The organism is Mycobacterium sp. JS623, from assembly GCF_000328565.1.
In the GTDB taxonomy this organism is placed as follows: Bacteria; Actinomycetota; Actinomycetes; order Mycobacteriales; family Mycobacteriaceae; genus Mycobacterium.
This window is the reverse complement of record NC_019966.1, coordinates 6,407,288-6,463,919: the sequence shown is the minus strand read 5'-3', so window position 1 is coordinate 6,463,919 and position 56,632 is coordinate 6,407,288. Positions and strand designations below refer to the sequence as shown.

The 56,632-nt window shown below is 65.9% G+C and carries 56 protein-coding genes and 2 pseudogenes (2 of these 58 cut by a window edge); 30 read left to right on the top strand and 28 right to left on the bottom strand.

The genetic code is table 11. The features are described from left to right. The 6 genes from yidC to MYCSM_RS31365 all read left to right on the top strand — a co-directional run. Positions 1–948: the 3' portion of a membrane protein insertase YidC gene (gene yidC, locus MYCSM_RS31390; protein ID WP_051073970.1), read on the top strand. Its footprint begins 102 nt before the window's first position; only the last 948 of its 1,050 coding nucleotides appear in the window; its start codon lies beyond the left edge, outside the window; it ends in the stop codon at positions 946–948. 39 nt (positions 949–987) lie between these two features. Beyond that, positions 988–1,539 (top strand): Jag family protein, encoded by a 552-nt coding sequence (locus MYCSM_RS31385; protein ID WP_041315404.1) that lies wholly within the window; start codon positions 988–990, stop codon positions 1,537–1,539. A gap of 72 nt (positions 1,540–1,611) precedes the next feature. After that, positions 1,612–2,304: a 16S rRNA (guanine(527)-N(7))-methyltransferase RsmG gene (rsmG, locus tag MYCSM_RS31380; protein WP_015310223.1), complete on the top strand. Its 693-nt coding sequence runs from the start codon at positions 1,612–1,614 to the stop codon at positions 2,302–2,304. After that, positions 2,301–3,299: a ParA family protein gene (locus tag MYCSM_RS31375; RefSeq protein ID WP_015310222.1), complete on the top strand. Its 999-nt coding sequence runs from the start codon at positions 2,301–2,303 to the stop codon at positions 3,297–3,299. Before rsmG ends, MYCSM_RS31375 begins: the two co-directional genes overlap by 4 nt. A gap of 60 nt (positions 3,300–3,359) precedes the next feature. After that, complete coding sequence (locus tag MYCSM_RS31370) at positions 3,360–4,349, top strand: ParB/RepB/Spo0J family partition protein (RefSeq protein WP_015310221.1); 990 nt, start codon at positions 3,360–3,362, stop codon at positions 4,347–4,349. 217 nt (positions 4,350–4,566) lie between these two features. After that, positions 4,567–5,346, top strand: coding sequence for a hypothetical protein (locus MYCSM_RS31365; protein WP_015310220.1), 780 nt, complete (start codon positions 4,567–4,569; stop codon positions 5,344–5,346). On the opposite strand, the gene MYCSM_RS31360 is transcribed toward MYCSM_RS31365, so the two are convergent. The 8 genes from MYCSM_RS31360 to MYCSM_RS31325 all read right to left on the bottom strand — a co-directional run bounded on the left by MYCSM_RS31360 (position 5,333) and on the right by MYCSM_RS31325 (position 16,459). Further along, positions 5,333–6,529, bottom strand: a complete 1,197-nt coding sequence (locus tag MYCSM_RS31360; RefSeq protein ID WP_015310219.1) for an N-acetylmuramoyl-L-alanine amidase — start codon at positions 6,527–6,529, stop codon at positions 5,333–5,335. The two genes, MYCSM_RS31365 and MYCSM_RS31360, sit on opposite strands and share 14 nt — an antisense overlap. 148 nt (positions 6,530–6,677) lie before the next feature. Continuing rightward, positions 6,678–7,013 carry a thioredoxin gene (trxA, locus tag MYCSM_RS31355; protein ID WP_015310218.1) on the bottom strand — a complete coding sequence of 112 codons (336 nt, stop codon included), beginning with the start codon at positions 7,011–7,013 and terminating at the stop codon, positions 6,678–6,680. Beyond that, positions 7,010–7,990: a thioredoxin-disulfide reductase gene (gene trxB / locus MYCSM_RS31350; protein WP_015310217.1), complete on the bottom strand. Its 981-nt coding sequence runs from the start codon at positions 7,988–7,990 to the stop codon at positions 7,010–7,012. The genes trxA and trxB overlap by 4 nt, the downstream gene beginning before the upstream one ends. Positions 7,991–8,072: 82 nt before the next feature. Further along, positions 8,073–8,819: a hypothetical protein gene (locus MYCSM_RS31345; protein ID WP_157681429.1), complete on the bottom strand. Its 747-nt coding sequence runs from the start codon at positions 8,817–8,819 to the stop codon at positions 8,073–8,075. Between the two features lie 33 nt (positions 8,820–8,852). Next, entirely contained in the window at positions 8,853–9,443 is a 591-nt protein-coding gene (sigM, locus tag MYCSM_RS31340) for an RNA polymerase sigma factor SigM (RefSeq protein WP_015310215.1), read from the bottom strand. Positions 9,444–9,519: 76 nt separating this feature from the next. Continuing rightward, on the bottom strand, positions 9,520–13,182 hold the full coding sequence (gene murJ, locus MYCSM_RS31335) for a murein biosynthesis integral membrane protein MurJ (RefSeq protein WP_041315402.1): 3,663 nt from the start codon (positions 13,180–13,182) through the stop codon (positions 9,520–9,522). 98 nt (positions 13,183–13,280) lie between these two features. Continuing rightward, the gene (locus MYCSM_RS31330) at positions 13,281–15,665 is read right to left on the bottom strand and encodes a DUF6049 family protein (RefSeq protein ID WP_041315399.1); all 2,385 of its coding nucleotides are present in this window, start codon (positions 15,663–15,665) and stop codon (positions 13,281–13,283) included. A gap of 35 nt (positions 15,666–15,700) precedes the next feature. Beyond that, complete coding sequence (locus MYCSM_RS31325; RefSeq protein WP_015310212.1) at positions 15,701–16,459, bottom strand: NUDIX hydrolase; 759 nt, start codon at positions 16,457–16,459, stop codon at positions 15,701–15,703. Positions 16,460–16,544: 85 nt separating this feature from the next. On the opposite strand from MYCSM_RS31325, the gene MYCSM_RS31320 reads away from it, so the two are divergent. Then, positions 16,545–17,993 carry a CCA tRNA nucleotidyltransferase gene (locus MYCSM_RS31320; RefSeq protein ID WP_015310211.1) on the top strand — a complete coding sequence of 483 codons (1,449 nt, stop codon included), beginning with the start codon at positions 16,545–16,547 and terminating at the stop codon, positions 17,991–17,993. Between the two features lie 6 nt (positions 17,994–17,999). After that, positions 18,000–18,488, top strand: coding sequence for a hypothetical protein (locus MYCSM_RS31315; RefSeq protein WP_015310210.1), 489 nt, complete (start codon positions 18,000–18,002; stop codon positions 18,486–18,488). Between the two features lie 44 nt (positions 18,489–18,532). On the opposite strand, the gene MYCSM_RS31310 is transcribed toward MYCSM_RS31315, so the two are convergent. Continuing rightward, positions 18,533–19,306 carry a TIGR03084 family metal-binding protein gene (locus MYCSM_RS31310; protein WP_015310209.1) on the bottom strand — a complete coding sequence of 258 codons (774 nt, stop codon included), beginning with the start codon at positions 19,304–19,306 and terminating at the stop codon, positions 18,533–18,535. 10 nt (positions 19,307–19,316) lie between these two features. Then, positions 19,317–20,606: an MFS transporter gene (locus MYCSM_RS31305; RefSeq protein WP_015310208.1), complete on the bottom strand. Its 1,290-nt coding sequence runs from the start codon at positions 20,604–20,606 to the stop codon at positions 19,317–19,319. Between the two features lie 116 nt (positions 20,607–20,722). On the opposite strand from MYCSM_RS31305, the gene MYCSM_RS31300 reads away from it, so the two are divergent. Beyond that, a complete protein-coding gene (locus MYCSM_RS31300; RefSeq protein ID WP_015310207.1) occupies positions 20,723–21,328 on the top strand; it encodes a YqgE/AlgH family protein in 606 nt (201 codons plus the stop codon). Positions 21,329–21,349: 21 nt separating this feature from the next. Here MYCSM_RS31300 and MYCSM_RS31295 read toward each other — a convergent pair whose 3' ends face one another. Both MYCSM_RS31295 and MYCSM_RS31290 read right to left on the bottom strand, forming a co-directional pair. After that, entirely contained in the window at positions 21,350–21,703 is a 354-nt protein-coding gene (locus tag MYCSM_RS31295; protein WP_015310206.1) for a hypothetical protein, read from the bottom strand. A gap of 81 nt (positions 21,704–21,784) precedes the next feature. Further along, positions 21,785–22,675, bottom strand: a complete 891-nt coding sequence (locus MYCSM_RS31290; protein WP_015310205.1) for an LpqN/LpqT family lipoprotein — start codon at positions 22,673–22,675, stop codon at positions 21,785–21,787. 162 nt (positions 22,676–22,837) lie between these two features. Here MYCSM_RS31290 and leuS point away from each other — a divergent pair, with 162 nt between their 5' ends. Next, positions 22,838–25,705 (top strand): leucine--tRNA ligase, encoded by a 2,868-nt coding sequence (gene leuS, locus MYCSM_RS31285; protein ID WP_083906373.1) that lies wholly within the window; start codon positions 22,838–22,840, stop codon positions 25,703–25,705. 134 nt (positions 25,706–25,839) lie between these two features. Next, positions 25,840–27,171, top strand: coding sequence for a lipase family protein (locus MYCSM_RS31280; protein ID WP_442928508.1), 1,332 nt, complete (start codon positions 25,840–25,842; stop codon positions 27,169–27,171). A 10-nt stretch (positions 27,172–27,181) separates the two neighbouring features. Here the strand turns inward: MYCSM_RS31280 and MYCSM_RS31275 are convergent, their stop codons facing one another. Next, the gene (locus MYCSM_RS31275; protein ID WP_015310202.1) at positions 27,182–27,847 is read right to left on the bottom strand and encodes an SDR family oxidoreductase; all 666 of its coding nucleotides are present in this window, start codon (positions 27,845–27,847) and stop codon (positions 27,182–27,184) included. A gap of 54 nt (positions 27,848–27,901) precedes the next feature. On the opposite strand from MYCSM_RS31275, the gene ggh reads away from it, so the two are divergent. Further along, positions 27,902–29,242 carry a glucosylglycerate hydrolase gene (gene ggh, locus MYCSM_RS31270; protein WP_015310201.1) on the top strand — a complete coding sequence of 447 codons (1,341 nt, stop codon included), beginning with the start codon at positions 27,902–27,904 and terminating at the stop codon, positions 29,240–29,242. Between the two features lie 309 nt (positions 29,243–29,551). Here the strand turns inward: ggh and MYCSM_RS31265 are convergent, their stop codons facing one another. The 9 genes from MYCSM_RS31265 to MYCSM_RS31225 all read right to left on the bottom strand — a co-directional run bounded on the left by MYCSM_RS31265 (position 29,552) and on the right by MYCSM_RS31225 (position 37,890). Next, on the bottom strand, positions 29,552–29,995 hold the full coding sequence (locus MYCSM_RS31265) for a MarR family winged helix-turn-helix transcriptional regulator (protein ID WP_015310199.1): 444 nt from the start codon (positions 29,993–29,995) through the stop codon (positions 29,552–29,554). A 50-nt stretch (positions 29,996–30,045) separates the two neighbouring features. Further along, positions 30,046–30,783 (bottom strand): amino acid ABC transporter ATP-binding protein, encoded by a 738-nt coding sequence (locus MYCSM_RS31260; protein WP_015310198.1) that lies wholly within the window; start codon positions 30,781–30,783, stop codon positions 30,046–30,048. 1 nt (position 30,784) lies between these two features. Next, positions 30,785–32,554, bottom strand: a complete 1,770-nt coding sequence (locus MYCSM_RS31255; RefSeq protein WP_015310197.1) for an ABC transporter substrate-binding protein/permease — start codon at positions 32,552–32,554, stop codon at positions 30,785–30,787. A gap of 49 nt (positions 32,555–32,603) precedes the next feature. Further along, on the bottom strand, positions 32,604–33,278 hold the full coding sequence (locus MYCSM_RS31250; protein WP_015310196.1) for a GntR family transcriptional regulator: 675 nt from the start codon (positions 33,276–33,278) through the stop codon (positions 32,604–32,606). Between the two features lie 62 nt (positions 33,279–33,340). Further along, a complete protein-coding gene (locus MYCSM_RS31245) occupies positions 33,341–34,129 on the bottom strand; it encodes an LLM class F420-dependent oxidoreductase (protein WP_015310195.1) in 789 nt (262 codons plus the stop codon). 194 nt (positions 34,130–34,323) lie between these two features. Next, positions 34,324–35,226: an alpha/beta fold hydrolase gene (locus tag MYCSM_RS31240; protein ID WP_015310194.1), complete on the bottom strand. Its 903-nt coding sequence runs from the start codon at positions 35,224–35,226 to the stop codon at positions 34,324–34,326. Between the two features lie 10 nt (positions 35,227–35,236). Further along, complete coding sequence (locus MYCSM_RS31235; protein ID WP_015310193.1) at positions 35,237–36,313, bottom strand: inositol-3-phosphate synthase; 1,077 nt, start codon at positions 36,311–36,313, stop codon at positions 35,237–35,239. 46 nt (positions 36,314–36,359) lie between these two features. Then, complete coding sequence (locus MYCSM_RS31230) at positions 36,360–36,905, bottom strand: PadR family transcriptional regulator (RefSeq protein WP_041315396.1); 546 nt, start codon at positions 36,903–36,905, stop codon at positions 36,360–36,362. Between the two features lie 124 nt (positions 36,906–37,029). Beyond that, a complete protein-coding gene (locus MYCSM_RS31225; protein WP_015310191.1) occupies positions 37,030–37,890 on the bottom strand; it encodes a DUF1707 SHOCT-like domain-containing protein in 861 nt (286 codons plus the stop codon). A gap of 112 nt (positions 37,891–38,002) precedes the next feature. Between MYCSM_RS31225 and MYCSM_RS31220 the strand changes: the two genes are divergently transcribed. The 4 genes from MYCSM_RS31220 to MYCSM_RS31210 are packed head-to-tail and all read left to right on the top strand — an operon-like array spanning position 38,003 to position 42,526. Then, positions 38,003–38,437 (top strand): DUF5318 domain-containing protein, encoded by a 435-nt coding sequence (locus tag MYCSM_RS31220; protein ID WP_015310190.1) that lies wholly within the window; start codon positions 38,003–38,005, stop codon positions 38,435–38,437. Between the two features lie 26 nt (positions 38,438–38,463). Next, positions 38,464–38,598, top strand: coding sequence for a hypothetical protein (locus MYCSM_RS38780; protein WP_257720722.1), 135 nt, complete (start codon positions 38,464–38,466; stop codon positions 38,596–38,598). Continuing rightward, positions 38,595–40,889, top strand: a complete 2,295-nt coding sequence (locus tag MYCSM_RS31215; protein ID WP_041312905.1) for a transglycosylase domain-containing protein — start codon at positions 38,595–38,597, stop codon at positions 40,887–40,889. The genes MYCSM_RS38780 and MYCSM_RS31215 overlap by 4 nt, the downstream gene beginning before the upstream one ends. Beyond that, a complete protein-coding gene (locus tag MYCSM_RS31210) occupies positions 40,886–42,526 on the top strand; it encodes a glycosyltransferase family 87 protein (protein ID WP_015310188.1) in 1,641 nt (546 codons plus the stop codon). Before MYCSM_RS31215 ends, MYCSM_RS31210 begins: the two co-directional genes overlap by 4 nt. Before the next feature lie 101 nt (positions 42,527–42,627). Here MYCSM_RS31210 and MYCSM_RS36815 read toward each other — a convergent pair whose 3' ends face one another. Then, positions 42,628–42,783: a hypothetical protein gene (locus MYCSM_RS36815; protein WP_015310187.1), complete on the bottom strand. Its 156-nt coding sequence runs from the start codon at positions 42,781–42,783 to the stop codon at positions 42,628–42,630. A 128-nt stretch (positions 42,784–42,911) separates the two neighbouring features. Beyond that, positions 42,912–44,230 (bottom strand): annotated as a pseudogene (locus MYCSM_RS31205) (adenylate/guanylate cyclase domain-containing protein). Between the two features lie 142 nt (positions 44,231–44,372). Between MYCSM_RS31205 and rpsF the strand changes: the two are divergent. From rpsF to MYCSM_RS31170, 7 genes are all read left to right on the top strand, one after another. Continuing rightward, positions 44,373–44,663, top strand: a complete 291-nt coding sequence (gene rpsF / locus MYCSM_RS31200; protein ID WP_015310185.1) for a 30S ribosomal protein S6 — start codon at positions 44,373–44,375, stop codon at positions 44,661–44,663. Positions 44,664–44,753: 90 nt separating this feature from the next. Further along, positions 44,754–45,266, top strand: coding sequence for a single-stranded DNA-binding protein (locus MYCSM_RS31195; RefSeq protein WP_015310184.1), 513 nt, complete (start codon positions 44,754–44,756; stop codon positions 45,264–45,266). 42 nt (positions 45,267–45,308) lie between these two features. Beyond that, a complete protein-coding gene (gene rpsR, locus MYCSM_RS31190; protein WP_015310183.1) occupies positions 45,309–45,572 on the top strand; it encodes a 30S ribosomal protein S18 in 264 nt (87 codons plus the stop codon). 14 nt (positions 45,573–45,586) lie between these two features. Beyond that, complete coding sequence (rplI, locus tag MYCSM_RS31185) at positions 45,587–46,042, top strand: 50S ribosomal protein L9 (RefSeq protein WP_015310182.1); 456 nt, start codon at positions 45,587–45,589, stop codon at positions 46,040–46,042. A 485-nt stretch (positions 46,043–46,527) separates the two neighbouring features. After that, complete coding sequence (gene dnaB / locus MYCSM_RS31180) at positions 46,528–47,910, top strand: replicative DNA helicase (protein ID WP_015310181.1); 1,383 nt, start codon at positions 46,528–46,530, stop codon at positions 47,908–47,910. Between the two features lie 449 nt (positions 47,911–48,359). Further along, positions 48,360–49,382: a hypothetical protein gene (locus tag MYCSM_RS37930; RefSeq protein WP_015310180.1), complete on the top strand. Its 1,023-nt coding sequence runs from the start codon at positions 48,360–48,362 to the stop codon at positions 49,380–49,382. A gap of 413 nt (positions 49,383–49,795) precedes the next feature. After that, the gene (locus MYCSM_RS31170; protein WP_015310179.1) at positions 49,796–51,115 is read left to right on the top strand and encodes an adenylate/guanylate cyclase domain-containing protein; all 1,320 of its coding nucleotides are present in this window, start codon (positions 49,796–49,798) and stop codon (positions 51,113–51,115) included. 157 nt (positions 51,116–51,272) lie between these two features. On the opposite strand, the gene MYCSM_RS31165 is transcribed toward MYCSM_RS31170, so the two are convergent. Further along, a complete protein-coding gene (locus tag MYCSM_RS31165) occupies positions 51,273–51,479 on the bottom strand; it encodes a hypothetical protein (protein ID WP_157681428.1) in 207 nt (68 codons plus the stop codon). A gap of 284 nt (positions 51,480–51,763) precedes the next feature. Between MYCSM_RS31165 and MYCSM_RS31160 the strand changes: the two genes are divergently transcribed. Together MYCSM_RS31160 and MYCSM_RS31155 are read left to right on the top strand one after the other, a co-directional pair. Beyond that, entirely contained in the window at positions 51,764–51,997 is a 234-nt protein-coding gene (locus MYCSM_RS31160) for a hypothetical protein (RefSeq protein ID WP_041312902.1), read from the top strand. Continuing rightward, positions 51,987–52,298: a type II toxin-antitoxin system PemK/MazF family toxin gene (locus tag MYCSM_RS31155; protein WP_015310177.1), complete on the top strand. Its 312-nt coding sequence runs from the start codon at positions 51,987–51,989 to the stop codon at positions 52,296–52,298. Before MYCSM_RS31160 ends, MYCSM_RS31155 begins: the two co-directional genes overlap by 11 nt. A gap of 470 nt (positions 52,299–52,768) precedes the next feature. Here the strand turns inward: MYCSM_RS31155 and MYCSM_RS31150 are convergent, their stop codons facing one another. Together MYCSM_RS31150 and MYCSM_RS31145 are read right to left on the bottom strand one after the other, a co-directional pair. Beyond that, entirely contained in the window at positions 52,769–53,947 is a 1,179-nt protein-coding gene (locus tag MYCSM_RS31150) for a low temperature requirement protein A (RefSeq protein WP_015310176.1), read from the bottom strand. Between the two features lie 101 nt (positions 53,948–54,048). Continuing rightward, positions 54,049–54,237 (bottom strand): hypothetical protein, encoded by a 189-nt coding sequence (locus MYCSM_RS31145; RefSeq protein ID WP_198344983.1) that lies wholly within the window; start codon positions 54,235–54,237, stop codon positions 54,049–54,051. Positions 54,238–54,743: 506 nt separating this feature from the next. Between MYCSM_RS31145 and MYCSM_RS38685 the strand changes: the two genes are divergently transcribed. The 4 genes and pseudogenes from MYCSM_RS38685 (at position 54,744) to MYCSM_RS38550 (ending at position 55,756) form a co-directional block, all read left to right on the top strand. Then, entirely contained in the window at positions 54,744–55,157 is a 414-nt protein-coding gene (locus tag MYCSM_RS38685) for a S1C family serine protease (RefSeq protein WP_250635774.1), read from the top strand. Positions 55,158–55,200: 43 nt separating this feature from the next. Next, positions 55,201–55,284, top strand: a pseudogene (locus MYCSM_RS38680) (hypothetical protein); the annotation flags it as partial. Between the two features lie 57 nt (positions 55,285–55,341). Next, positions 55,342–55,620, top strand: a complete 279-nt coding sequence (locus MYCSM_RS38555) for a S1C family serine protease (RefSeq protein WP_232425861.1) — start codon at positions 55,342–55,344, stop codon at positions 55,618–55,620. A 25-nt stretch (positions 55,621–55,645) separates the two neighbouring features. Beyond that, positions 55,646–55,756, top strand: coding sequence for a hypothetical protein (locus MYCSM_RS38550; RefSeq protein ID WP_232425860.1), 111 nt, complete (start codon positions 55,646–55,648; stop codon positions 55,754–55,756). A gap of 33 nt (positions 55,757–55,789) precedes the next feature. On the opposite strand, the gene MYCSM_RS31135 is transcribed toward MYCSM_RS38550, so the two are convergent. Next, positions 55,790–56,158: an STAS domain-containing protein gene (locus MYCSM_RS31135; RefSeq protein ID WP_015310174.1), complete on the bottom strand. Its 369-nt coding sequence runs from the start codon at positions 56,156–56,158 to the stop codon at positions 55,790–55,792. A 356-nt stretch (positions 56,159–56,514) separates the two neighbouring features. Between MYCSM_RS31135 and MYCSM_RS31130 the strand changes: the two genes are divergently transcribed. Then, a protein-coding gene (locus MYCSM_RS31130) for a DUF1931 family protein (RefSeq protein ID WP_015310173.1) crosses the window boundary here: on the top strand, positions 56,515–56,632 show its beginning. The gene runs 335 nt beyond the window's last position; 118 of the gene's 453 nt are visible here — the first part of the coding sequence; the start codon lies at positions 56,515–56,517; the stop codon falls past the right edge of the window.

Below are 56,632 nucleotides of genomic sequence, written 5' to 3'. Positions count from 1 at the left end.
CTGTACAAGCCGTTCGTCCGGCAGATCCGCACCACACGCCAGATGCAGGAGCTGCAGCCCCAAATCAAGGCGCTGCAGAAGAAGTACGGCAAGGACCGCCAGCGGATGGCACTGGAGATGCAGAAGCTGCAGCGCGAGCACGGGTTCAACCCGCTGATGGGCTGCCTGCCGATCTTCGCGCAAGTGCCGGTGTTCCTCGGGCTGTATCACGTGCTGCGGTCATTCAACCGGACCGTGACAGGCGGCATGGGCGGCAGCTTCGGGCCACACCTCACGGTGGAGCAGAACCGCGCGACGGGCAACTACATCTTCAGCGCAACCGACGTCGGACACTTCCTGGACGCCAACCTTTTTGGTGCGCCGATCGGTTCGTCCATGATCCAGTCGTCAGGTCTGGATGCCTTCACCGAATTCAGCCGCAGCGCGGTGGTGGCGGTCAGCCTGCCGCTGATGATCGCCGCCGGCATCGCGACGTACTTCAACAGCCGGGCGTCGGTGGCGCGGCAGAGCCCCGAAGCGGCGGCCAACCCGCAGACCGCGATGATGAACAAGCTGGCGCTCTACGTGTTCCCGCTTGGCGTCGTTGTCGGCGGGCCGTTCTTACCGATCGCAATCATCCTCTACTGGTTCTCGAACAACATCTGGACGTTCGCGCAGCAGCACTACGTCTTCGGGAACATCGCCAAGGAGGAAGAGGCGAAAAAGGTCGAGGCGCAAGAGAGACGGGCGGCCAATGCGCCGAAGCCGGGCGCTAAGCCTGACCGTGCGCGCAAGACGGAACCCGCACCGACGGAGCCGACGGTCACCGACGGCGTGGAGATCACGGACGCGACGGACGCTGTGGTGGACGGCACGCCGGCGGTCGACGGACAGCCGACCGGCGACGGTAAGCCGCGCCCGGGAGCGACGCCGCGGCCCGGTGCGCGGCCCAAGAAGCGGAAGCGTTGACCGGAGCACGATCCGGTGGTGGATGAGGGAGAGACAGTCATGACGGATGCCGAGACGACCGAACGCAGCGACGAATTGACCGACGAGGACAACGGCACGGAGACCGCGACCCCGACGGGCGACGATCTCGAAGAGCGGTTGGTGGCCGAAGGCGAGATCGCGGGCGATTACCTCGAGGAACTGTTGGACCTGTTGGACTTCGACGGCGACATCGATCTGGATGTCGAGGGCGACCGCGCGGTGGTCAGCATCGACGGCGGTGGTGACCTGACGAAGTTGGTGGGCCGCAAGGGCGAGGTGCTCGACGCGCTGCAGGAGCTGACCCGGTTGGCGGTGCACCAGAAAACTGGTGAGCGCAGCCGGCTGATGCTCGACATCGCGCGCTGGCGCCGCCGGCGGCGTGACGAGTTGGCCGCACTCGGTGACAAGGTGGCGCGCCGGGTGCTGGAATCAGGGGAGCGCGAAGAGCTGACCCCGATGACGCCGTTTGAGCGCAAGATCGTGCACGACGCGGTCGCCGCCGTCGACGGCGTGCACAGCGAGAGCGAGGGCGTCGAACCCTCTCGTCGCGTGGTTGTTCTGCTCGACTGAGGCGCGAGTTACATCGATGTAGTTCCAGCCGCGACCCCAGTTCCGGCCCGCGAGATCCGGAGGATGTTTCACGTGAAACATGTCGAGGTGACCGCGGCACCGCCAGTTGCCGAGTCCCTCTTCGGATCGGAGTTGGGCCGCGCCCAGCGCTACGCCGAGATCTTGGCGGGGGCCGGCGTGGAGCGAGGGCTGCTCGGCCCGCGTGAAGTCGACCGCGTGTGGGACCGCCACATATTAAATAGTGCTGCGGTCGCCGAATTGCTCGATGCGGGCGAGCAGATCGCGGACATCGGTAGTGGGGCGGGCCTGCCCGGGATACCGTTGGCGTTGGCCCGGCCCGACCTTCGGCTCACGCTCATCGAACCACTTCTTCGCCGCAGCGACTTTCTGCGCGAGGTGGTCGACGATCTCGGTCTCGAGATCGCGGTCGTGCGGGGACGGGCCGAGGATCGGTCCGTGCGACAGCAAGTGGGGGAGATGGACGCGGTTGTCTCCAGGGCGGTCGCCGCCCTTGACAAGCTGACGAAGTGGAGCGTGCCGCTGCTCCGTCCGGATGGCCGGATGGTGGCGATCAAAGGCGAGCGCGCTGAGGAAGAGATCCGGGAGCACCGGCGTGTGATGGCATCGCTGGGTGCCGTCGATGTAAGGGTGATGAGATGTGGCGCGGACTACTTGGACCCACCCGTGACCGCGGTCGTGGCGCGGCGCGAGCCAACGGTTCGGGGAGTGAACCGGTCGCCACGAACGGGCAGGAGAAGCGGATGAGTTCGGTCCCGGAGGGTGTCTCGGCACCCGGTGGCGCGGCGCCGCAGGAGCCGCAACGGTCCGATGTTTCACGTGAAACATGGGACGGGGCTACCCGGGAAGCCTGGGCTGACCAAACTGGGCTGGACACCCCGATAGGGGCAGAGGCGGAGCGTGCTGTCAAGCTGCTGCACGCCGCGGCGAAGGGCGGCCTACCCCGGCCGGCCCGCCAACGGGTCTTCACGATCGCCAACCAGAAGGGTGGCGTGGGGAAGACGACGACCGCGGTCAACGTCGCGGCGGCGCTCGCGCTGCAGGGGCTGAGCATCCTGGTGATCGACCTCGACCCTCAGGGCAACGCCAGCACCGCACTCGGCATCGAACACCGCGAGGGCACCCCGTCGTCGTACGAGGTCTTGATCGGTGAGATCCCGCTACAGAACGCGATCCAGCGCAGCCCGCACAGCGAGCGGCTGTTCTGTGTGCCGGCGACCATCGACCTCGCCGGCGCCGAGATCGAGTTGGTCAGCATGGTGGCACGCGAAGGCCGATTGCGCACGGCGCTGGCCGCCCTGAAGGACCACGACTTCGACTACGTCTTCATCGACTGCCCGCCGTCCTTGGGCTTGCTGACCATCAACGCGCTTGTCGCGGCCCCGGAGGTGTTGATCCCGATCCAGTGTGAGTACTACGCACTCGAAGGGGTGGGGCAGCTGCTGCGCAACATCGAGATGGTCAAGGCCCACCTCAATCCGGAGCTGAACGTCACCACCGTCATCCTCACGATGTACGACGGGCGGACCAAGCTCGCCGACCAGGTTGCCGCGGATGTGCGGGCCCACTTCGGCGACAAAGTGCTGCGAACCGTTATCCCGCGCAGCGTCAAGGTCTCTGAGGCCCCCGGGTACGGCATGACGATTCTGGACTACGACCCCGGGTCGCGGGGCGCGATGAGCTATCTAGACGCCAGCCGTGAACTCGCCGAGCGAGGCGCGCCTCAGGGACAGAGCCGATGAGCGCTTACGCGAAGAGGAGAAAGCACCGATGAAGCGTTTCGCGAGCAGGAGATAGCGCCGATGACTCAACCGAAGAACAAGCGAAGCGGCCTCGGCAGGGGCCTGGCGTCCCTGATCCCCACCGGCCCGGCCGATGGCGAGGACTCGGGCTACGGACCGCGGATGGGAGAGGCCGCGGCCGACGTCGTGATCGGTGGGCCGGGGGTCAGTGATGCTGCGACGACGGACGTCGGTGCCATCTACCGCGAGATCGATCCGTCAGCGATCAGCCCAAACCCCAAACAACCCCGCCAGGTGTTCGACGAGGAAGCCCTCTCCGAACTCGTGCACTCCATTCGCGAGTTCGGCCTGATGCAGCCGATCGTCGTGCGGGCGGTACGTGCGACACAGCCGGGGGCGCCGCGCTATCAGCTCGTCATGGGGGAGCGGCGCTGGCGGGCCGCGCAGCAGGCCGGCCTGGCCACCATTCCCGCGATCGTGCGGGAGACCGCCGACGACAGCATGCTGCGCGACGCCCTTCTGGAGAACATCCACCGCGCACAGCTGAACCCGCTCGAGGAGGCGGCGGCCTATCAGCAGCTGCTCGACGAGTTCGAAGTCACCCACGATGAACTGGCCGCCCGCATCGGCCGGTCGCGACCGTTGATCACGAACATGATCCGGCTGCTTCGCTTACCCATCGCGGTGCAGCGGCGGGTAGCGGCCGGCGTGCTTTCGGCCGGGCACGCCCGCGCACTGCTGGCCCTCGAAGGCGGGCCGGAGCAGCAGGAGGAGCTCGCGGCACGCATCGTCGCCGAGGGCCTTTCGGTGCGCGCCACCGAGGAGGCCGTCACGCTGGCGAACCGGGAAAGCCCTTCGGCACCGTCTGCGCCGCGCCGCAAGCCGATTCACATGCCCGGCCTGCAGGACGTTGCTGAGAAGCTGTCGACGGCGTTCGATACGCGCGTGACGGTCAGCCTTGGCAAACGAAAGGGCAAGATCGTGGTCGAGTTCGGCTCGGTCGACGATTTGCAACGGATAGTCGAGCTTATGAGTTCGTCCAACGGGTGACCTACCACACGATGTAATTACGTCACTGTGACACAGACCCCCAAACCAGTCGGCCCGCTCGCCTGCGAAAAAGGAAACCCTATGTGTAGCAACGGGATTCAAATCGACGGCGCTGGCCGATGAATGAACCCGGCGAAAAGGGGCCGTCGGCGCCAGGTGCTTCTATCCTGGAGTGGCAGCACGGCACTTCAGCACCGCGCAGAACTCGGGGAGTTTAGTGGCAGCGCGTATCACGCCTCTTCGGCTCGAAGCCTTCGAGCAGCTGCCCAAGCACGCACGCCGCTGCGTGTACTGGGAGGTGGATCCGGCGACCCTGAGGGCCGACGATCACCTCAGCGACCCCGAGTTCGAGAAGGAAGCATGGCTGTCGATGGTCATGCTCGAGTGGGGGTCGTGCGGTCAGATGGCGGTGCAGTGCCGCGACTCCGAGGCCGCGATCGATGAAGACCCGGCGATGCCATTCGACATCGGCGACAACCCGTGCCTGGGCTACGCGTTCTATGCACCACCGGGTGCAGTGCCCCGCGCGCGTCATTTCCCCACCGGACCGGTGAGCGCCGACGCCGTGCTGCTCACCTCGCTCGGCGTCGAGTCCGGCCATGACGCCGAGGGGCTGTCGCGGCATCTGATCGCATCCGTGGTCGGTGATCTTGTCCGCCGCGGTGCACGTGCGCTGGAAGCCTTCGGGCGTACCTCTGAAGTGACCGAACTATTGGATCCCCGTACGGCCGCACCGGAATTGCGCCCAGTCGTCGAGGTGCTGGGGGACTGCTCGGTTGACCAGTGCGTGCTCGATGCCGACCTGTTGCAGGACGCCGGCTTTGTGGTCGTCACGCAGCACCGCTACTTTCCGCGGCTGCGTCTGGAACTCGAGCAGGGGCTGGGGTGGAAGGCCGATGTCGAGGCGGCGCTGGAACGTCTACTGGAAAGCGCGCAGCTGCAACAGCCGGTCGGCGCGGGCGCGGGGCCGTGTCTGCAGGAGATTACGTCGGGCTGACGCGGCCGGCCTGATCGACTGACAGTTCGTGGGCCAGCAGCTCGGCGAAAGTGAATGTCCCCGTTGGCCGGTCGTTCTTGCCGAGGAGATACAGCCGCTTGACTGCGGCGAGCACACCTTCGGCGATTGAGTCACGGGCCTGCGCGGACACCAACATGCCCCGGTCGTGTGGATTGGTGATGTAGCCGACATCGACCTGGACGGTGGGCATCCGGGTCAGCCGCAGCAGATCCCAGGTCCGTCCATGGGTGCGGCAATCACGTAATCCGGTGCGCGCCACCACTTCTCGTTGAATGAAGTCAGAAAGCATACGACCGATGGTGGACACCGACCCGTGCGAATTGCCGAAGTGAAACGAGGCCACCCCGTTGGCGGAGGGGCTGGCATGAGCGGCGCAGCGCAGGCTGATCATCAAGTCGGCGCCGACGGTGTTGGCCGTGGCGGCCCGTTCAGCGTCAGAAGGTGCGCGGTTCACCGGGCGGGACAGGAACGTCTCCATACCGATCGCGGTCATTCGGCCCTCGAGCCGACTGGCCAAGTCCCACAGGATGTCTGCCTCGCTGATGGGCCCCGCCGGTCCGTTCATGATCAGGCCATGATCGCTACCACCGCGGCCCGGATCGATGATGATCCGCTTGCCCGACAGCCGCGGCCCGGAGCGGCGAACCAACTCCTCCTCGCGGATGGCGTGCGGCGAGCCGCCGGTAACCCGAGAGCCGAGAAAATACAAGGAGCGCAACGTTTCTGGGCCACAGATGCCGTCGGGGTAGAGGCCGTACTCGCGCTGATATGACATCAGCGCATTGTGGGTCTGCAGGCCGAAGTGCCCGTCGACGAGTCCGGTGTAGAAGCCGAGGTCCTGCAACCGGGCCTGCAGCGTCGCAACGTCGTCGCCGTACATCGGCGCACCGAACTGATGGTTGAGCGTGCGGGCGCCCAATCGGTACGAAGCTTCTTTCAGCGCACGGAAAGTCGCCTCGCCGACGATTCCGTCGACAAGCAGACCACGGTACTGCTGGAATGCGCGCACTGCGTGGTCCAGTTCGTCGTCGAATACATCGACGGCGACGTGTCGACCGGTGATCAGGTCGTCGTCGGGGTTGTCGATCATGCCCAACGCCGCCAGTGCCGCCCGGATCTCGGTGACCGCACCCCCGCGGTCACCGTGACGCAGACTCGACATACTCGACCCTTCCCCGGCTGCCCTGCGGGCCGGCATTTGTCAGGCCAAAGGGCGCTGACGAAGCAAAGACAAGCTAGGCAGCATTGTCGCAGACGGTTCCCACTTTCGAGAAAACCCCAGGCGGGTGTCAGGCCCGCCAATTGCGGCGTTAGACCACGTCAGCGAGCTCGCGCAGCAGCGCGGCCTTGCCTTTCGCGCCGACGATCCGCTTCACCGGGGCACCGTCCTTGAACAGGATCATCGTCGGGATCGAGACGACCTGAAAATCGCGGGCAGTGGCCGGGTTGGCGTCGACATCGATCTTGGCCACCTTGAGCGACCCGGCCTTGTCGTTGGCGATCTCCTCCAGCACGGGGGCGACCATCTTGCACGGCCCGCACCACGTGGCCCAGAAGTCGACCAGCACCGGCGTGCTGCTGGACAGCACGTCGTCGGCGAACGAGTCGTCGGTTACGGCGACGGTCGCGGAAGTCTTCTCGGTCATAGCGGGGCTCCAATCAGATCGGTGTTGTCATCCGTTGTGGCGGAAGCGTTTTCGGCCAGCCAGCGCTCGGCGTCGATGGACGCCGAACAGCCTGTCCCCGCCGCGGTGACGGCCTGGCGGTAGGTGTGGTCGACAAGGTCGCCCGCGGCGAACACGCCGTCGACCGACGTGCTCGTGGTCCGACCCTTGGTCAGCACGTAGCCTTCCGGGTCGAGATCCACCTGGCCCCGCACCAAATCCGACCGCGGGTCGTGGCCGATCGCGACGAACACCCCGGTGACGGACAGTTCGGATTCTTCACCGGTGACCGAGTTACGCAACCGCACACCGGTGACTTTCGGATCGCCCACGATCGAGATCACCTGGGTGTTGGTGAGGAACTTGATCTTCTCGTTCTCGCGCGCGCGTTCCAGCATGATCTTGGAGGCCCGGAACTCCTCGCGGCGGTGGATGAGCGTGACGCTACGGGCGAACCGGGTGAGGAACGTCGCTTCCTCCATCGCCGAATCGCCGCCGCCGACGACGGCGATGTCCTGGTCACGGAAGAAGAAGCCGTCACAGGTGGCGCACGTGCTCACGCCCATGCCGATGAGCGCCTCCTCGCCGGGCACGCCGAGGTGCCGGGCTTGGGCGCCCATCGCGAGGATGATGGCGCGCGCCTGGTGGGTCTCGTCGCCGACGGTCACCGACTTGATCGGCCCGTCCAGCGAGACGGCGTCGACGTCTTCCATCCGCAGATCAGCGCCGAAGCGCAGCGCCTGCTCACGCATCTCGTCCATCAACTCCGGGCCGGTGATGCCCTCGCGGAAACCGGGATAGTTCTCCACCTCGGTGGTGGTCATCAGTGCGCCACCGAACTGCGTGCCCTCGAACACCAGTGGTTTCAGCTGGGCGCGGGCCGCGTACACCGCGGCCGTGTAACCGGCCGGGCCTGAGCCGATGATGATGACGTCATGAACAGCGGAGGAGGGGGTCATTCGAGCCTTTCTGCCGTATCACGTCGGCACGGATACAAACACCAGGGTATGCCGGGGTGTTCCCCGCGGCCTGCAGGACAGATTACGGACGAGTGATCAACGTATTGGCGAGCAGCCCATTGTGAGCGGGGCTGCAGTCTGGCTCGACGACCAGCGCGAGAACTGCCCGCGGCGTATCCGCGGGCAACACGATCAGAACGGCGGGCCGCCCGTTCATGTCAACCGGTCGGGCGCCCAGCACCGCGGTCGCGCCCGAGTACCCGAGCGCGGACAAGCAGGAGGCACGCTGCGCAGGGTCGGCCAGCGGGCCGTAGTCCGGGCGCTGCGACAGCAGACCGACAATCTGTGGGTTCGATAGTGGCAGCGCGGTGGCGGGCCTGGTGGCCGTGATGCTTTCCGCGGTCGGTCCCCTCGACCAGGTGGGCGCGGGGTCGTGCGCCAGCATCAGCACGCCGACGACGGCGCCCACGATCGCGGCGCAAACGCCTGCCACGAGGGCAGCCAGCTGCCATCGTGGCGTGTGTCGAGCCGAATGGGCGGGGCCGCGCGGTTGCTCTCGCAGCGCCGACCCAATGCGGGCACTCACATCGGACGGGACGTCGGGGGCAGAGGACTCGTCGGTCCCGAGATCGGCGAGGTCGCGGCGGACCTGGTCGAGCGCCGCGAGCGTGGCGGCGGCTTCGGGATCGGTGCGGACGCGCTGGCGCAGCGCCGCGGCCGTGACGTCGTCGAGCAGTCCGGCCTGCAGATCGGCGAGCAATTCGGGGGTGATCGGCCCGGGTTCGCGACCCGCGTCGTCGTCCATCGCTGCCCCCGCCGGTTGTGCCATCCCCTGACGCAAGCCAGTCTCCCCCACGGCCAGTTAGACGCCGCCTCCGACATCGCGGTTCCCGCTGTGTGTCGCGGCGCCGGCGTTGAAATGCTCGAGCGCTTCGGCGAGCTTTGCCCTGGCCCGCGAGCAGCGGCTCTTCACGGTGCCCTCGGCGATGCCGAGCATCCGCGCGGTCTCGGCCACCGAGTAGCCCTGCATGTCGACGGCGACCACCGCGGCGCGTTGTTCGACGGGCAGCCGCATCAGGGCGCGCTCGACGACGATCGCGGTGTCGACCCTCGGCATCGGATCGCCGACGTGGCAGGCGTCGTCATCCAGGGCCGTGGTCGGGGTGTTCATGTGGCGGCGCAACCGGTCCAGGCAGGCGTTGAGGACGATGCGGTACAGCCAACTGCTGACCGCGGAGTCGTGCCGGAACGTGGGCGCGTTGCGGTGCGCCTTGAGCATCGCGTCCTGCAGGGCGTCCGCGGCGTCCTCGGGGCTGCGGCTGGTGACGCGCGCCAGCCGATACAGCTGGCGCTCGTGTCGGTAGAACAACTCCTCGAAGGCGTAGCGGTCACCGGCGACGTGAGCGGTCAGCAACTCAGCGTCTGAGCGGCCGACTCCTTCGAAGCTCCCCACAAGCGAACAGTAAGCGGATTCCCAGGTAGGTCCTTACACAAGTTTGCGGCGCTGGGGATAGCGGGTTGGCCGCCGATCAAGACCCGGCTCTGAGCGTGACCTCTGCGATGTCCGACCGGCTCTTGCCGTCGACCTGGCCGAGCGTCGATACCCACACCAGCACGTTCGACGTCGGCGCCGGGTTGTCGACCTTGATCGTGTTCGAACCGGGCTTCAGTGTGGTGGCGGGCACCAGCACGGTGGTGTCGTCCAGCGACGCGGGCGTCGGCGTCTGCGCCGAACGGATCTGCACCGCGGTGCCGGTGCTGTTGAGGTCGATGGTCACCTCGGCGAGCTTGGTCGGCTGCGGCAACTGCAGCATCAGCCCGACCCCGTTCTTGAAGTTCGGGAACGGCACCGGATCCGTGTACGTGTCGATGGGCCACACCGTCGCGGGGTTGCCGTCGATGGCCTTTGCGGCCTCACCGGGTGCATCCGGCTCGCCCTCTGGTGAAAACACCGTCACGCGAACGGGTTTCACGACCTTGCCTGCCGAATTGTTGCCGCCCTGGGCGGACGTCGTTGGCGCATTGAGGCCAAGCTGATCACCGCCCAGGCCACCGCCGACGTCACCGAAGATCCGAGTGACCACCGACGCAAGCACAATCAGCGCGACGATGATGATCGCGCCGCCCACGCCGAGTCCGATCATCAGCCCCCTGCGCCGCCGCCGCTCCGACTCCGGGTCGCCGGGGGCTGCTCCGCGGAGCCGAGACGGCTGGGGCACCGGCGGCTCGTCGACCGGCTCGATCAGCTCGGTGCGGTCGGCGACGGCGGTGGCCTGCTGCAGCAGGTTCAGCAGTGTCGGGGCGCTGCGGATGCCTCCGCCTTCCTGCACCGCGCGCGCCGCCGCCGCCGAGATCTGAAACGGGATGTCGCGGTCGAGCGCCCGCGGTTCGATGGGCTGGCCCGCGGTGTCAAGTTCGGCGGGTGCCAATCCGCTGCGCACGCCCGATTCGGGCAGCGGCCAGCGGTTGATCAGCAGCGCATAGAGCGCAGCGCCGATACCGCGGATGTCGTCTTCTGGGCTGGCGTCGGGCAGCGTGGCCGGGAACGCCAACGCGACATCGCCCTCGATGCTCACCCGCACCCGGCTGGGATGGTCGATCGACAGCGCGACGCCGGAGCGGTGGGCAGCTTCCGCTGCCGCGGCCAGCGATTGGATGGCGCGGGCGCCGCCGATCGGCGACGGCGACGTCTCGGCCACTTCGGTCAAGGAGCCGCCGCGGATCCACTCCGACACCACAAGGCCGCCGGACCCGGTGCTGGCCACGTCGAGCACCCGCGCGACGCCAGGCATGTCAAGGCGGCTCAGCTTGAGCGTGCGCGCCAGGATCCCCTGGACCTGTTCGTCGGGCAGCGTCGCATCGGGGTCGACGAACGTCAGGGCGACCTGGCGATCCAGCGCGGTGTCGAGCGCCTGCCAGAACTGCAGGCTTTGCGGGCCGCCATGGAAGACGAGCAGTCGATACCGGCCCCCGCCGATGGTGGCGCCCGGAATGAGGTGGACATCCTCGTCGGAGGTGGCGGACTCGATCGCGGGTTCGCGCGGCGGCGCGAACCCCATGGGCTCACGCGTGGGGTCGCCGCCGTAGTCCGCGGGTGGACGGCCGGAAACCGGCATCGGCGTCGTGCCGTTGGCTGGTTTGGGAAGGGCCGCCGTTTCCTCGGGTGTCTCGTGTTCGACGGTCTCGGGCGGGACGTCGGGGGCGAAGTCGTCTGCCGACGGCCGAGCCGTCGAATCAGATACCGACGGCCGAGCCGTCGAATCAGATACCGACGGTCGCGGGATCTTGGTCGTGGTGCCCTCAGGGCCCGGTGCGGCGCCGGTCGCTTGGTCGTCGCTCACCGCTGGTCCCTTCGGCATTCCGTCACCGGCAACGCTGGCCGGAGGCCCGCGCCGGACCGCCGCCGGGAATTGACGATGGCGTGTCGCGAGCGAATTCCTCTGATCAGCGTACGTGAGGGGGCCACCTGGGCGTGGCCGGTCGGAGCGGGCCGCCGGTGGTACGGCTACCCCCGCGCCCTTGCCGAGACGACGCCGAATGGCGGCCAGAGCGGCCTGCGCGTCGGGCACCCGGGCGGCCACCATCACCCCGCCGATGATCGGCACCATGATCAGTCCGAGCACGAGCAGCCGCAGCAGAGAACCGGCGCCGCCCCAGTTGCGGGTCAGCGACTCGAGCCCGAAAAGCTGATCGACGATGTTCGCGACGAGGCCTGCGATCAGTGATGCCGCGATGGTCACCAGGATGGTGCGCACCACCGGCAGGCTGACCAACCGTCCGCCGGGTGGGTTCAGGCTGGCCCGCAGCAGGAAGTAGCCGACGGTCGCACCGGCAAGGAAACCAAGACCGTTGGCCAGCCCGAGATAGCCGGCCACCAGCTCCGGGTCGTCGGTCAGATACGGCGCGGCCAGCGACGCGGCGATCTTGACGACCGTGATCACGACGATCAGCACGATGGGTGTCCACGGCTGCTCACGCGCGTAGAACACCCGAAGTTGAAGCAGCACAAGGGCATACGGGATCAACGTGAACGCCGACAAGGTGATCGCCATGCCGAGATAGCCGGCGTCGGTCTCACCGAAGTTGCCGTAAGCGAATAGCGCGCTGCCGATCGCGGGGCCGCCGATGGTCATCATCGCGACGATCGGGATCAGCGTCACCATCGTCAGCCGGGTGGCCAGTGACAGGTCGGCCAGCACTGCGCGGACATCGTCGGCGGCGGCGTTGCGGCTGAGCCGCGGCATCACCACTGTCAGCACCGTTACGCCGATCATGCCGAACGGCAGCATCAGCACAAGCCAGGTGTAGTTGTAGATCGCGGGACCGGAAGCCGCTGCGCCACTGGCGATCCGGTTGCCGACGACCAAGCCGATCTGGCTGATCAACACGTAGAGCACCATGGCCGCCGCCATCGTGCCGAACTTCTTCAGCCGGTCGTCGATGCCCCACAGCGGGCGCAGGCTGATTCGCTCCTGTCGGATGGCAACCAGCAGCACAGCCGTCTGTGCGAACACACCGAGCGTCGTGCCGATGCCGAGCACCAACAGCTTGGCGTTGCCCATTTCCACTGGGTCGATCGAAAGTTCGCCCGGCACAATGAGATACACGACGAGCGTGGCAATCGCGACCACATTGTTGATGACCGGCGCCCACGCTGGCGGCCCAAACACGTTGCGGGTGTTGAGAATCGCCATGAACACTGACGACAGGCCGTAGAACAACACCTGCGGCAGTAGCAGATACGCGAACGCCGTCGTCAGCGACCGATTGACCTGAGGGTCGCTGCCCAGCATCAGCCGAACCAGCAGGGGAGCGGCGGCCACTGACACCAGGGTGACCACCACCAGCAGTGCGGTGGCCAGCGTGATGAGCCGCCGCACAAATGCGGTGCCGCCGTCGGGGTCGTCGCGCTCGGCGCGCGCCAGCACCGGCACGAAGATCGCGGTGAACGTCGCCTCGAGCACCAGCGCAGCGATCAGGTTCGGCAGCTGGTTGGCCACCGAGAACGCCGACGACAACGCGGCGCCGAGAATCGCGGCCAACAGCACGATGCGGGTGAAGCCGGTGATCCGGCTGATCAGCGTCGCGAACGCCATGCCCCACGACCGCGACACCACCGCGGCGTCGGAGAGCTCGGGGCGGCCGGCCCGTCGTCGCGGAGCCGGGCCGCGTGGCAGTCGTTGCGGCGGCATCCTGCTGGCCGGCGGATAGACCGGGGTACGGGGCGGGTAGCGGCGCGGCGGAACGCGATTGATCGGCGGCGGCGGTGGCGGCGAACCGCCGACGGTGCTCACGTCTCCTCGCCCGTACGGCTCATGGCGGGCGGCGACTCGTCGACGTCCTTCGCATACGCGATCGCAACATCGATCGGGTCCGGGCGGTCCAGATCAGCGGGGTCGGGCTGGCCGCGGAAGCGGTGCCACAACCGTCGACCAACCAGCAGGGCCAGCACCACGCCGCCCGTCAGCGTGATGAAGAACAGCACCTTGCCGTAGGCGTTGGAGTGCACCGAGAGCCGTACCGGTTCGCCAAGCGGCAGGCCGTCGGCGGTGTGCAATGCGACATCGACCGCGACGCGCTGCGTGAAGTGCACCTCGATGGGCACCTTCAGCGGCAGATAGCCCGGCGGTAGCACGATCTCACCCGGATCGGTCACCGTCATGCCTGGCGGCGTGGCGATCTGCAGCCGTACCCGGATGGGCACCGGAAGGTCATTGCGCAGCGCCAACGGCAGCGGGCTGTGCTCGGTGGCCAGGGTGTAGGAACCGCCGGGGTTGACGATGGTGACCGCGCCGAACAGGTCGTCGACGGTGTGGCCGACGGTCGTCAGCCGCTGCTGGGCCAGGCCGTTGCGCGCATCCGGGGGCACCGATTGGCTGAGCGCGCGCAGCAGGTCCTCGCGCAGCGGCGCGGTGTATTGCGCTCCGGTGAGGCCGGTGCGCTCATCGGCGGCCAGCGCGTCCCCCAGCCCCCAGAGCCGCGTCGTCACGGCCGCGATGCCCGACACGACGCCGTCGTCGAACCGGCCACGCGGATTGCCGAGCGACCTGTCCGGAGTAGACGCGAGATCGTCCGGAGCGACCGCGTTGGCCTCGGCGATCACCGCGGGTAGCGGTCGGGCGACGGCCAGCCCGGCGTGAATGGTGGACGCCACCGCGGTCAGGATCGCCTGCGCGTCGTCGGGGGCCAGGTTCCAGGCCAGCGGCGGCGCGAGGATCTGGGTGCGCGGCTCGGTGTCGGGGTGTAGGCCGCGCCACAGCAGCGAGCCGACCGCGTCCTGGCGCCGTGCCACCTGCGAGTCGTGTTTGACCGGGATGTCGAGCGACGGATCCAGATACGACGGCGACGAGGGCTCGGTGCCGGCCCCGGCGAGCGCGGCGCCGACGGTCGGGTCGAACGGCGCGACGGCCACGTCCGGCGTGTACCTGACAGACCGAACGTCCGCTGTCGCCGGCTCGCCGGTGGCGGAGTCCTGGGCGGCGCTGTTGGCAGCGCCGATCGCGACCGTCGGGCCCTGTGCCGTCAGCAGCTCGACAGCCGACCCGGTCAGCGGTCCGTCGCCGACGAGTGTGGCACCCCGCGTCGACGTCACCCCGAGAATCTGGTCGACGATGTCGGCGCTGCTCTTGGTGGCGATCGCGCTCAGCCCCTTGTCGCCGACGCGCTGCAGCGCGTCGAGGTCGGCCTGCGAGTACGTCGTCGGCGCCACACACATCCGCTGCGCCAAACCCTTGAGCCGATTGAGCCAGCCCACCGCGGCGTCCCGGCCCGCTCCAGGATGCGTCGGCGTGCCCGGCCCTGCGTCGGGGGCGTCGTTGACGACGTAGCCGCCGGTCATCGCGTTGACGGTGACCAGCAGGTCGGGATCGACGGCCAGGCACATCGCATTGCGCACCTCGCCGCCGGGGTCGACGGGCGGGCTGGTGGCGAAGTCGACCGCCGACAGCAGGGTGTCGAGCCGGCCGCCAGGCGCCAGTGAGGTCGCGAGGTCGTCGTCGATCAGCCGCACCGGCGTCGTTCCGCCTGGCGCACCCGCCGCCAGCCGCGGCCGGTCGGCGAGCGGCCACAGCATGGTCAGCCGAACAGGTTTGGAGGTATCGGGCGGCACCACCGAGCTCAGCGTGTCGGCGGCCGAGTCGGCCGCGGGCTCGGGCGGCACCCCGAGCACCGGAAGCAGGAAGCGGGCATCGTCGAGGCGGGCCGGCGCGCCGTAGTCCGGTGTGCCGTTGACGTTGACCATGATCGGGTAGACGCCGGGCTCGGTGATATGCAGCGACGGCAGCTCCGCCGACCGCAGCGGGTAAACGAGATTGAACGGAACGTCTTGTCCGCGAAGCAATTCCGGCGCGAGCGTGATGAAGTCGGCGACAGCCTCGTACTGGTCGACGTTGCCGGTGAGGTTGGTCCGCAGCCCGGCCGACGACGTGACCGCGGCGGCGTGCTCGAGGCGGACCATCACATCGCGCACCGGGCGGTCGCCGACATTGAGGATCGTTCCGCTGACAGTGACGGTCGGCTCGCTGGTAGTGGTGACCACCGCGGGGGTGATGCGGTCGATGCGCACCTGCAGGAAAGGCACCGCGCCCGGCTCACCCGCGGCGGCATGAGGCAGTCCGACAGGAACGGCGATCAGCGTGAGCAGCGCGAGGACGGCCAACAGCCGCGCCAGCACCATCCAGGGCAGCACTCGCGGCACCGCCGCGGGTACGGTCACGGGCCTTGTCCGCACCCGTTCGTCCGGCGAGATGGCTGTTCGTCGGGACGGCGGTTGCGGGTATGCGAGTGCGTCTGGGCGCGCCTGCGCGGCGAGGTCCGCGGCAGTGGCGGCAGCGCGGCGGGGCCGTCCGCGTGCAGCTTGTCGATCAGCTCACCGGCGACCTCCGCCAGCCGGCGCTCGTCGGCGTAGGCCAGCCGCGACGGCAGCTCCTTGAGTGGCACCCAGGCCACCTCACTGACTTCGAGGTCCTCGTCGGAGAGCTCGCCGCCAAGAAACCGCATCAAGTAATGGTGCACGGTCTTGTGCACGCGTCGACCCTCGGTGACGAACCAGTAGTCAATACTGCCGAGTGCGGCCAGCACGCTGCCCTGGATACCTGTCTCTTCGGCGACTTCACGGATCGCGGTCTGCTCGGCGGTCTCACCGAGTTCGATGTGGCCCTTGGGTAGTGACCACAGCATCCGGCCGCGGCGGTCGATGCGTCCGATCAGCGCGGCGACCTGCGTTTCCTTGGGCCCGTCGATACCGTCGATGACCAGCCCGCCCGCCGAGGTTTCGTGCACCGTGCGCAGCCGGTCCGCGGGCCGGCGCGGACGCGACTTCTGGGGCTTGCTCTGACCGTTCGACTGGTCATTCGGCGTGGGCACGGGGTTGGTGTTGCGGACTTGCGTGGCTTCAGGCGGACCAGCAGCGCGACGGCCGCGGCGCCTCCCCCGGCGCCGTCGTGGTTTGGCCTGTTCGCCGTCTGACACCTAAGCGATGGTAGCTGCCACGAAGTTTCGTTCCCCCTGCACTCACCGGTCGTGACCGGGCTGTAGCCGATTAGGGTTATCGAACGTGCCCGATTCTGCTGCTGATGCCGAGCTGCTGGCCGGCGCCGCGAAGGCGCTGAACCGCCACGGTCCAGTGCTGGCCGACCTCGGCAAGGTATTCGCTGACGCGGGGCACGAGCTGTACCTGGTCGGCGGCAGCGTGCGCGACGCACTGCTGGGCAGGCTCGGCAACGACCTCGACTTCACCACCGACGCCCGGCCCGAGCAGATGCAGAAGATGCTGCGGCCGTGGGCCGACTCGCTGTGGGACACCGGCATCGAATTCGGCACGCTCGGCGTCGGCAAGGGCGACGATCGGCTGGAGATCACCACCTTCCGCGCCGACACCTACGACCAGGTGTCGCGAAATCCCGAGGTGCGATTCGGCGAACGGCTAGACGACGATCTGGTGCGCCGCGACTTCACCGTCAACGCAATGGCCGTGCGCATCACCGCGACCGGCCCAGGCGAATTCCTTGATCCCCTGGGCGGTTTGGCGGCCCTGCGCGCACGCGTGCTCGACACGCCGTCGGCGCCGGAGGTGTCGTTCGGCGACGATCCGCTGCGCATGCTGCGGGCCGCACGGTTTGTGTCGCAGCTCGAATTCACCGTCGCGGCGCGGGTGTTGACGGCGCTGCTGGACATGGCGCCGCAACTGGGCCGCATCACCGCCGAGCGCGTCGCCGCCGAACTGGACAAGCTGTTGTTGGGTGCGGATCCCGTCCCAGGCATCGATCTGATGGTGCAGACCGGGCTCGGTGACGTGGTGCTGCCCGAGGTCGGCGCGATGCGGATGGCCATCGACGAACACCATCAGCATAAGGATGTGTACTGGCATTCGCTGACGGTGTTGAAGCAGGCCATCGCTCTCGAGGACGAGGGGCCCGATCTCGTGTTGCGCTGGGCTGCGCTGCTGCACGACATCGGCAAGCCGGCCACGCGCAAGCATGAGAAGGACGGCGGCGTCAGCTTCCATCACCACGAAGTCGTCGGCGCCAAGATGGTGCGCAAGCGGATGCGGGCACTGCGCTACTCCAAGCAGATGATCGACGACGTGTCGCAGCTGGTGTACCTGCATTTGCGCTTCCACGGATACGGCGACGGCAAGTGGACGGACTCGGCGGTGCGCCGCTACGTCACCGATGCGGGGCCGCTGCTTCCAAGGCTGCACAAGCTGGTGCGCGCCGACTGCACTACGCGCAACAAGCGCCGGGCGGCGCGGCTGCAGGCCAACTACGACGACCTCGAACACCGCATCGACGAGTTGGCCGCCAAAGAAGACCTCGCCAGAGTGCGTCCCGACCTTGACGGCAACGAGATCATGAAGATCCTCAACATCCCGGCAGGCCCCGAGGTGGGGGAGGCGTGGCGTCATCTCAAGGAGCTGCGACTCGACCGCGGGCCGTTGAGCCACGACGAAGCTGTCGAGGAACTGACCAAGTGGTGGAACTCGAAAGGCGACCGCACCGTCTAACCCGCCATGGAGTACTGCCTTGGCGACGCGGACGGCTCGGCGACGATGTGGACCGCCGACCCCAACATTGATGTGGACGGCGACGGCGCGCTGGATGCGGTCGGCCTGGATTTCGACGGCGACGGTTTGATCGACGACGCGATGGCCGACACCGACGGCGATGGCCTGGCCGATCAGATGGTCCGCGACTACGCGTCCGAGCCGACGTTCTTCACCGACGACGGCACCGGAACGTGGGCCGTCAGCGTCGACCGAGGCGGCCAATTGCGGTGGTTCGGTCTCGACGGCATCGAGCACACCGGCGGACCCGTGGTCGATCTGGACGGCGACGGGCAAGCCGACGATCGGTTGACGGATACCGACGGCAACGGGCTGGCCGACCGCGCGCTGTCCGGCGAGGTTGCCTACGTCGATACTGACGGCGACGGCACGTGGGACGTCAAGCTCGCCGACTCCGATGGCGACGGAAAAGCCGACGCCGCCAGCCACGTGTGACTTAACGGGTTGATTGCACACCAATAGTGCGTGCGATCAACCCGTTAGCGGCCCGGTCCCGGCGGGCCTGCGAATGCTTGTGCGATACCGAGCCATGTCTCGGCATCGGCGCCTACGGCATGCACATCCAAGTCCGTCCGCGGCCGGCGCTGCGTGACCAACATGCAGAAGTCCTCCGCCGGCCCGGTGACGCGCTGAGCCGCGTCTGCGGGACCCCACTCCCAGACCGAGCCGTCCGGTGCGCGCAGCTCCACGCGGAATGGATCGGCCGGCGGGGTCAACCCGTTGATGGAAAAGGCGAAGTCACGTGTGCGCACGCCGATGTGCGCGATCGAGCGCAGCCGCGCCGTCGCGGGCCGCTTGACGCCAAGCGTGTCGGCGACGTCCAGCCCGTGCGCCCACGTTTCCATCAGCCGCGCGGTGGCCATCGACGCGGCGCTCATCGGTGGACCGAACCACGGCAGCTTGCGTCCGTCGGCGACGGTCAGTAGCTCGCCGTGCAGCCGGGTCCTGGTCTGTCGCCAGCTCGCCAGAAGTTCGTCGGGTGACAGCGCGGCAAGCTCGTCGGCGCCGGCGTCGACGAACCCCGTCGGATCCTCGGCTGCTTCGGCCAGCACCGCAGCGAATCCGTCCGCGTCGGTCACCGCGGTCAGCGCGACGCGATCGGTCCACAGCAGGTGTGCGATCTGGTGGGCGATCGTCCACCCGGGCGCAGGCGTTGCCTCGGCCCATCGCTCGGCGGGCAGGTCGGCGACGATCGCGTCGAGCTCGTCGCTCTCGGCACGGAGATCAGCCACCATCGGCCCCGCTGTCGACATGCCGGTCACCTTAGCGGGGTGCCGGAGCACGCCGACCGACGCTGGCGTGGACCGCCAGCCCGACGAGGTAGACCCCAACGCCGGCGAGCGCCAGTCCGGGTTCGTGGCCGTCGGCGGGAATCACCGCGGCCGTCGCCGTGGTCGCGACGATGAAGGACATCCAGAACAGCGCGTCCTGAACCGTGAACACGTGTCCGCGCAGGGCGTCGTCGACGTCGATCTGCATGGCGGTGTCCGCGCACAGCTTCACCACCTGTCCGGCCGCGCCGAGCAGGAACCCGCAAACCACCATCGCAGGAAGCTGTAGGCCCGAGCCACACAGCTGGACGACCGCCGCGAAGGCCAACGCACCGTTGGGCGTGGCGTAGCGGCCGAACCTGCGGACAAGGCTCGGCGTCAGTGCGGTCGACAGGAATGATCCGAGACCCGTGGCTGCGACGAACAGCACGGCGGTGCCCAGACCCGCGACGGCAACGGCCTGAGTGTCGGTGTGCCGCACCATCACCAACACCAACAGTGTGTTGATGCCGAGCACCATCCGGTGTGTAGACAGCCCCGACAGTGTGGCCGCGACGGTCGGTACGGCCAGCACGGTGCGCCCGCCGTGCAGCCACCCGGTGGCCACCGCATAGGCGACCGAACCATGGATCGCGCGCTTACTTTCGTGGGGCCCGAGGACGTGCGGATGGAAGCGCACGGACAGCAGCAGCGCAAGCGCGACCGGCAGGGTGACGATGAAAATGATTGCGGCGGCCCCGGTGTCGTCGGCACCGAACAGCCAGCGCGGCAGCAGCATGAAGTTGGCGCCGATGAACGCTGCCGCCGCTCCGGTGGCGACGGCCACCGCGTTCATCGTGACTACGTTCTCCCGGGGCACCACATCCGGCAGCGCCGCCGACAGACCCGAGGAGACGAACCGGGTGAAGCCGTTGACGATCAATGCCCCGCACAGGATCGGCAGATCGCTTGTTCCCGCGGCAAGCAGGGCGCCGACGGCGAGGACGAGCACCAGCCTGCCGAGGTTTGCCGCGATGAGCACCACGCGCCGGTCCCAGCGGTCCAGCAGCGCGCCCGCGAACGGGCCGAGCAGCGAGTACGGCAGGAACAGCACCGCGAATGCACCGGCGATCGCCCACGGCTCGGCGGCCCGTTCAGGGTTGAACAGGATGGCGCCGGCGAGGCCGGCCTGAAACAGGCCGTCGCCGAATTGGCTGACCGCCCGGAGTTCGAGCAGTCGCCAGAACTCTGGCAGCGCACGCGCGGTACGCCAAACGGCGATGTGTGCGCGAGCGTCGGCCACGAAGTATCACGTCCCGGTTGAGTCCTGCAGATCGGCAACCCGACCCACACTACAAATATCCCGGCGGGCCGCGCTTGTTCGCCACCACGACCCGTTGCCGGTGCAATGATGGTGAGGTGGCGCACTCAGAGGATCCGGAGGATTTCGTCGCTCCTGCGGCGCATCGGGTGCGCGCCGGAACATTGCTACTCGCGAACACCGATTTGTTGGAGCCGACGTTTCGGCGCAGCGTCATTTACATCGTCGAGCACAACGACGGCGGCACGCTGGGCGTGGTGCTGAACCGGCCGAGTGAGACCGCGGTCTACAACGTTTTGCCGCAGTGGGCCAAGCTGGCCACCAAGCCCAAGACGATGTTCATCGGCGGGCCGGTGAAGCGCGACGCGGCGCTGTGCCTGGCGACGCTTCGCGTCGGTCTGGAGGCGAGCGGGGTGCCCGGGCTGCGGCACGTGCAGGGCAGGATGGTGATGGTCGACCTCGACGCCGATCCGGACACCGTCGCCCCGATGGTCGAAGGGGTGCGCATCTTCGCGGGCTACTCGGGCTGGACCATCGGTCAGCTCGAGGGCGAGATTGAACGCGACGACTGGATTGTGTTGTCCGCGTTGCCATCTGATGTGCTGGTCGAGCCGCGGGTGGATCTGTGGTCGCGGGTGTTGCGTCGTCAGCCGATGCCGCTGTCGCTGCTGGCCAGCCATCCGATCGACATCAGCCGCAACTGAAAGACCGTCGGCGGCAACGAATCACGCGGAGTTGCAGGACAGCGTGCAGCTCGCGCAGGCACCGCCGCACGCCGCAGCGGCTTGACCCGCTTCGGCACGCGCGACGACCTTGGCGCTCTGCCAGCAGCCTGCCGCGACGGTGCTGATCGCGCCGATCACGCACACGATGACGACCACCAGCCCGGTCTCCGGCTTGGCCGACAACGCGACCGCCCCGCCTGCGGCAAGCATCACCGCGGCAGCCAGTTGGATGGGTGCGACGCCGCGCAGGATCGCAAGGACGTAGTCGCCGGATTTCGGTCGGGTCAGAAGCCAGACGCCCAGCCCGGCTGTCGCGAAGGCGGCGCACAAACAGAGCACCGCGGCGATCAGCATGCCGACACAATACGAGCCTTGGGGGCAATCCGCCGAATGAAGCCGTCCCCCGGGCGCCAGGCTTCGCCCGGGGGACGACGACTATCCCGTTTGCCTCGACAGCTGCGGCAACGCCGGCAGCTGGGGCAGGCCCGGCGCCGCGGCTTGCGGTGCTGGGGTCGGTGGCCCGGGGAGGCTCACCTGGAAACCGTTGACTATCGCATCTGTGGCGTCGGCCGACGCGACGACTTGGTCGACGCTCGTCGTGACGGCGAGCGACACCAGGTACTTGTCGGGCCCCGCTGTGACGATGACGTTGCGTCGCGAGGTGTTCAGCGTCATCGAGTTCTCGCGGTACGTGCCCTCGATGACCGACGACGGCCAGCCCCCGAAGTCGGCGAGCGACCCGTCGGTGGCCCGCCAGGCAGGCAACAGTTGGCTCTCGACGAAGCCGTGGCTGATGGCCTCCTTCGGGTCGAAGTCGCCAATCAGCTTGTAGACCTTGAGCTGCGCGTTGGTCGAGTACAGCCCGTTGCCGCCGACCCGGTCGGCGATCACCGCGAACGCGTCGGGCACGTTCGGGTCCGGCACCTGCGACCAACCCTTCGGCATCGGCAGCACGATGTTGAGCGCCTTGAAGTCGCGGCTGTTCTGCGGTTCGAGCTTGACGCCCTTGGCCTTGAAGAAGTCGGCAAGCGTGCCAGAGGCGGCCGGTGTGATCGTCACGGGCGGCGGAACCGGCACGGCGGGAATCGAGATACCAGCAGCTGACGCTGCTGCGGCGGGCGCCACAGCGGGTTGCCCGAGCATCTGCGGAGACGCGGCGTTGGGCGCCACGGTCACTGTTTGCGTGACGGTCGCGGGCATGGGCAGCGGTGGTTGCGGGAGCACCGGCTCAGCTGACGCGGTGGTCCCAGCGAAGCCGACGACGGCGGCCACACCGGCTGCCGCGCCACCTGCCAGAAGCCGCCAGCGGCGGGCGATCTCGTTCATCGACGGCGGTCCTTCCGTGCGGATCGGGGGTGCGTCACAGCCCAGGTCAGGCGCCGACCGTATCCCGCGTCGAGCGTTAGCCACCAGGCCCGGAACCGAGCTGGGACCAACCTCTGACCGGTCCGCAACGGAACCGAGACCAACCCGTGGCCGGCGAAGCCTCTGCGCGGGTGCTTATACCCTGTTCACGTGACAGAGCCCGAGGTCGACACCCCGCAGCACCGCTACACCGCGGAGCTGGCTGGGCAGATCGAGCACGCCTGGCAGCAGACGTGGGCCGAGTCGGGCACCTTCAACGTGCCCAACCCGGTGGGCTCGCTGGCGCCGACGGACGGCACGCCGGTGCCCGCCGACAAGATGTTCGTGCAGGACATGTTCCCGTATCCGTCAGGTGAGGGCCTGCATGTCGGGCACCCCCTCGGCTACATCGCGACCGACGTCTACGCCCGCTATTACCGCATGACGGGGCGCAACGTGTTGCACGCGTTGGGCTTCGATTCGTTCGGCCTGCCCGCGGAGCAGTACGCGATCCAGACGGGCACGCATCCGCGCACCCGCACCGAGGCGAACATCGTCAACTTCCGCCGCCAGCTTGGTCGGCTGGGCTTCGGGCATGACGCCCGCCGCAGCTTCTCCACCACCGACGTCGACTACTACAAGTGGACGCAGTGGATCTTCCTGCAGATCTACAACGCCTGGTTCGACCCGGCCGCGGACAAGGCCAGGCCAATCGGGGAGCTGGTGGCCGAATTCGATTCGGGCACAAGGACTCTCGACGACGGACGGACGTGGTCGGACTTGGCCGCCGATGAGCGCGCCGACGTGATCGACTCCTACCGGCTGGTCTACCGATCGGACTCGATGGTGAACTGGTGCCCCGGCCTGGGCACCGTGCTGGCCAACGAGGAAGTCACCTCCGACGGCCGCAGCGAGCGCGGCAACTTCCCGGTGTTCCGCAAGCGGCTGCGGCAATGGATGATGCGCATCACCGCGTACTCCGACCGGTTGCTCGACGATCTCGATCTGCTGGATTGGCCGGAGAAGGTCAAGTCCATGCAGCGCAACTGGATCGGCCGGTCGACGGGTGCATCGGTGCTGTTCGGCACCGAGGCGGGCGACATCGAGGTGTTCACGACTCGGCCGGACACGCTGTTCGGCGCGACGTACATGGTGCTGGCACCCGAGCACGATCTGGTCGACAAGCTGACCGCTGCGGCATGGCCTGCTGGGGTGGATGAGCGGTGGACGTTCGGCGCGGCCACTCCTGCCGAGGCAGTCGCCGCGTATCGGGGGGCCATCGCCGCCAAGTCGGATCTGGAGCGCCAGGAAAACAAGGACAAGACCGGCGTCTTCATCGGCGCGTATGCGACCAATCCGGTTAACGGACAACGGATTCCGGTGTTCATTGCCGACTATGTGTTGATCGGCTACGGCACCGGCGCCATCATGGCGGTGCCCGGCGGCGACCAGCGCGACTGGGACTTCGCCACCGCGTTCGGTCTGCCGATCGTGGAGACGGTTGCCGGCGGCGACATTTCGCAGGGCGCCTACAGCGGCGACGGTGAAGTGGTGAACTCCGATTACCTCAATGGGCTGAGCGTCGCGTCGGCGAAAGAGGCGATCACCAAGCGCCTCGAGGCCGCCGGTCATGGGAAGGCGCGCGTCGAATACAAGCTGCGCGACTGGCTGTTTGCGCGGCAGCGGTATTGGGGCGAGCCGTTCCCGATCGTCTACGACGCCGACGGTCGCGCGCATCCGCTGCCGGAGTCGGCGCTACCCGTCGAGCTGCCCGACATCCCCGACTATGCACCGGTGCAGCTCGATCCGGACGACGCGGACAGCGAGCCCTCGCCGCCGCTGGGCAAGGCGACCGACTGGGTACACGTCGAGCTGGACCTTGGCGACGGCTTGAAGCAGTACAGCCGCGACACCAACGTGATGCCGCAGTGGGCGGGCAGCTCGTGGTACGAGCTGCGCTATACCGACCCGTATAACTCAGAAGAGTTGTGCGCCAAGGAAAACGAGGCGTACTGGATGGGTCCGCGACCCGCCGAGCACGGCGCGAAGGATCCTGGCGGCGTCGACCTGTACGTCGGTGGTGTCGAACATGCCGTGCTGCATCTGCTGTATGCGCGGTTCTGGCACAAGGTGCTCTACGACCTCGGCCACGTCAGCTCCAAGGAGCCGTACCGGCGGTTGGTGAACCAGGGCTACATCCAGGCGTTCGCCTACACCGATGCGCGCGGCGCGTACGTGCCGGCCGCCGAAGTCACCGAGCGCGGCGGCAAGTTCTACTGGACCGGGCCCGACGGCGAGATCGAGGTCAATCAGGAGTTCGGCAAGATCGGCAAGAGCCTGAAGAACTCTGTGTCGCCCGACGAGATCTGCGACAACTACGGCGCGGACACGTTGCGGGTGTACGAGATGTCGATGGGTCCGCTGGAGGCATCGCGGCCGTGGGCCACCAAGGATGTTGTCGGCGCGTACCGGTTTTTGCAGCGGGTGTGGCGGTTGGTCGTCGATGAGCAGACGGGCACCGAGCGGGCCGCCGAGCATGAGGCGCTGGACGACGAGACGCAGAAGCAACTGCACCGGACGATCGCGGGGGTGTCCGAGGATTACGCGGCGCTGCGCAACAACACCGCGGCGGCCAAGCTGATCGAGTACACCAACTATCTGACCAAGAACGGGGTGCGGTCGCGTGCTGCGCTGGAGCCGCTGGTGCTGATGGTCGCGCCGCTGGCGCCGCATCTGGCGGAGGAGTTGTGGAAGCGGCTCGGCCACGAGAAGTCGCTGGCGCACGGCCCGTTCCCGGTGGCCGACCCGCAATACCTTGTCGAAGAGACCATCGAATTTCCGGTGCAGGTCAACGGCAAAGTCCGCAGCAAGATCACCGTGCCGGCGGACGCCGATGCCGACACGCTCGAGGCAGCGGCGCTTGCTGATGAGAAGGTGCGGGCGTTCATCAACGGCGCGACGCCCAAGAAGGTGATCGTGGTCGCCGGCCGGCTGGTCAACATCGTCGTCTAGCTGCGGCGCCGCGCGTCGGAAGTCGACTTCGAAATTGCCCGCGTACGTTGCGACAACCGCTAGTTGCGCCCCTTGGGTGACCTTCACCGACCCGTTGGGGTTTCACTATGCAGTACCGCGGGTACCGCTTGGGCGTGAACAGCCCCGCCACCGCTGCCGGCTACGACAGCTCCACGGCCGTCGGTGAGTCACCGATTGTCACACCGGACGACGATCCATTCTATGAACCACCGCCGGACTACGCGGAGGCCGAGCCCGGGACAGTTCTGCGCTCTCGCGATGTCAGGATCGGATTCCTCGGCGTGATTCGCCAGCGGGTGGCTGCCACTCAACTGCTGTACCGAACGACCAACTTGCATGGCGATCCCGAGGTCGCTGTGACCACCGTGCTACTGCCGGCTCAACGCGATCCGGAACTGGATTGCCCACTGCTGTCCTATCAGTGCGCCATCGACGCGGTGTCATCGCGCTGCTTTCCCTCCTACGCGATGCGTCTAGGCGCTCGCCCGGTCGGTGCGTTCACTCAGGCCGAGTACCTCTTGGTCGCGGCCGCGCTGGCTGAGGGCTGGGCGGTATCGGTACCGGATCACGAAGGCTGCCACGGAATGTGGGGATCACCCCGTGAGCCGGGGTATCGAATCCTCGACGGTATTCGCGCGGCGATTCGCCACGAGCGGTTGGGCCTGGCTCCGTCGACGCCAGTGGCCTTGTGGGGTTATTCCGGCGGCGGGTTGGCTTCTTCGTGGGCGGCCGAGCTTCGCGAGAGCTATGCACCGGAGCTCAACGTCGTTGGGGCGGTTCTCGGTTCACCCGTCGGTGATCCGGGCAGTGTGGCGCGACGCCTTAACGGCAGCTTCTTCGCCGGCCTCGCTGCGTTGATGATCACCGCGCTGACGCATGTGTTTCCTGGTGCGCAGCGGGTCGTCGACGAGCACGCGACCGCCGAAGGCACGCAGTTGCTCCACGACTTACATGCGATGACGACTGCCCAAGCGGTATGGCGTTTGCGCCACGTGGACATTGGCTCGTACGTCGACATCTCCGCCGACGAACTGTGGGACCTTCCCGAGGTACGTCATATCTTCGAGGAAACGAAGCTAGGCAAATCGATGCCGGACATACCCGTGCTGATTGTGCAGGCCGTGCACGACGGGATCATCAGCGTCGATGACATCGACAGACTGGTACAGACCTACAACGATGGTGGCGCGTCGGTCACCTACCATCGCGACGGATTCTGCGACCACATACTGCTGCATCCCCTGTCGGCACCTATGACGCTGCGTTGGCTGCGCGACCGGTTCGCCGACCGTCCGCTCAACGACCACCGGACGCGGACCCAGTGGCCGACGCTGCTCAACCCTTCGACGCACCTGGGCATGCTCAAGCTCGCCGCCATCACGACGAAGGTGATCCTCGGTCGTTCAGTGGATAGGCTGCCGCTGTCCAAGGCAGACGCGGGCTGACGGGCGGAACTCACCGGGGCCGGACGATGACCTCGTTGATATGTGCATCAGATGGCGCATGCACCGCGTCGGCCACCACCTTCGCGACGGTCTTCGGACTCAAGAACCGCGACGGGTCGTATTCTTTGCCTTCGTAAGCAATGAGGTCTTCCTGCATCTCGGTGGCGATCCGACCGGGATGCACAGAGGTCACTCGCAGCACCGGTTCATCGCTGCGCAGCGAGTCGGCGAACCCGCGCAGCGCGAACTTGCTCGCGGAGTACGACGCCAATCCGGGCGAAGCGTTGATCCCCGCGCCGGAGTTGATGAACACCACGTGACCGCCGGCGGCGCGCAGAGCGGGCAGCAGTGCGAGTGTAAGGGCAACGGCGCCAACAACATTCACATGCAGCGTGGCTTGCCACTCCTCGACGGTCGACTCAGCGACACGCCCGGGGTAGGCCACGCCTGCGTTGTGGATCAGCACGTCCAGCTCGTCGATGGGCTCGACGACCGTGGGAATCTCGTCGACGACAGCCAGGTCAAGCGGCCATGTCGTGGCACCGAACCGGGTGGCCACCTGGTCGAGCCCCGACGACGGCCGGCCCGCCAAGAACAGCGTGTGGGTGGGGGCAAGGGCCTCAGCGAGCGCCACACCGAGCCCCCGCGAGGCGCCCGTGATCATCGCGGTCGGCATGTCACAGACCCTACCGACCTGCGATTTGGGCAAACGCGTCGCATTATTGAAGCGATGCCCCCCGACCACAGCTTCGCTCCGACGCAGCTCGCTGCCCGCGCCGCATACCTGCTGCGCGGCAATGACCTGGGCGCGATGACCACCGCGGCGCCGTTGCTGTATCCGCACATGTGGAGCTGGGACGCCGCATTCGTGGCGATCGGCCTTGCGCCGCTGAGTGTCGAGCGCGCCGTCGTCGAACTCGACACCCTGCTGTCCGCACAGTGGACCAACGGCATGATCCCGCACATCGTCTTCGCCAACGGTGTCGACGGCTACTTCCCGGGGCCCGCCCGCTGGGCCACGTCGGCGCTCGCGGCCAACGCGCCGCGGACCCGCCACACGTCGGGCATCACCCAGCCGCCGGTGCACGCGATCGCCGTGCAACGCATTCTCGACCAGGCGCGCTCCCGCGGCCGGTCCACTCGGGCCGTCGCCGAGGCATTTCTCGATCGCCGCTGGGCCGACCTGGTTCGCTGGCATCGCTGGCTGGCCGAGGCGCGCGACCCGAAATCCCGCGGCCGCGTCACGCTGTACCACGGCTGGGAATCCGGCATGGACAACTCGCCGCGCTGGGATAGCGCCTACGCCAACGTGGTTCCCGGCAACGTGCCGGAGTACCAGCGCGAGGACAACACGATCGTCACCGACGCCAGTCAACGGCCGAGCGACCTCGAGTACGACCGCTATCTGTGGCTGCTCGAGGAAATGAAGTCGGTGCGCTACGACGATGAGCTGCTGCCGAAGGTGATGAGCTTCGCCGTGGAGGACGTGTTCGTCTCGGCGATCCTCGCCGTCGCCTGCCAAGTCCTCGCCGAGATCGGCGAGGACTACAAGCGGCCACACGCCGACGTCAAGGACCTCTACGCATGGGCCGAACGATTCCGCAGTGGTGTCGTCGAGACCACCGATGAACGCAGTGGCGCTGCAAGGGATTTCGACGTACGAACCGACCGTTGGGTGGCCACCGAGACCGTCGCACAATTCGCACCGCTGCTGTGCGGCGGGTTGCCGCACGACAAAGAGCGCGCCCTCTTGAGGCTCTTGGAAGGACCGCGGTTCTGCGGCCACCCGGATCTGCGATACGCGCTGATTCCGTCGACATCGCCGGTGTCGCGCGACTTCCGCTCTCGCGAATACTGGCGTGGGCCGGTGTGGCCGGTGATGACGTGGCTGTTCTCATGGTGTTTCGCACGCCGCGGCTGGTCCGAACGCGCCCTGATGCTCAAGCGTGAAGGCCTGCGACAGGCCAGCGACGGCACCTTCGCGGAGTACTACGAGCCGTTCACCGGCGAGCCGCTCGGCAGCATGCAACAGTCGTGGACTGCCGCTGCGGTGCTTGACTGGCTCGGCTGAGTCTTCTTGCGATCGAAATAGCACGGAAAGTTGCGATCGAAATGGCACGAAAAGCCTTGTCGCCCTTTCTATAGCACCAGCCAACCCGGGCGTGCATACTGCGAGCGCGAACTGTCGAAGCCAGGGGAAGGGCCATGACAGCAGCCGAGCATTATGCCTTGGGCTACCGGGAATCAGAGCAGCAACGATCTAGCCACCGAAGCCGAGGTTGACGAGTTAAAGCGCGCAGTCGCAGCGCATCTCGACGACCCGCAGACAACTGTGTTCTTCGGCCCCTATATCCAGGCGTGGGGTCGTAAACCCGGGTAGCTATTCGGCGAGACGCTCGAGCGGGACCAAAGCCTTGGTCAGCGTCTCGAGATCCTCGGGGGACAGCTTTGCCAGAAGTGTCGCGAGATGCGCGCGGCGCGCGGCAAGCGCTTCGCGGTGCTGGGACAGGCCCTTCGGGGTGATGTCGACAAGCACGGCCCGCAGGTCGGATGGATCGCGGGAGCGCTTGACAAGACCCAGCTTCTCCAATCGGCGAATAGCCACTGTCGTCGTGGGGGTGCGCACGCGCTCGTGTGCGGCCAACTCCGTCATCCGGATCGGCCCTTGATCGAGCAACGTCAGCAGAATCGACAGCTGAGCCAGCGTTAAATCGCCGGCCTCGTTCCGATTCGTATCCCCCCGGCGAAGCACAGAAAACACCTTGGAGAGCACGCGTTGCAGCTCGCCGGCGAGCTCGCCCACCTGCGAATCCGTCTCCACCATAATTCGCCAGTCTAACCTGTCGGAGCCTGCCACATGCGAACGCGCGTCAATTAACCTGACAAAACTTGAGACAAAAATCGGCGCAGCCGATCCGTCTCCGCGGCGTCGAAAATTTGCTCCGGCGGGCCGGACTCGACCACCTGCCCGTAATCCATGAACACCACCGCGTTGGACGTCGACCGGGCAAATCCCATTTCGTGGGTGACCACCACCATCGTCATCCCGTCCGACCCGAGGTCGGCGATCAACGACAGGATGCCCTTGACCAACTCCGGGTCCAGCGCCGAGGTGGCCTCGTCGAAGAACATCACTTGCGGCGACATCGCCAGCGCCCGCGCGATCGCCACCCTCTGCTGCTGTCCGCCGGACAGCGTGCCGGGCCGCACGTCGGCCTTGTGCCGCAACCCGACTCGGTCCAACTGCTCCAGTGCCAAGTCGCGGGCCTGCTCTGCGCCGAGGCGCTTGAGCTTGCGTGGCGCCAGGGTCACGTTGTCCAGCACGGTCCGGTGCGGGAACAGGTTGAACTGCTGAAACACCATGCCGATGCGCTGACGCAACTGATCCGGGTTGTCGGCCAGCACCGAGCGCCCGTCGAGCAGGATGTCGCCCTTGTCGGGTTCGTACAAGCGGTTCAATGTCCGCAGCAGCGTCGACTTGCCTGAGCCCGACGGCCCGATCACCGCCGTCGTCGTCCCCGCAGGCACGTCGAGGTCGACGCCGCGCAGCACCGCGTTCGGACCGAATGTCAAGTGAATATCGTTGGCGCCCAAGGAAACCGGACCAGCCATGTCAGATCATCTCCTGGGACGTGGACAGCTCGAGCGGGTCTTCCTTGCCGGGTTCACGACCGCGCCGTAATCGGGTGTCGATGAAGTTCACCAGGTGCGTCAGCGGAACCGTCAACAACAGGTAGAACAACCCCGCTGCAACCAACGGCGACAGGTTGCCGGTCTGCGCGTTGAGGTCGCGGCCGACTTGGAACAGCTCGCGCTGGTTGGCCACCAGCCCGAGGAAATACACCAGCGACGAAGCCTTCAGCAGTGAGATGAACTGGTTCATCAACGCCGGCAGCACCCGCCGCACGCCCTGCGGCACCACCACCAACCGCATCGACGACGGATAACTGAACCCCAGCGCGCGCGACGCCTCCAGCTGGCCGGGCTCCACGCTCTGGATGCCGGACCGGAAGATCTCGCCGACGTAGGCCGCCGCCATCAGACCCAACGCGGCGATCCCGAGCGGATAGGGGTTGTTGCCCGTCAGCCCGCCGACTACCGGTCCGACACCGAGCCCGATCAGAAGGATGATCACCACTTCGGGCAGCCCGCGGAAGATGTCGGTGTAGACGCGCGCCGGCCACCGCAGCCACCGCGATCGGGAGATGCCCGCAACGGCGAGCGCCATGCCCAGCACCAGACCGATCACCGCCGCGCTGACGGTGAGGATCAACGTGTTTGGCAGCCCGGTCTTCAACAGGTCGGGGACGGCCTGTCTGTACAGATCCCAGTTGAGGAACGAATCCTTCAGCTGTGACAGCGTGGATTTGGGCGCGGCCGCACCAGACGTCGGCTGCTGATGAGCCGCCGCGATCGCGGCGAAGTCGGGCAGCTGCGGTGCAGGCGCCGCTTTCGATCCTGGCTTCCAGCCCGGCGGTAACGCGCGCGGAACCCAGTCGGAGTACAGCCGGGCCCAGGTCCCGTCGGCGATGACGGCGTCCAGGCCGGAGTTCAGCGCATCGATCAACGGCTTGTTTTCAGACGCCACCGCCCAGGCCACGAAATTGTCCAAGCTGAAGGTGTTTTCGATGATCTGCGCCGGATCGCCGGTCTGCACTGTGCCCGACGCCTGCTGCGAGGGCGCCACCCACGCGTCGATCTGGCGGGTCTTGAGGCTGGCGTACACGGTGTTGTAGTCGGGGAACTTCACCGGCTGCAGGTGCAGCGTGTCTATGACGTAGGCCTCCTGCACGGTGCCCTGCACGACGCCGATGCGCTGGCCCGCCGCCAGCTTGTCGAACCCCGTGATCGGAGAGCCGGAGGGCACCACCAAAGAGAAGTAGCCGAAGTCATAGCCGTTGGTGAAGCCGACGGTCTTTCTTCGCGCATCGGTAGTGGTGATCGACGACGAGCCGACGTCGAAACGCCGGGCCGCCACCTGCGCCAGAAGCCCCGAGAATTCGGTGCCGACGAAATTGATCTTCAGCCCGAGCTTGTCCGTGATCGCGCGGAGCAGTTCGTTGTCGAAACCCGTGAACTGGCCCGCGGAGTTGATGCAGATGCTCGGCGGCGCGTCAGACAGCGTGCCGACGGTCAGCGTGCCCGGCACGCTCAGCCCCAACGCATTGACGTTGACGGCCGACACCGGTTCGACCGTCGCGGTCGTGTATTTGTCGGCGCCGGGACCCTGCGCGGCGGCGGCGAGGTTGGTCGGCAGCGCGCTGGCGCTTTCGACTCCCGGCGGGGCGCACTGGTCGACGTTGGCGCCCGCCGACGCTGCCAGACCCATGCTCGAAAGCATCAACGCGACCAACGCCACGACGAAAATCTTCACGAGTCGCATTCAAAGCAACGTAGCCGCAGAGCGTTCGGTCGAATCGCCTTCAGCTCAATCAGAACGCAACTGCGGCGGTCGACGGCTTGAATACCCCGCGCCGTACCAGCTCACCGAGCATGATCCGGCCCATCACCTCGGAACGCTCGACGCAGGCGGCGCGCGCGGCGTCGGGATCGCGACCGTGAATGGCCGCGGTTTCGGCTTCGTAGTACGGCAGCATCTCGTCGTGGTTCCTGAGGTATGCCAACCAGAACCCACGGGGGATGAACGTCTGGGACGCGCGGATCGCCGCCTGTAATCGCGGGCCGGCGTATTCGTCGTTGATGACGCGGCGGAACTGCCACGCCGCCTCCTGAAAGGCGCGCGACTCTTTGCTGGCCCGCATGGCCTCGATCAGCAGGGCCAGCTGGTCGAGCGTCCGGGGACGGCCATCGACAGCGGCGCGGGCCGACGCGATTCCGCTCAGCAGTCCGTACAGCTCGTGGTGTTCGCGCACCACGGACTCGTCGAATCGCTCCACGTATGCGCCGCGGTGGTACTGCGTCGACAGGATCCCGTCGTGTTCGAGCTGGACCACCGCCTCCTGGATCGGGACGCGGGACAGTCCTAAATCGTTGGCGATCTCGTTGCGATCAACCCGGTCCCCCGACCGCAGTTTGCCAGTCAGCACCAGGTTGACGACATGCGAGACCACGAGGTCTTTTTCTTTGACCCCATACTTCTTGGGCATGGCGCGGTCAGCATCTCATGTAGCCGCCGCGTCGGGAGCCGTTCTGTCAGTTCAGTTTCCATTCATTGCCGACGGTCGCGCCAGCGGCACAGCGCCTCGGCCTGAGTCAGGTCGTAGTCGGGTCCGTTGACGCCGACGGTCAGCAGCGTGACGCCCAGGTCGACGAACGCGTCGGCCTCGGCCAGCAGCGCGTCGAGACCCTTGCCCTGCACGCCTGCCGAGCGCTCGATGGTCGACGGGTCGCGGCCCACGTCCGCACAATGCCGCGCAAGGATCTCCGCCTTCGCGGGGTAGGTCTCCAGCGAGGTGAAGCCGTGCCAGATGTCGGCGTACTCGGCGACCAGGCGCAGTGTCTTGCGTTCGCCTTGTCCGCCGATCAGCACGGGGATGTCGCGGGTGGGCGCCGGGTTGAGCTTGGCCAGTCGCGACTTGATGCGCGGAAAGTCGGCGGTCAGGTCGTCGAGTCTGCTGCCCGCGGTGCCGAACTCGTAGCCGTATTCGTCGTAGTCCTTTTGCTTCCATCCCGACCCGATGCCGAGGATCAGTCGGCCGTCGGCGATGTGGTCGACGGTTCGCGCCATATCGGCCAGCAGTTCAGGGTTGCGATACGAGTTGCACGTGACCAATGCGCCGATCTCGAGGCGTGATGTCTGCTCGGCCCACGCGCCGAGCATCGTCCAGCATTCGTAATGGGCGCCGTCTGGATCGCCGTACAGCGGGAAGAAGTGATCCCAGTTGAATGCGATGTCGACACCGATGTCCTCACAGCGGCGGACCGCGTCGCGGATGTAGCTGTATTGCGGGGAATGTTGCGGCTGCAGTTGCACGCCGATGCGAATGGGCAAGCTCACTGTGCTGACGCTATACGCCGATTTGTCCGTATGTAGTCGTCGCCTTCCCCCGGATGCTGCACGCACGAGAAGTCGGCAATCAGCTGGGAAGCAGTTGGTAAACAGCTGGTGGTCGATGTCAGTTTCGCCGAACGTTCGTTACCGCTCGAAAATCGGCAAAAAGTCGAGCGGTACGGAACGTTCGGCGACTGGAGCTACGCGCTTAGCACCCCGCGCAGGATTTCTACCAGGGCAGCCGGCTGGTCGCCCTGAACCGAGTGCCCGGAGTCAGCGACCACGTGCGTCCGCTGAAATCCCGGTGCCGCTTTCGCAAATGCCTCGGCGTCTTCGTCGTTGACGAAATACGAATTCGCGCCGCGCACCAGCGTTGTCGGCATCGTGATGGCCGGCACGTCGTTCCATAGTCCCTCGAAGCCGTCGCCCTTGCGAAACGAGTCGTACCGCCACGTCCAGGTGCCGTCGTCGAGCTGCTTCGAGTTGTGAAAGACGCCGCGGCGCAACGACTTCCGATCGCGATTCGGCGCCGCCGCCACCGTCACGTCGAGCATCGACTGAAAGGTCGGGAAGGTCCGGTCACCTTGAACCAGCGCGACGGTGCCCATCTGCGCCTTTGTCATCTGCTCGTGCCGTTCGGGCGCCGACGGCGTGACGTCGACGAGCACCAGTTCGGGAACCAGCTGCGGTTCGGAGGCGGCGATCCGGAGCGCGGTCAGCCCGCCCAGCGACATGCCGACCATCAGCCGCGAGTGAGGCGCCCACTCGCGCAGTACGGGTCGCAATGTCTCGGCGTTGAGCCGCGGTCCGTAGTCGCCGTCCTCGCGCCATGCTGATCGGCCGTGGCCGGGGAGGTCGACGGCCAGGGCTGGCAGCCCGAGGCCGACGATCACGGTGTCCCAGGTGTGCGCGTTCTGCCCGCCGCCGTGCAGGAACACCACCTGCGGGGGCTCGTCGCCCCACTTGAGCGCGCTGACCGGACCCGACTCGATGCGACGCACCGACGGAATCGTGTCAACGCCGATCTGTTCGGCGTTCTCGTGCAACAGCCCGAACTCGTCGAGCCCGCTCAAATCGTCGTCAGAGACTTCGGCGTTGGTCACGCCGTCGAGGCTAGCCCTCGATGAAGGTCTCCAGCTGCGCGCGAGCGATGTCGTCGGGCATCTGCTTCGGCGGGCTCTTCATCAGGTACGCAGACGCGGCCTCGACGGGTCCGCCGATGCCACGATCCTTGGCGATCTTCGCGGCGCGCACCGCGTCGATGATGACGCCCGCCGAGTTCGGCGAGTCCCACACCTCGAGCTTGTACTCCAGGTTCAGCGGCACGTCGCCGAAGGCGCGGCCTTCCAGACGCACGTAGGCCCACTTGCGGTCGTCGAGCCAGCCGACGTGATCCGACGGGCCGATGTGCACGTCCTTGGTCTTGAACTCGCGCTGCAGGTTCGACGTGACGGCCTGCGTCTTGGAGATCTTCTTCGACTCCAGCCGCTCACGCTCGAGCATGTTCAGGAAGTCCATGTTGCCGCCGACATTGAGCTGCATGGTCCGGTCGAGCTGCACGCCGCGATCCTCGAACAGCTTGGCCATCACGCGGTGGGTGATGGTCGCACCGACCTGGCTCTTGATGTCGTCACCGACGATCGGCACCCCGGCGTCTTCGAACTTCTTGGCCCACACCGGATCCGACGCGATAAACACCGGGAGCGCGTTGACGAATGCCACGCCGGCGTCGATTGCGCACTGGGCGTAGAACTTGTCGGCCTCTTCGGACCCGACGGGCAGGTACGACACCAGCACGTCGACGCTGTTCTCCTTGAGCACCTTGACCACGTCGACGGCCTCGACGTCAGAGACCTCGATGGTGTCGGCGTAGTACTTGCCGATTCCGTCGAGCGTCGGGCCGCGCTGCACGATCACGTTGGTCGGAGGCACGTCGGCGATCTTGATGGTGTTGTTCTCCGACGCGAAGATCGCCTCGGACAGGTCGAAGCCGACCTTCTTGGCGTCGACGTCGAACGCGGCGACGAACTTCACGTCCCGGACGTGATAGGGGCCGAGCCGCACATGCATCAGACCGGGCACCGTGGCCGTCTCGTCGGCGTCGTGGTAGTACTGCACGCCCTGCACAAGCGAGGACGCGCAGTTGCCCACACCGACAATCGCGACCCGCACCTCGGTGTTCTCAGTCATGACGACTCTTCCCTTCGTAATCCCTGTCGTACTAACTCGGTATTGCTTACGGCTGCTCAGCGCGTCCCTGCGCCGTTCGCTCGGCGGCTATCAGCTCGTTCAGCCACTTGACTTCCCGCTCGCTGGATTCCAAACCCAGCTGATGTAGCTGTTTGGTGTAGCGATCGAGCGAATTGCTGGCCCGCGCCACTGCTTCGCGCAGGCCCTCGCGACGTTCCTCCACCTGACGGCGGCGCCCCTCCAGAATCCGCATCCTGGCCTCGGCCGGAGTGCGGTTGAAAAACGCGAGGTGTACGCCGAACCCGTCGTCGGAGTAGTTCTGTGGACCGGTGTCGGCCACAAGCTCGGCGAAGCGCTGCATACCGGCATCGGTGAGCTGGTACACGCGGCGCGCCCGACGCACCTTCGGGATCCCCTCCGGTGCGGCGTCCTCGACGATCAGTCCATCGGCCTGCATGCGGCGCAGTGCCGGATACAGCGAACCGTAGGAGAACGCGCGGAAGGCGCCGAGCAGGCCGGTCAGCCGTTTACGCAGCTCGTAGCCGTGCATCGGCGATTCGAGCAGGAGACCCAGGATGGCGAGTTCTAGCAAACGAATCACCTCCCCGGAAGACATGAGCTTGGCCGCTACGACGGTTCGACACCTCGGGCCATAGTATCGCGCCGATATATTCGCCGCCAACAAAGGGTTGCGTACCGCTGACAGCCGATCGACGTCAGTCCGGGGGGTATTGGCTCGTGATGTTGCCCTGCGGATCGACCTCGATGCGGCCGCCCTTGTCATACGTGGTCGACACGTAGATCGAGATTCCGAGGGCGCCCGGGGTAGTCGGATCCTTGCTCGGGTCGATCGACACGTAGAGGCTCTTCACGTCCTTTTGCTCGATGCCCAGAATCTGCGGCGCGCCCCGCAACCGGCCGACGATCGCGCTTACGTCGAAGTTGCCGAGGTCGACCAGCCTCTCGTCGTCGGTCTTACCGCTTGCGGACGGATCGCCCTGCCACCCGCCGCGGTAGCTGTAGCGGAGCACGCGACGGTCGTCGTTTGGGTCTGCGCGTTCCATCACCGCATAGTCGGGGTAGATGGTCAGGCCATAACCCAAGGTGTCGCCGAACTTCATGCGCGACTGTTGCAGCAGCCCGTTCAAACCGCCCACGGAGTGCAGCAGCCGCGGAGGCGCCGACACATTCGGGGCGACGCCGTCGGTCTTGGCGCCGGGGTCGGTCTGAAAACTCAGCGGCGAGCTTGTGTTGCCGTACAGGCCCCAGCCGATGAGGATGCCGAGCACGACGAGCACGACGGCCATCGCGATGCCGATGCCTCGGCTGCGGCCGGCGCTCGTCAGCTTGGGCCGCTTCTTCAGATCGGGCAGTTGCACGGGCGCGTTGTTGGTCTGCAGGTCCGACACCAGCGACTGCAGATCGCCCAACGTCTCGGCACCGGTCGCCAGCGCAACCCTGGTTCGGTGCTCCTCCATCGACAGCTGCCCATCCGACAGCGCACTGTCGAGGATCTGGCAGGTGTCATTGCGGTCGCTGTCCTTCGCCCGGGTTCCCGCTGTATGCCGCGTCGCCACGACGATGATCGTAAGAGTTCGGTTGCTATCACCGCAGTCCAGATCGTCGGGACAGCACTGTGGCGGCGTAGTCACGCCTCGGCGGCAGCGCGGCCGACGTACTCTGGTCTCCGTGCGACTGCAGCGACAGGTGGTGGACTACGCCCTTCGGCGTCGGTCCTTGCTGGCCGAGGTGTACTCCGGCCGCACCGGCGTCTCGGAGGTCTGTGACGCCAACCCGTATCTGCTGCGAGCCGCGAAGTTCCATGGGAAGCCCAGTTCGGTGATGTGCCCGATCTGCCGCAAGGAACAGCTCACCTTGGTGTCGTGGGTTTTCGGTGACCACCTGGGGGCCGTGTCCGGTTCGGCCCGCACCGCTGAGGAGTTGGTATTGCTGGCGACCCGCTACGACGAATTCTCCGTACACGTGGTGGAGGTATGCCGCACCTGCAGTTGGAATCACTTGGTCAAGTCGTATGTGCTCGGCGCGATTCCGCCGCCAAAGAAGGGGCGTGGATCCAGGGGCACCCAGTCGGCGCGCGGTCGCGCGCGCACGGCCAGTGAATAGCGAAGGGCGCCACGAACGGTCAGCCGATGATGTCCGCCAAGGACGCGGGGCTGACGGTGCTGGCGCGCCGCCGCCTGCGCCCCCACCTCGGATACCGCCGCGTCGCCAGGACGCGCCGCCACGTCACCGACCCGCAGGGGTTCCGCCCGACGACCGATTGACCGCCGTCTTGCCGCCAGTGCGCGGCGGCCCACCTGCGCATCTGCGTGACCCGATCGACGTCGTCAAGGCCGCGCTGGATGGAACGCCGCCAACGCCGCCGCCCCCGCCTCCGCCAAGGCGCCCACCTGGTGGCGGTGGACCCCGCGGAGGGCCGCCGCCCGCGCCGAGGCCCAGCTTCAGTCGCCAGATCAACTGGAAGTGGGTGCGCCGCGCGCTCTACCTGACGGCCGCCGTCGTGATTGTGCTGCCCATCGTCACGTTCGCGATGGCCTACCTCATCGTCGACGTGCCAAAGCCCGGCGACATCCGGACCAACCAGGTGTCGACGATTCTGGCCAGTGACGGCAGTGAGCTTGCGAAAATCGTTCCGCCCGAAGGCAATCGCGTCGACGTCAACATCGACCAGATTCCGGTGCACGTACGCAACGCGGTGATGGCCGCCGAGGACCGCGACTTCTACTCGAATCCCGGCTTCTCGTTCAGCGGCTTCGCCAGGGCGTTCAAGAACAACATCTTCGGCGGCGACCTGCAGGGCGGTTCGACGATCACCCAGCAGTACGTCAAGAACGCGTTGGTAGGCGACGCGCGCTCAGGTCTCGGTGGCATCGTCCGCAAAGCCAAGGAGTTGGTCATCTCGACGAAGATGTCCAGCGAGTGGTCCAAAGACCAAGTGTTGCAGTCGTATCTGAACATCATCTATTTCGGCCGCGGCGCATACGGCATCTCAGCGGCGGCCAAGGCGTACTTCGACAAGCCGGTCGAGCAGCTCAATGTCGCCGAGGGCGCGCTACTGGCCGCGCTGATCCAGCGGCCGTCTGGCCTGGACCCCGCGGTCAACCCCGAGGGCGCCGCGGATCGGTGGAACTGGGTGCTCGACGGGATGGTCGACATCGGCGCGCTGTCCAAGCAAGACCGTGCCGCACAACAGTTCCCGCCGACCGTGCCGCCGGAGCAGGCGCGCTCGCAGAACCAGACCAGCGGCCCGAACGGGTTGATCGAGCGGCAGGTCACCCAGGAACTGCTCGACCTCTTCAACATCGACGAGCGGACGCTCAACACCCAGGGTCTGCAGATCACCACGACCATCGACCCAAAGGCGCAGGCGGCGGCCGAGACGGCGGCGTCGAAGTATCTGGATGGTCAGGACCCCGACATGCGCACCGCGATCGTGTCTATCGACCCGAAAACCGGTGGCGTCAAGGCGTATTACGGCGGCACCGATGCCCAGGGATTCGACTTCGCACAGGCCGGCTTGCCAACGGGCTCGTCGTTCAAGGTGTTCGCATTGGTGGCCGCCCTGCAGCAGGGCATGGGCCTCGGGTATCAGGTCGACAGTTCGCCGGTCGAGGTCAACGGCATCAAGATCACCAACGTCGAGGGCGAAGGTTGCGGCGTCTGCAACATCGCCGAGGCGCTGAAGCGGTCGCTGAACACCAGCTATTACCGGCTGATGCTGAAGCTGAAGAACGGTCCGCAGGACGTCGCTGACGCCGCGCACAAGGCCGGCGTGGCCGAGAGCTTCCCAGGTGTCGAGCACACGCTGTCCGAGGACGGCAAGGGCGGACCGCCCAACAACGGAGTTGTGTTGGGCCAGTATCAAACTCGCGTGTTCGACATGGCGTCGGCGTATGCCACGCTCGCGAACTCAGGTGTGTATCACAAGCCGCACTTCGTGCAGAAGGTGGTCAACTCCCGGGGCGAAGTGTTGTTCGACGCCAGCCAGAACAACGACAGCGGTGAGCAACGCATCGACAAGGCGGTGGCCGACAACGTCACATCCGCGATGCAGCCGATCGCTGGGTGGTCGCGGGGCCACAATCTGGCCGGGGGCCGTCCGTCGGCCGCCAAGACCGGCACCAATCAGCTTGGCGACACCGATGCCAACCGTGACGCCTGGATGGTCGGGTACACCCCGTCGTTGTCGACGGCGGTGTGGGTGGGCACCACGGAGGGCACGAAGCCACTCGTAACCGCTTCTGGTGGGGCGGTTTACGGGTCGGGTCTGCCGTCGGACATCTGGAAGGCGACGATGGACGGTGCGCTCAAGGGCACCGACAACGAGTCGTTCCCGAAGCCCGCGGAGATCGGTGGCTATGCGGGCGTTCCGCAGGCGCCACCGCCGCCGTCGACACCCACGAGTGCGCCGCCCATCCCGTCGGAGACGGTCATTCAGCCGACGATCGAGGTGGCACCGGGCATCACGATCCCGATCGGCCCGCCGACCACCGTGCCCGCCGCCCCTCCGGTGCAGCCCGGAGGGCCACTGCCCGGACCCCCGCCGCCTCCGTGACAGAGCCCGAGCCCGAAACCGTTTCTCCGGCGAGACTCGCCGACGATCTGCGCAGCCTCGACGAGCGAGACCTGCCGAGCCGCACCGACACCATCGGTACGGCTCTTTCAGGTGTGATTGGCGGTCCCGTTGGCCGGCATGCCTTGATTGGCCGCCAGCGCTTTCTGACGCCGCTGCGGGTGATGCTGATCATCGCACTGGTGTTCCTCGCGATGGGCTACTCCACGAAGGCGGCGTGCCTGCAGACCACCGGCACCGGCACTGCTGATCAGCGGGTGGGCAATTGGCAGAACCAGCGGGCGTACTACGAGCTCTGCTATTCCGACACTGTTCCGCTCTACACCGCAGAGTTGTTGAACCTGGGCAAGTTTCCGTACAAGTCAAGCTGGATCGAGACGGACAGCGACGGCAAACCGCGCAAACAGTACGACGGCAACATCGCCATTCGGTACATGGAATATCCGGTGCTGACCGGCATCTACCAATACGTGTCGATGGCGCTGGCCAAAACGTATACCGCGCTGACAAAGCTGGTTTCGGTGCCGGTCATCGCCGAGGTGGTGATGTTCTTCAACATCGCGGCCTTCGGTTTGGCGCTGGCGTGGCTGGTCACGGTGTGGGCGAGCGCGCGCCTCGCCGGCCCGCGACGCGTCTGGGATGCGGCGTTGGTAGCGGCGTCACCGATCCTGATCTTCCAGGCGTTCACGAACTTCGATGCCTTGGCGGTGGCTTTCGCGACGGGGGCACTGCTGGCATGGGCGCGGCGAAAACCCTGGCTGGCTGGGGCGCTGATCGGGCTGGGGGTGGCCGCGAAGCTGTATCCGCTGCTGTTGTTCGTGCCGATGGTGCTCCTCGGAATGCGTACTGGGCGACTCCGCGAGGTGGGCAAGGCCGCGATCGCCACCGTGCTGACCTGGCTGGTGGTGAACCTGCCGGTCATGGTGTTGTTCCCGCGTGGATGGTCGGAGTTCTTCCGTCTCAACACTCGTCGCGGTGACGATATGGACTCGCTCTACAACGTGGTGAAGTCGTTCACCGGCTGGGGCGGTTTCGATCAGCACCTCGGTTTCTGGCAGCCGCCAACAGTTCTCAACGCGGTGACTGCCGTATTGTTCGTATCCTGTTGCATCGCAATCGGTTACGTCGTTCTGACGGCCAAACAGCGACCGCGACTGGTGCAGGTGGCTTTCCTGGTGGTGGCGGCGTTCCTGGTGACCAACAAAGTGTGGAGTCCGCAGTTCTCGCTGTGGCTGGTGCCGCTCGCGGTGCTGGCGCTGCCGCATCGCCGGATCCTGCTGGCCTGGATGACCATCGACGCGCTGGTGTGGGTGCCTCGAATGATGTTCCTCTACGGCGAGCAGAACCGCGGGTTGCCCGAGCAGCCATTCACCGTGACGGTGCTGCTACGCGACGCCGCGGTGATTGTGCTGTGCGCCTTGGTCATTCGTGAGATCTACCGGCCCGAGCTCGACTTGGTCCGCTGCCGTGGACAGGTCGATGACCCGTCGGGCGGAGTGTTCGAGCATGCGCCTGATGACCCGCCGCGGTGGCTGCCGGACTGGTTGCGCCCGCAGGCTGGCCGGACCCGTGTGACACCCGCGCCTGAACCGGAACCCGAACTCGCGGAAGCCAAGTAGCCCCGCCGAATAGCCCAGTCGCCGCGGACTTCACGTGTATGCGAGTCTCGATCCGAAGGTTCAGGACGGGCGCGCGGTCGGCTCGGATCGGTCCAGCTGTACTAGAACCAGACTTTTCGGCCGCCGACCGGGCGACCAACGGCGCCGAGGATCCACAACACGATGCCGATCACAACGAGGATGCCGCCGATGGTGTACAGGATGGACAGACCGGTGAAGTAACCGATCACCAAAAGGATGATGCCGAGCACGATCATGGTTGGGTCCGATCTGCCTAAACGGATGTGGGCAAGAGTGGGGTTGCCACATCCGTCAATTCCAAACGTCGCCACCGTCAGGAGTCTGCATGCGCAAGGGCTTTGGCAGGTATCGGCGCTGCAAGGGGTCAAAGAGACGCGACGGCGAACAGGTGCCACTCGCCGGGCACACCCTTGAGTTGGTGTGTGCCTCGGTCATCGAATTCGAGGCCTGACCCGATGACGAGGTCGCGCAGGGTTCTGGACACGAGAACATCGTTCGGGCCGGCGAGGGCGCTCACTCGTGCGCCGATGTGCACTGCGATGCCGCCGATGTCATCGCCGCGGATCTCGCATTCGCCGGTATGCAGCCCGGCGCGCACGTCAAGGCCTAACGCTTGGACCGCGCCGCGAATTCCCATGGCGCAGCGGATCGCTCGCTGGGGGCCGTCGAACGTCGCGAGGAATCCGTCTCCCGCCGTGCTGATTTCGCGGCCGCGGAAGCGTTTGAGTTGGGCTCGGACGACGGCGTCATGGGCATCGAGCAAGGCGTGCCAGTCACGGTCGCCGATTTCCGCGGCGCGACGCGTCGAGTCCACGATATCGGTGAACAGCACCGTGGCGAGCACCCGGTGTCGACGACGTCAGGCTGCTCACCGGTCAGGAACTCCGCGATCTCGTGAAAAGAATCGCGCCATGGCTCGAAGGTGTGAAATACGTTGCGCCCAGGTATTTCGACGTATTTCGCACCCGATATGCGATCAGCGACATCCTTGCCCCACTCGGGCGGGATCAGCGGGTCGTCGGTGTGGTGGACGACGAGCGTCGGGACGCGAACAGCGGGGAGCAAAGCCCGAACGTCCATTTCGGCCATGAGCGGCATCATGGAAGCAGCGGTTGCCGGGCTTGCCGACAGACGTTCAAACCGAGCCGCGGCCGCCCGGACCTCCTCGTTCCACGGCATATCCGGGCTCAAGACGTGCTGCATCTCCCCAGTGCCCCACACGTCGACCATGGCGGCGAGGATCTGCTCTTGTGTGGGTCCCTCGGCGCGCTCAGCCGTTGGATTCGCATAGACCTCGAGCGCGATGAGCGCGGTTGTGCGCGATCGGTGTGTCGCTGCGAATAGTGCCGCCGTCGCCAACGCGCCGGCGCCGGCGTAGAGGACCGCCTCGCGACTACCGAGATCGTCGAGCACCGCGCCGACGCTGTCTGCCCATTGTTCCAGGGTCGGCAGCGCGCCCGACGTGACGGGATCAGAGGCCCCCGTACCCGGCTGGTCGAAGAGGATCAGCCGGCCAATTGACGCCATCGCCTCGACCCATCCCCGAATGAACGGCACCTCCGGAAGGACCTCACAGTTGCTGAACCACGTCGGGACGAAGACGATGTCGCGAGCCCCTTCGGGCGACGCGCGATAGGCAACCCGCAAGTCCCCGTTCAGCGCATATCGCGTCTCGGAGAACATGGCGGAAGTGTAAGCACGCCGAGCAGGACGATTTCGCAGATCAGCGGGCGTTCCTGTAGCCTGGGCCGGTTGCCGACGCAGGCGACCCTCCTGCCACGGAACGACCGTGGCCGACTAGACCGTAGGAGGTGATGGGTTCCTCATGCGTCCATACGAAATCATGGTCATTCTCGACCCCACTCTTGACGAGCGCACCGTGGCTCCGTCGCTGGAGACGTTCCTCAACGTCATCCGCAAGGACGGGGGCAGTGTCGACAAGGTCGACATCTGGGGCAAGCGCCGGCTGGCGTACGAGATCGCCAAGCATGCCGAGGGCATCTACGCCGTCGTGGATGTGAAGGCCGAGCCCGCGACGGTGTCCGAGCTCGACCGTCAGCTGAACCTGAACGAGTCCGTGCTGCGGACCAAGGTGCTGCGGACCGACAAGCACTAGTCCCGAACAGGCTGTAAGCGTCGGGGTGCTTCCGTAGGCTCGCCTGCGACCGCTCCCAAGAGCTACACCGCCAAATCCCAGGAGGAACTCGTGGCTGGTGACACCACCATCACCGTTGTCGGAAACCTAACCGCCGACCCGGAACTGCGCTTCACCCCATCGGGTGCGGCCGTCGCGAACTTCACCGTCGCGTCGACGCCGCGCATCTACGACCGCCAGAGCGGGGAGTGGAAGGACGGCGAGGCGCTGTTCCTTCGCTGCAATATCTGGCGTGAGGCCGCTGAGAACGTGGCCGAAAGCCTGACCCGTGGGTCGCGGGTGATCGTGCAGGGCCGGCTCAAGCAGCGCTCGTTCGAGACCCGTGAGGGTGAGAAGCGCACCGTGGTCGAGGTCGAGGTCGACGAGATCGGTCCCTCGCTGCGGTATGCGACCGCCAAGGTGAACAAGGCGAGCCGCAGCGGCGGCGGTGGCGGTGGATTCGGCGGCGGCGGTGGCGGCGGGGCTTCCCGCGGTGGCGGCACGGAAGCCAAGGCCGACGACCCGTGGGGCAGCGCCCCGGCGTCGGGCTCGTTCTCCGGCAGCGACGACGAACCGCCCTTCTGACAACCAACTTTCAATCAGTAATACCCAGAAAGAGATAGACACATGGCGAAGGCCAGTACAAAGCGGCGCCCCGCGCCCGAGAAACCAATCAAGACCCGTAAATGCGTCTTCTGCTCCAAGAAGGGCAAGGGGCAGAACATCGACTACAAGGACACCGCACTGCTGCGTACCTACATCAGCGAGCGCGGCAAGATCCGTGCCCGCCGCGTGACCGGTAACTGCGTGCAGCACCAGCGCGACATCGCGATCGCTGTGAAGAACGCCCGCGAGGTGGCGCTGCTGCCCTTCAGCTCGTCGACGCGATAAGGCAGGACATAAAGATGAAGCTGATTCTTACTGCAGAGGTCGACCACCTTGGGGTGTCCGGCGACATCGTGGAGGTCAAGGACGGCTACGGCCGCAACTTCCTGTTGCCGCGCGGACTGGCGATCGTCGCCTCGCGCGGCGCGGAGCGTCAGGCCGAAGAGATCCGTCGGGCCCGCGAGGCCAAGGCAGTGGAGGGCCTCGAGCACGCCAAGGAACTCAAGTCGGCCCTCGAGGGCCTCGACGCTGTCGAGCTGTCCGTGAAGTCGGCGGGCGACACCGGAAAGCTGTTCGGCTCTGTGACCGCTGCGGACGTCGTTGCCGCGATCAAGAAGGCCGGCGGTCCGAATCTGGATAAGCGCACGGTCCAGTTGCCCAAGGCGCACATCAAGTCGGTGGGCACGTACGCGATCACAGTGCGGCTGCACCCTGATGTGAACGCCACGGTGTCTTTGAGCGTCGTCGCGGGTTAATTACCTCAGCGACAATTCGGCCGGGTGAAGACCATGATTGGCCTTCACCCGGCCGTTGCTGTGCACCCTGGCGAACATCGGTGGGCACTCGCCCGGCAGCGAAGCTAACGAGCTGTTAACCTCCGCGGCCCTTGCACGAAACACAACACGCCCGAGATCGCAACCCGGGCCGACACGCCGGGGCAATTGCCATCCACAGGTGTGAACAGGGGTTATCGTGCGGCTATCTGCGCGGATACACCAAAGAAAGTCGGTTGTGCACAGGTTTTCCCCAACGACTCAACATGCCTGTACAGACCTATCCACACCCCATCCACAAGTTCATAAACAGGGTCACTTTATGGCCGCCCCAGCAACGTCTAGCGTTGGCCGTCGCAGGCTCGGATCGATGGCTTGCTAGGGGGAGATGTCGGTCGACGCCCCTATAGTCCGAGTGGCAGACTATCGAATGTATGTTCGATTAGCGGAAAGGGGTGAGCCGCTCCGTGGCTGTCGTCGATGACCTTGGCCATTCGGGTATGGACGTTCCGCCGCCCAGTGAAGACTTCGGTCGTCAGCCCCCGCAGGACAACGCCGCCGAAATGTCCGTCTTGGGCGGCATGCTTTTGAGCAAGGATGCCATCGCCGACGTGCTGGAGCGGCTCCGCCCCGGCGACTTCTACCGTCCCGCGCATCAGAACGTTTACGACGCCATCCTCGATCTCTACGGCCGCGGTGAGCCTGCCGACGCGGTCACGGTGGCCGCTGAGTTGGATCGCCGGGGTCTGCTGCGCCGCATCGGCGGCGCGCCCTATCTCCACACGCTGATCTCTACGGTGCCGACCGCGGCCAATGCGGGCTATTACGCGGGCATCGTCGCGGAGAAGGCTCTGCTGCGCCGGCTGGTCGAGGCCGGCACCCGCGTGGTGCAGTACGGCTACGCGGGCGCGGAGGGTGCGGACGTCGCAGAGATCGTCGACCGCGCGCAGGCAGAGATTTACGACGTGGCAGAAGGCCGCGCTTCGGAAGACTTTGTGCCGCTTGAGCAATTGCTTCAGCCGACAATGGACGAGATCGACGCGATCGCGTCTCAAGGCGGCCTTGCGCGCGGTGTGCCAACAGGTTTCGTGGAGCTCGACGACGTGACCAACGGCCTGCACCCGGGCCAGATGATCGTCATTGCGGCTCGACCTGGTATGGGGAAATCGACTCTGGGATTGGATTTTCTGCGGTCGTGTTCGATCAAGAACCGGATGGCGAGCGTCATCTTCAGTCTCGAAATGAGTAAGTCCGAGATCGTGATGCGCCTGCTGTCGGCGGAGGCGAAGATCAAGCTCGCGGACATGCGCTCTGGTCGGATGAGCGACGATGACTGGACACGGCTCGCGCGACGGATGAGCGAAATCAGCGAAGCGCCGTTGTATATCGATGATTCGCCAAACCTGATGATGATGGAGATCCGCGCCAAGGCACGTCGGCTTAAGCAGAAGGCCGACTTGAAACTGATCGTGATCGACTATCTGCAGCTGATGACGTCGGGCAAGAAGGTCGAATCGCGCCAGCAAGAAGTATCCGAATTCTCAAGGCAGCTCAAGCTATTGGCGAAAGAGCTTGAGGTACCTGTAGTCGCGATGAGCCAGCTGAACCGCGGACCGGAACAGCGCACCGACAAGAAGCCGATGCTGTCGGATCTCCGTGAATCGGGAGCAATCGAGCAGGATGCGGACATGGTCATCCTGTTACACCGGCCCGATGCCTTCGAGCGAGACGATCCACGTGGTGGCGAAGCGGATCTCATTGTGGCCAAGCACCGTAACGGCCCGACGAAAACGATCACCGTCGCGCATCAGCTGCATCTGTCGCGCTTCACCAACATGGCCAAGGCGTAATCGCATTCTGCGTGGCAGCACTGCTGCTGCGGCTTGCTGTAAGTTCTCAAACTCGGTGTCATGTTCTCATCCGAGATGCCATGCCGAAGGCACATATGACATGTATCCGAGACGGCGCGAGTGGTTGGTTGGCGCAAACACGAGCAACTCATGTCGCCGAGCCGTTGTAGGCGCCGCGAACCAAGTTCTGCGCTGCGCTGCCGGCCGTCTTCGAGAACGATTCGCTAGCAAGCATGTTCGCCTCTGCGTCGGATGCCTAATCGCGAGTCCGCTGGACGGTGCGGGGAGCGTGCCCATTAAGGTCCGAGGCGGATGAGTCCGGGGTTCCAGAGGCCGCTACGGGTGGCGAGGGCGAGGGTCGCTTCCGTGTCTGCGTGATATCGCCCTGCTAGCCGAGCGTGGTGGGAGAATCGGCGAGCGAATCGCGAACTGCTGCGGGGGAGACAGCGATGCCGACTGGGAATTTCTGGCCATTCAGTGCTAAGACAGCGTGGTTCACATCCCTGTTGCTGGTTCCGCTGTTGTTCGGACTGGCAGCTCTCCTGCGATGGGTTGGAATTCTGTTCGACGACAGGATTTCCCCGCTCGTCGCGCTTATCGTCATAGCTCTTGGGGTCATCCCCGTTCTCGCACTCATCCTCGAACGGGTTACTTCGGTCAAAGCGGCCGGCGTGGAGGTGAGCTTCGCAGCGGTGCAGAATGCGGTGCAAACGGCGGGTGTGGCGGCGAGGATAAAGATCTCCGGAAACCTCGGGACACCGCCGGGTTCGCCGATCATGGATTCCTCCGGTGGAAGCATCCTTCAAGCCGTAAAGGCGGGAACGGCAAGCCAGGTCGTCGTAGTCGACCTGGGCGACGGACAACAGTGGTGGCAATCGCGCCTGTTGCTGTTGGCCTCCGGGATGTCTCGGCACCGTCCGGGCAGTGCGATCGTGTTCACCGCTCTGCTTGGCGAGCAACCGGACCGCTTCGTCGGGTGGGCACCCTCCGCTGCCGTGGTGAAGTGTCTTCTGGCATCCGACGAGGCGCTTCGCCGCGCCTACCTGTCGGCGCTGCGGGACACCAACCTTGCCGGCCTGGGCACGCCGGCCGATTGGGACCATCCCGAACGCGGATTGGAGAGCCCGGTCGCTGTGGCCGCCGGCAAGAACCTACCGACTCCGTTCACGTTCGATGACTTCATCGGGGAGCGGATGCTGTTCGGCCGATTGCTCGAACTCGAGGGTGGCCACCTCGGCGGCGGAGTCGAAGTAACGGCCTCCAGCGTGAAGACGGACCTTTTCCCGTCGGTGCTGCACACGGATTCGCTCGCCGAGGAAGTATCGCAAGCCGATCAGCTGCGCACCCTGCTGCGTGCCGAGGACGACTACCTGGCTGTCACTGACCGGGGCCGCTACGTCAACCTGCTGTCGCATCGGGCGGTGGTGAGCGCGGTACTGCGCAGCCTGGCCGCGGCCGAAGTCACCGGATGACCGCGTGCACCGGCGTGAGGCTCGGCGCGTGGGCGGCAGGCCAGTACCGCCTTCGCCGCGTTGCCGACAACCGTTGCCGCCCAGCTTACGAGCTCAAGGGTGCCCGACGAATGGCGCGCCTTTCGCCGTCGCTTCTTATGACGACGAGCGACGAAAACCTGTGCACAGCAATGTAACTCGCAGCAGTTTACTGCTAACGGTGCGCAACAGGTGCGAGTTGCCGTGGGGAACCTGTCCGGTCGGAGTCGGTAGCCCTCAAGTATTCGTCGGTCGGTTCGGCAAGAACCCGCGCGGCGCCGGGCGTGGTCGGTCGATCGAATTGGAGCAGCGCCGTCGGTGTCGCGGCCGTCAGTGTCGGCGTCAAGCTAGCGGTACCCCAAATTCGGCCCGCTCGTCAGGCTTACACTTCCGCCGTGTTCTCGGAGACGCGCTATGCGATCAACGGGGAGTTGCGCGTCGCATATCGCGCGTCGCGTGAAGGTTCTCGCGACATCGTGGTCGTCCCGAACTGGTTCACCAACTGTGAGGTTCTTCCCGAATTACCGTCCATTCAAGGCTGGGTCGAGGCGATGACCTCGCTTGGCCGACTCATCTTCTTCGACCAGCCGGGCACCGGCGCGTCCGACCCCGTCACGCCCGACGCTATGCCGAACATGGAGCAGTGGGCCGACAGCATCACCGCGGTACTCGACGACCTCGGCAGTAGCGAAGCGGTCCTGGTCGCTATCAGCGGCGCGCTCGCGCCTGCGGCCCTTTTTGCAGCGACATATCCCTCTCGGACGACCGCGCTGGTCGTTCTCGAGGGCTACGCCGATCGGCTCGCCGATCGGACCGAGGGACCCACACGCGAGGAAGTCGTCGCCGCCATGGCTGCGATGTACGGCACGGGCGAGTACCAGCATGTCATGAGTCCGGACATGCCGTGGAATGAGGAGATCCGGGCATCCTGGGCCCGACTTGAACGGCTGGCGGCAAGCCCGTGGACAGTCGCCCTCATGTTTCCTCTGGTGATCGAATTAGACGTGCGCGCGGTGCTTCCGACGGTCCGTGTGCCAACGCTGGTAGTCCACCATGCCGACGATCCGCTACTTCCGTCCGTGTTGGGCAAGTACGTCGCTGATCACATCGCGGGCGCGAAGTACGTCGAGCTTCCGGGCCGCAACATTCATCACCTCGTCGAACCCTGGCGTGCGTCGTTCCAGGAGATCTGCGAGTTCCTCACCGGCCACCAGCCCGAGGTGGCCGATGATCGGGTTCTCGCCACGGTGCTGTTCACCGACATCGTGGACTCGACGCGGCGCGCGGCAGAGGTGGGCGACCGTGACTGGCATGCGCTGCTTGATGCGCACGACGCTGTCGTCCGGTCGCAGTTGTCTCGGTTTCGGGGCCGCGAGGTGAGTACAGCGGGCGACAGTTTCCTCGCGATGTTCGACGGCCCTCAGCGCGCGATCCGCTGCGCGATGGCGATCCGCGACGCAGTGCGGGCGCTCGGCATCGAGGTGCGTGCCGGGTTGCATACCGGCGAGTGCGAGGTCCGAGGTGATGACATCGGCGGAATCGCCGTGCACATCGGCGCACGGGTGAGCGCACTGGCAGGGCCGAACGACGTGCTGGTGTCGAGCACGCTGCGCGACCTCGTGATCGGGTCAGGACTCGAGTTCGAAGACCGCGGCGCGCACGAGCTCAAGGGCGTGCCCGGTGAGTGGCATCTCTTCGCCGTCGCCTCTACATGAGGAGAGAGGCAGGCATCGACGTCGACAGCTCGTCAGATCGGCTGTGATCGCTGAATTATATTGTGCTGCAACATAACTCGCAACACTTAAGTAGTAACGGTGCGCGTTGAAGAGGTGCGAGCTGCGTGAAACAGCTGGACCGGGAGGAGTCACGCGGCTAGCCTGCCCGGAAGAACAGGGCGGCGACGATCGAGCGCAAGTCGTCGACGGTGAGTTCTTCGCCGTTGATCCCGGTCTGAATCAGTTCGAACAGTAGGCCCGTGCCGCGTTGCCGGCACCTGTCGGCGATCATCACGTCGACGTACGCGTACAACTCGTCCAGCGCTTTCGAATTCAAAGACTCGCTGGCCGATCGAATGAACAAGTGCCAGTCTTTGCGAGGCACGCCATTTCGCGCACAAACGCCTGCGATCGAACCGCAGCGCGCGCCTCTCGGCGACAATGACGATTGCGCCTGTCGGGATTAACCACCTCCGGCAGCATCGATAGCAGTTCTTGTCGCATCCCCCGAGCCTGTGTGTGCTCACGCCGGGCACGCCATTCCCCACAGGAAGTGCTTAACGCCGCGTCAATAACCGCGTTGTCCCGCTGGTAAGCGTCTTATTCTTGGCGGTGTGGCTGTCTTACAAAGCGTCGTACACTGTTGCTATGGCTGACACGATTACCTTCCGGCCGGACGAAGAGACGTCAAAGGCGCTACAGGTCTTGACCAAAGACGGCACGCCCGTGTCCGCAGTCGTTCGATCTGCTCTTATCGATGCCGCACGACGGAAGGCCGGCGCAGCGATTCGGGCCGAGGCGGAAAGGCTTGCCGAAGACGAGTCCGACCGCGCAGAGGCCATGCAGGTGCTGCGCGATATGGAGACGCTGCGTGCGTGGTGAGGTCTTTCGGTTGCACCCCCCGCGGGGGAGTCGCGGTCACGAGCAGTCAGGTTCCCGATACGCAGTAGTCGTCCAGTCAGATCAACTGCCACTGTCGACCTGGCTGGTTGCGCCGACATCCACGTCGGCTCGTGCCGCGAGTTTTCGACCCGAGGTTCAAATCGGCGGCGTGATCACCCGGGTACTTGCCGAGCAGACCGCAGCGGTCGACCCGGGTCGGCTCGGCAAGAGCGTCGGGTTTCTAAGCTTCGATGAAATGCGCCGCGTTAATGCGGCTCTACGCGTCGTCCTCGATCTATGAGCACTGCGCCGTCACGACATCGGACGAAAACAAAAGTGCAATACGGCGTACTTTGTCATGGCTAACAGAGACTATCCATCAAAGCAAGTCACGTTGTCCCACAGAGAATTTCACTGGCGCAAATAAGTTTCGGTCGTGCCGCGTTGCCAGGGCGAATGCGGGTTGCAGAAGAACACCGGGGCCTTGAGCTGTAGCTGGATGTGCTCCCCGGATGGCGTCATGGCCGAGCATCCGAACTGACCTCCGGCGAACTGGTGCGGACGTCGACAGATATTGGCGGTCACCATCGGTGTTGATGTCCGGCGCGACCCTTGCGTCGGGGCTCATCCGCCCTTTCTGCGACCGGGGTGTAGTGAGTACGGTGGCGCCGCTTTTATAGCCGAGTGAAAACGAATAACCTTCGCGTAGTTCGACCAAGTGGCTCTCGCCAAGGCGCGTGCCAACTTCGGGGATTACCACGCTGTTTCGGCTCACCTCACGGTTCCCGCTATGCCGGTGCCTATCTGCGGTCGCCGCCACAGCTCCCATGTGAGTCGCAGGACTCCAATCGAGGTGAGAACGGTCAGCGACAAGATGGCGGGCACAGAAATCGCCACTGGAAACACCAGGAGGGACGCCGCGGCGGCAAGGAGCCGATCGACTGCGAGTTGATGGTGATCACGCCATCGATAGGCCACCTCCGCGGCGTAGAACAGTGCCGACCCACCGGTGAGAGCGAGCGCGGCCAGCGGCGACAGCGGCTTGGCGATGTGTTCCACCGAAACCCGTGCGCCGACCGCGAAGAAGACAATCCCCGCGACGAGCGGCAGGTGCAGGTAGCTGTAGGCGTCGCGCGCCAACCGCGGCCGATCGGCAGCAGATGTTCGTCGCATACGTTCTTCGGCGCCGGCAGTGAGGCCGAAGTAGGTCCACCACAGGGTGGCCGAGATCAGCACCCCGAGAACTACAGCTATAAGGACGCCGGGATGGCGCAGTTCGTCGGATGCGCCCGCTCCCAGCGCAACGACCGTCTCGCCCAGCGCAATGATGATGACCGAACCGTGCCGCTCGATGAAATACGAAGGTACGACCCGGAGTCCGTTGGTTCCCGCTATCAATGGACTGCCGAAGTCGACCGCCGCCGCCCCGACCCACAGCAGCTCACGATAGGGGGAGTCCACAAATGCGGCGGCAACGATCAGGGCCGGCCCGACGAGCAGGCCCGGCGCCAGTCGGCGGATCGCCGCCGCCAATTCAGCCTCGTCTCGGGATGCCGCCGCGATGAACATACCGGCGTTGATGAGGCGGACGACTAGCAACGCGAGCCCGAAAACGAGGGCCCCAGTCGTGAATGCGGTTGGCAGCGCGATCACCGCGATGAGCATCGCCGCCATCGCGAGGATGATCAGAATCGTGTTAATCACCCGCGCCAATTCGAACATGTTGGTCAGCCAGGCGTAGCAGACCCACGCCCACCAGAGGGCGAGCAGTGCGAGCACACCCCGGCCGAAACCGTGCCAGGAGATGTCAATGAGCATCAGGTGGGTGACCTGCGACATCGCGTACACGAATGTGAGGTCGAAGAACAATTCCAGGCTACCCACCGACCGCGGGTCCGTCTCCCGTGACTTCTGAGATGCGTCGCTACCGCGCTCACGGCTGGTGGTCATGATCACCGCCCTTGCTATTCACACGTGATGTTGTTCTGCGGCACCACCATTGCGGGCGTTGAGAGTTGGCCTGTGGGGCCAGGTCCGAGTGCCGGCACCGATCACAGCGTCATCGCATGCGCAGGTGGGCAGTCACCGCGACGGAGGATCAGGAATTGATCCGCCAGCCACACCAAAGCCGGACCGTTCGGATCCACGCCGGGGAGCAGGTCAAGCATCGTGTAGGCATCACCTACGCACTGCGCCAGAAAGTCCCGTTCCTTCTTCTCCAGCCCAACCTGTGTCGTCACGGCGACGTTCCTTCCCAAGACCGTCATGAAGGCGGCCAGCCCGCCCCATCGGTACCTTGCCGCACCATTTGGCCGCCGTCGTCGGCCCGTAGGCACGAGGAAGCGACCTTCTAATCGTCCTTGGGAGACAGATGAAGCAGTGCCTACCCGGTGCGATTCGTGCCACACGCGCCGTCATCGATCGGGGATCACTTTGGACCGCAGGCTCTGCATCATCACGAACGACGATCTGATCGGAAACGTGCCGCGGGTTTGGGACTGACGTGACCGTGTCGATCGCGGCGTCGAAGTGCGAAGGTTCTGATACAAACGGTCGGGTCGATGACTTGCTGGTGTGGCTTCGCAGGGGCACCTTAACGAAATCGGTTGGCTTGCTGATCGATCCGGGCGTCGCTGCCTAAGGGATTGCCGGGTCGCGGCGACCGGCACTGAAGTTGTCGAGTGGGACGGAGGAGGCGCTGAGCTAATGCTCACATCATCGACGGTCCGTCCCCCGGTTTGGATACTTGCGGCTGCTCGCCGCCACGGTCACCCTCCTGGCCGCATGCAGCAACTCGACCGACTCCGCATCGACAGCCACATCGGCGACACCCACTGGCTCGACGACCCCGGTCGCAGCAGCCGGCGCGGACCTACCGGCGCTGGTCCGGCGGGTCGAGCCTTCGGCCGTCACCGTGCTGACCGATGGCGGCCTGGGCAGCGGCATTGTCTATAAAGACGACGGCACAATCGTCACCAATGCCCACGTGGTCGCCGGCGTGCAGGACGTCACCGTGGCCCTCGCCGACGGCCAGCAGGTGCCGGGAAAGGTGCGTGGCGTCGATGAGGTTTCTGACGTCGCCGTTATCCAAGTCGCCCGTAAAAGCTTGCCCGCTGCGAGTTTTCAGAAGCCACTGCCGTGGTCGGTGAACTCGCCGTAGTCATGGGCAGCCCGCTGGGGTTGAGGCGACAGTCACATCCGGCATCATCTCGGGGCTACACCGCCAGATCCCAGGGTCGGCTGCCACCGGCGCACCGCTGGTAGACCTAATCCAAACTGACGCCGCCATTTCGCCGGGTAACTCTGGGGGCGCGGTACTCGACGCGCAAGGAGAAGTTGTAGGCATGAGCGTGGCCTACATACCGCCGGCGGCGGGTGCGGTAGCCCTGGGTTTCGCCATCCCGGCCGCGACGGTCGTCGTCGTCGCCGACCAGCTGCTGGCCACCGGGACCGCCCGCCACGCCTACATCGGTATTCAGCCTGCCACCCTGACCCCCGAAATCGCCCGGCTGCTGGGAACCACTGCCACCAGTGGTGCGGTCGTCATGCAGGTCGCGACGCCGAGTCCGGCAGCGCAAGCAGGCATCGAACCGGGCGACATCGTGACCGCCTTTCAACGGTAAAAAAACCGCGACAGCAGAGGAACTCATCGCGGCACTTCGCAACACCAACCCGGGCGATCGCGTCCAGTTGGACGTGCTCCGCGGAGCCAACACCCAACAGGTTACGGTCGTAGTTGCGCAGCGCGCCGCGACCTAGAGCCGACCTGCGCGTGCCCATCTAACTGATGCTTTACGTGTCGCTTTCTGCTGTGTAAATCTCAAAGAGCTCCAGCAGGTCGGCGTCGGCGAGTGCGGTTCCCGCAGGGTGTCCGTGCACCCCGACGAGGCACAGCGAAATGTCGGATTCGCCAGCCTGCGTCGCGGCCGATACTAAGACGTCGATCCCTTCGGTGTCGACCCGGAGCACCCCGGATAGATCGACTACCAGTAGTGCAGGCGATCGGTTTAATTCATCGGCCACGACCCGGCGCATCGTCGCGGTTGCTCCCTCGAGCAGCTCACCGCCGACATAGATGACGCTCTTGTTCGTGGAGGATCGCTTCACGTCGACGGTGACGGAGCGGGTCTGTGTTTGCTGTCCTTCCGCTGGATTGTTCATCTGACCCTCCGAGTGCGCATTCTTGTGCATGTGGAATCCATTGACGGCAATAGGATTAACTACCAACGCGCCCGCACTTTATGGTGTTAATGGTCGAAAGGCGGGCTCGGCGCCACATCGGCCCGGCGTATCGAAACCCGCCGTTGAAGGCAGGCATGCCAGGTCAGCGTGTGCGCGCCGCAAGCGGCCGTCTGCTGCCTCGTCCGGCGTTGCTTCCCCGGCGCGGTTCGTCCTGTTAGGCCGAACCGGCCTTGTGAGATTGCGCCTGCGGGTCCGGTTCCGTGGCTTGGGTGTTGGTGCCAGCGTTGAATGTCGGCCTGTTGGGCCGATCTGGATCTTTGGAGCGGAGGTATACGGTGACCCATCCCTCGGGAATTCCGGTGTTCGAACGGTTCTTTCGCTCGGTCGCAAGCGTCAAGATCGACAAAAACGACGTCCGTCGCTTCCGGGAGTTCGTCGACGAGCAGATCGATG

Excerpts from the sequence above, each read along its gene's own strand:
- MYCSM_RS38780 (WP_257720722.1), top strand. The coding sequence starts at position 38,464 with ATGATGTCCGCCAAGGACGCGGGGCTGACGGTGCTGGCGCGCCGCCGC.
- trxA (WP_015310218.1), bottom strand. The coding sequence starts at position 7,013 with ATGACCGAGAAGACTTCCGCGACCGTCGCCGTAACCGACGACTCGTTC.
- MYCSM_RS31385 (WP_041315404.1), top strand. The coding sequence starts at position 988 with ATGACGGATGCCGAGACGACCGAACGCAGCGACGAATTGACCGACGAG.
- MYCSM_RS38555 (WP_232425861.1), top strand. The coding sequence starts at position 55,342 with ATGAGCGTGGCCTACATACCGCCGGCGGCGGGTGCGGTAGCCCTGGGT.
- rpsF (WP_015310185.1), top strand. The coding sequence starts at position 44,373 with ATGCGTCCATACGAAATCATGGTCATTCTCGACCCCACTCTTGACGAG.
- MYCSM_RS37930 (WP_015310180.1), top strand. The coding sequence starts at position 48,360 with ATGCCGACTGGGAATTTCTGGCCATTCAGTGCTAAGACAGCGTGGTTC.
- MYCSM_RS31370 (WP_015310221.1), top strand. The coding sequence starts at position 3,360 with ATGACTCAACCGAAGAACAAGCGAAGCGGCCTCGGCAGGGGCCTGGCG.
- MYCSM_RS31310 (WP_015310209.1), bottom strand. The coding sequence starts at position 19,306 with ATGTCGACAGCGGGGCCGATGGTGGCTGATCTCCGTGCCGAGAGCGAC.
- MYCSM_RS31135 (WP_015310174.1), bottom strand. The coding sequence starts at position 56,158 with ATGAACAATCCAGCGGAAGGACAGCAAACACAGACCCGCTCCGTCACC.
- MYCSM_RS31260 (WP_015310198.1), bottom strand. The coding sequence starts at position 30,783 with ATGGCTGGTCCGGTTTCCTTGGGCGCCAACGATATTCACTTGACATTC.
- MYCSM_RS31375 (WP_015310222.1), top strand. The coding sequence starts at position 2,301 with ATGAGTTCGGTCCCGGAGGGTGTCTCGGCACCCGGTGGCGCGGCGCCG.
- MYCSM_RS36815 (WP_015310187.1), bottom strand. The coding sequence starts at position 42,783 with ATGATCGTGCTCGGCATCATCCTTTTGGTGATCGGTTACTTCACCGGT.
- murJ (WP_041315402.1), bottom strand. The coding sequence starts at position 13,182 with ATGCCGCCGCAACGACTGCCACGCGGCCCGGCTCCGCGACGACGGGCC.
- MYCSM_RS31150 (WP_015310176.1), bottom strand. The coding sequence starts at position 53,947 with ATGACCACCAGCCGTGAGCGCGGTAGCGACGCATCTCAGAAGTCACGG.
- MYCSM_RS31250 (WP_015310196.1), bottom strand. The coding sequence starts at position 33,278 with ATGCCCAAGAAGTATGGGGTCAAAGAAAAAGACCTCGTGGTCTCGCAT.
- MYCSM_RS31330 (WP_041315399.1), bottom strand. The coding sequence starts at position 15,665 with ATGGTGCTGGCGCGGCTGTTGGCCGTCCTCGCGCTGCTCACGCTGATC.
- MYCSM_RS31275 (WP_015310202.1), bottom strand. The coding sequence starts at position 27,847 with ATGCCGACCGCGATGATCACGGGCGCCTCGCGGGGGCTCGGTGTGGCG.
- MYCSM_RS31345 (WP_157681429.1), bottom strand. The coding sequence starts at position 8,819 with ATGGCACAACCGGCGGGGGCAGCGATGGACGACGACGCGGGTCGCGAA.
- MYCSM_RS31235 (WP_015310193.1), bottom strand. The coding sequence starts at position 36,313 with ATGACTGAGAACACCGAGGTGCGGGTCGCGATTGTCGGTGTGGGCAAC.
- MYCSM_RS31315 (WP_015310210.1), top strand. The coding sequence starts at position 18,000 with ATGGAGTACTGCCTTGGCGACGCGGACGGCTCGGCGACGATGTGGACC.
- MYCSM_RS31290 (WP_015310205.1), bottom strand. The coding sequence starts at position 22,675 with ATGAACGAGATCGCCCGCCGCTGGCGGCTTCTGGCAGGTGGCGCGGCA.
- MYCSM_RS31295 (WP_015310206.1), bottom strand. The coding sequence starts at position 21,703 with ATGCTGATCGCCGCGGTGCTCTGTTTGTGCGCCGCCTTCGCGACAGCC.
- trxB (WP_015310217.1), bottom strand. The coding sequence starts at position 7,990 with ATGACCCCCTCCTCCGCTGTTCATGACGTCATCATCATCGGCTCAGGC.
- MYCSM_RS31360 (WP_015310219.1), bottom strand. The coding sequence starts at position 6,529 with ATGTCGAGTCTGCGTCACGGTGACCGCGGGGGTGCGGTCACCGAGATC.
- MYCSM_RS31255 (WP_015310197.1), bottom strand. The coding sequence starts at position 32,554 with ATGCGACTCGTGAAGATTTTCGTCGTGGCGTTGGTCGCGTTGATGCTT.
- MYCSM_RS31160 (WP_041312902.1), top strand. The coding sequence starts at position 51,764 with ATGGCTGACACGATTACCTTCCGGCCGGACGAAGAGACGTCAAAGGCG.
- ggh (WP_015310201.1), top strand. The coding sequence starts at position 27,902 with ATGCCCCCCGACCACAGCTTCGCTCCGACGCAGCTCGCTGCCCGCGCC.
- MYCSM_RS31265 (WP_015310199.1), bottom strand. The coding sequence starts at position 29,995 with ATGGTGGAGACGGATTCGCAGGTGGGCGAGCTCGCCGGCGAGCTGCAA.
- rplI (WP_015310182.1), top strand. The coding sequence starts at position 45,587 with ATGAAGCTGATTCTTACTGCAGAGGTCGACCACCTTGGGGTGTCCGGC.
- rpsR (WP_015310183.1), top strand. The coding sequence starts at position 45,309 with ATGGCGAAGGCCAGTACAAAGCGGCGCCCCGCGCCCGAGAAACCAATC.